The following is a 55,983-nucleotide window of genomic DNA, read 5'->3' on the forward strand; positions in this document are numbered from 1 at the left end:
GCGCTTTCCCGGCTTTGGCGGCACAAACCAGAGCACGGGTTTTGTTGTCTCAAAATTCGCCGCTGGCTACCGGCGAAAGGCACAGGTGATGCTTTAATGCCAACTGTACGAGTTAAAGAAAACGAGTATTTCGATGCGGCTTTACGTCGTTTCAAGCGCGCATGCGAAAAAGCCGGCGTGCTGACCGAAGTACGTCGTCGCGAGTTTTACGAAAAACCCACGCAAGAGCGCAAGCGCAAGCGGGCCGCAGCCGTAAAGCGTCACTCCAAGCGCTTGCAGCGAGAGCAGCAACGCCGCACCCGCCCGTATTAAGCGCGGGCCATCGCGTTCCGAACCGAGCCATCATGTCCCTCAAAGACCGCATCCAGGACGACATGAAAGCCGCCATGCGCAGCAAGGAAAAAGCGCGTTTGGCGACCATTCGTATGCTGCTGGCGGCGATCAAACAGGTGGAAGTGGATTCGCGTGAAGCGGTCGACGACGCCGGCGTGCTGACCATTCTCGAGAAAATGGTCAAGCAGCGCCGGGAGGCCGCCGAACAGTACGATGCGGGCGGACGGGCTGAGCTGGCCGACAAAGAACGGGCGGAAATCGACATTTTGGCCGACTACCTGCCCACCCCGCTGACCGAAGCCGAAATCACCGACCTCGTCTCTCAAACGATCGCCGAATCGGGTGCGGAGTCGGTCAAAGACATGGGCAAAGTCATGGCGGGGCTCAAGAGCAAGATGCAGGGCCGAGCTGACATGGCCAAGGTCAGCGCCTTGGTACGCCAACGGCTATCCGGCTAACAACCATTGCTATACTGGCAGGGTTCCGCGCCAACGTCCGGCGCGGCGTTTAGGGCAAAACGCCCACGAGCTTCTCCATGGCCGGACCGATCCCCCAATCCTTCATCGATGAGCTGCTGTCGCGAGTCGACATCGTCGAGCTCATTGACAACCGTGTACCGCTAAAAAAAGCCGGTCGCGATTTCAGCGCCTGCTGCCCTTTTCACAACGAGAAAACGCCTTCCTTCACCGTCAGCCCCAGCAAACAGTTCTACCACTGCTTTGGCTGTGGCGCCCATGGCTCCGCCCTCGGCTTTCTGATGGAATTCGACAAACTCGAATTCCCAGATGCCGTTCGACAATTGGCGGAGCAAGTGGGCATGGAGATTCCGGCCAACGCGCAAGAACCCCACGCGCAGCCAGGGCACGCCGAGTTGCGGGCGCTGATGGATGAGGTCAAAGACTATTATCGGCAAGCACTCAAACAATCCTCCACTGCGATCGACTACCTCAAATCCCGTGGCTTGAGCGGACGTACCGCGGCCCAATACGCCATCGGCTACGCGCCAGCCGGGTGGAACAACCTGACCGAGCGCTTCGGGCGCGACCGCGAGAGGCAAAAGCAATTGCTCGCCGGCGGGCTGCTGATTCAAAGCGACAAGCAACCCAATCGCCGCTACGACCGATTCCGCAACCGGATCATGTTCCCCATCCGAGATCGACGTGGACGCACACTCGGCTTCGGCGGAAGGGCCATCGGCGACGACAGCCCCAAATACCTCAACTCACCAGAAACCCCACTGTTCCACAAAGGCCGGGAACTGTATGGATTGCACGAAGCCAAACAAGCCCATCAGCAGCTGACCCAGCTGCTGATCGTGGAAGGCTACATGGACGTACTCATGCTGGCCGAACACGGCATCACTCACGCCGTTGCAACACTGGGTACCGCCACCACCGGAGAACACATCCGCCAGCTGTTTCGGGTCGCGCCGGAACTGATTTTCTGCTTCGACGGCGACCGTGCCGGGCGCGAGGCCGCATGGCGCGCATTGGAACAGACCCTACCCTTCATGCGCGACGGGCATCGTGCGGGGTTTTTATTCTTACCTGAAGGCCATGATCCGGATTCGCTCATACGGGAACGAGGCCGGAGCGGTTTTGAACAGCTCGTCGGTCATCCGATACCGCTTTCAGAATTTCTCGTTAAGCGATTGAGCGAGACCATCGATATAACTCACGTCGATGGACGCGCTGCGTTGGTCGAGGCCGCAAAGCCGTATATTCAGAAAATCCCACCAGGAGCATTTCGGCTTTTGATGGAGGAACAACTCGCGGACTTTGCCCGTGTAAAAAGCGAAAAACTATCTATTCTTATGGGCAAGTCGGAGGATCAACGCCCCCGAGGCCGTCCTGGCAGGCCGCGCAGCCGCACCAGAATGACGCCCGTACGAAAACTGATCGCACTGTTGCTCAACGACATGACGCTGGCCTTGGGGGTCAAAGAAGTCGATCAACTCAGGGACGTCAATATTGAAGGCACAGAATTATTGGCCGACATCATTGAACTTGTGCAACAAAACCCCCATCTAAGGACTGGAGCACTGCTCGAGCATTGGCGAGGCCACCCAGCGGGCCCTCACCTCGCCAAACTGGCAGGCGTGTCGATGGAATTAGGCGGTGAAGACCTCACCCGCGAGTTCGAGGAATTACTCTCGTGGCTTCGACAACGGCAGCCGGGACAGCGATTGGAGAGCCTGCTGGAAAAGGCGCAAGAGACAGATTTGAGCGCTCATGAGCGTGAAGAACTACGACGTTTGCTGGCACAACGCCAAAATTAGCCGATATCCATGGCTTGAGAATACAGCGTCAAGATTCTATGCAACGCGATTTGGGTATTGTACAATGGTCGGTTTTAGCCGATCAATCAGCCAGGTGAAATAAATTAGTTATGAGCGAAGATCACCGTTCCCAGCTGAAGTCCCTCATCTCGAAAGGAAAGGATCAAGGCTATCTAACTTACGCGGAAGTTAACGATCACCTGCCCGACGACATCGTCGATCCGGATCAGATCGAAGACATCGTAGGCATGATCAACGATATGGGAATCGCGGTTCGCGAACACGCGCCCGATTCCGAAGAGTTGCTGCTATCCGATACAGCCGTCACCTCTGACGACGAAGATGACGCGGAAGAAGCCGTGGCTGCTTTGGCGTCCACAGTCGACTCCGAACTCGGCCGCACCACCGACCCCGTCCGCATGTACATGCGGGAAATGGGCACTGTGGAGCTTCTCACCCGGGAAGGTGAAATCAGCATTGCCAAGCGGATCGAAGAAGGCCAAAGCGAAGTACTGAAGGCGCTCGCGAGCTATCCGGCGTCGATCGAATACGTGCTCTCCGAGTACGACCGAATTGTCGAACAAGGCGGCCGATTGTCTGACCTGGTGGTGGGCTTTGTAGACCCCTCAGAGCTGGAAAATCAATTTACCGACGATGAAACCGGCTACGTCCCCCCTGAAATGGAGGCGGACGCGCAATCGGATGAAGCTCTGGAAGGGAGCGAAGACGAAGAAGATGCCGAAACGGCTGAAGCGGAAACCGGACCGGACCCGGAAGAAGTTGCAGCCCGCATGGTCGATCTTCGAAGCCAACTCGACAAGACGCTGACAGCGCTGCAAAAAAAGGGCATCAATCATCAAGACAGCCAGAGCGAACGACAAATGCTGCTGGCCATGTTCATGCACCTTAAGCTTTCACCACGGATCGTCCAGGAGCTCAGCGATCAACTGCGCGAGCTGGTGGATCAAGTGCGATCGATCGAACGGCAGATTCTCGATATCTGCGTGGTTCAGGCCGGCATGTCCCGCCGTGATTTCCTGCTGCAGTTCCAGGATCACGAAACGGAGACCACCTGGATCGACAAGCAGATCCGCGCTAAACGCAAGCACTCGGCGACCATCGCCCGCAACCGGGATGAAATCGTGCGCCTGCAGGAAAGCTTGAAGAAAATCGAGCAATCCACGTTGATACCCTTGCAAAACATCAAGGAAATCAACCGCCAGAAAAGCATCGGTGAGGCTAAAGCGCGGCGCGCCAAAAAAGAAATGGTGGAAGCCAACCTCCGGTTGGTCATCTCCATCGCCAAGAAGTACACCAATCGTGGCCTGCAGTTTCTGGACCTGATCCAGGAAGGCAATATTGGCTTGATGAAAGCCGTAGATAAATTCGAATATCGCCGCGGCTACAAGTTTTCCACCTACGCAACCTGGTGGATTCGCCAAGCCATCACGCGGTCCATTGCCGACCAAGCGCGAACCATCCGCATTCCGGTACATATGATCGAAACGATCAACAAACTCAATCGGGTTTCGCGCCAAATGCTGCAAGAAATCGGTCGGGAACCCACGCCCGACGAGTTGGCCGAAAAAATGGAAATGCCGGAGGACAAAGTCCGAAAGGTGTTAAAAATCGCCAAAGAGCCCATATCCATGGAGACGCCCATTGGAGACGACGAAGACTCTCATTTGGGCGACTTCATCGAAGACCTCAACATCGCCTCGCCGATGGAAATGGCCACTAAAGAGGGGCTCAGCGAAGCCACGCACAACATGCTGGCCACACTGACGCCTCGCGAAGCCAAAGTGCTGCGCATGCGCTTCGGCATCGAAATGAACACCGACCATACCCTTGAGGAAGTCGGCAAGCAATTCGATGTGACGCGTGAACGCATTCGGCAAATCGAGGCCAAGGCGCTCCGCAAACTCCGTCATCCCAGCCGGTCGGAGTCTTTGCGCAGCTTCCTCGACGAAAGCTGACCGATCGTTCGGAAGAACGAACGGCGTAAAACCCAAGGCACGCGTCGCCCATGTGACGCGTGCCTTCATTTTGGCTTATACTTCCGTGTCGCCCAACACCAGGGCGACCGTCTATTTTCGTCGACGCTTCTTTAAGCTAGGGCCTGTAGCTCAGTTGGTTAGAGCAGGGGACTCATAATCCCTTGGTCGTAGGTTCGAGTCCTACCGGGCCCACCACGCTCTTGGATCTGACGACCCGTCTTTTGTTCTCCACCCCCTGACTTTAAAAACCCAAATAACAAGCATATTCGTGCCAAACTATTGGGCGAACGATAAAACCCAAAAGACCAGAACAACGCTATGATTTCGGGTTCCCACGTGACGAAGCCACAGCCATGAAACGAAGGTATTGCGCGCTCTTTGGGCTGATCTTCGTCGTGCTTTCCGGCCTCTGTCCTCAAACGTTCGCCCATGAACTTCAGCCCAGCTCGCTAGCGCTGAAACAACTTTCAGGCGAGCGTTACGAGCTCATCTGGCGGGCACCGATCTACTACAACGAGCCCCATCCGGCCAAATTGCAATTGCCGGAACATTGGCAAATGCTGGTGGAACCTACAGTCCGGCAGCTGCCGGACTCGGCCGTTCATCGCTACCTCGTGACGGTCCCGGATGGTGGCATGGATGGCAGCATGATCCGTTTTATCGGCCTGGAAGCGACCATCACGGATGTGTTCGCGCGGATCACCTGGTTGGATGGCACGCAAACCACAGCCATGGCTCGGCCCGGAAAGCCGTGGCTGGAGATCGTCACCGAGCTCTCAGCCTGGCAAGTCGCCGGTGACTACACCATTCTCGGCGTTGACCACATCCTGTTTGGCTTCGATCACCTCAGCTTTGTCCTGGCCTTGCTGCTGCTGGTACAAGGCACGAAACGGCTGGTGATCACCGTGACATCCTTCACTTTGGCCCACAGCATTACCCTGGCAGGGGCGACTCTCGGCGTCGCTCGACTACCGGGCCCGCCGGTGGAGGCCACCATCGCTCTCTCGATCCTATTTCTGGCCAGCGAACTGGTGCGCGTTAATCGGGGTCGAGCCAGTTTAACGGCCCAATATCCGTGGGTGGTGGCCTTTGTATTTGGTTTATTGCACGGCTTCGGCTTCGCCGGCGCCCTCACCGAGGTGGGGCTGCCACAAAACGAAGTGCCGCTGGCGCTGCTGATGTTCAACGTGGGCGTGGAACTGGGTCAACTGATGTTCGTTGCGGCAATTCTGACCTTAATGGCTGTGATGCATCGTCTACGGAGTCATTGGCCCGAGTGGGCACGGCAACTGCCGGCGTATGGAATTGGCAGCGTTGCTGCGTTCTGGCTCATCGAACGCCTCAGCAGCTTCTAGGAAGAAGAGCGCCAAGCAGCCGTCATTCAACCATCGTGTTTGCGCCCCGAGCCCGAAACGCGCGGCTATCGCAGATATGGTTTTTCAGGAAACCCAACGGGTGACGTCGGCACTTATCGTTGACAGGGCTAGGCGACGCAAAATAACGAGCCATAACAACCCGGCGATTCCTCAATGAGACGCTCCGACAGGAAAGGGTGTCATAGCGTGCATCGGCTGCGATCAATCTTTCTCGGACTTATCCAAAGCGGTACTCTGCCGATCCAAAATCCCGATATCCAACACCGGCGACGCATCAATCCCCTCGGCGTCCATCATTTGTGCGACGCGCTGGAGCGCGGAGATCATCATCGCCTGCTCCCAATCCTGCAAGTTTCCGAATCGCCGTGCGAAATGCTCCTGCAAAGGAATTGGGGCCTCCTTCAACACATCATCAGCTCGACCCGCCAGGTGAGCGTGCACTTTCCGTTTATCCGCCTTAGAACGCTCCCGATACACCAATCCTCTTTTTTCGAGCCTATCCAAAATGGTGGTCACGGTTGCATGACTCAGACTGACTTCGTGGGCGAGCTCACCGATCGTCAGCTCGCGCTTGTCGCGAATGGCCCGCAAGAGCAATATTTGCGGTGCTGTCAGGCCGGTGGTCTTTGCCAGATATTTTGAGTGGAGATCTGTCGCCCGGATAACGCGACGCAAAGCCACTAAGACTTCTTCGATACGATTCAACGGCCTACTCTACCTAATAAGGCGTCCCTATAAAGAGCCGCCATTATAAGACCAGCTTATTTAGAAAACGAAGGTTTAGAACACCCGGCGCGCCCCCGGGAGCGAACGCCGGCAAACCGGAAGGAGCGGCACAACCGCCCAAACTAACGCTTGATACCCCATTCTCGCCTTCTGAACAGGCGATCACTGGAGCCGCAGGCTTATTTCGTGTAGAATACTTCCTGCTCTAATATTAGAATCAGACCATTGCACTTAATAATGGCTAATTAATAAAGACTTTTTGCTGCCTCGGCAAGTTAATTTATTTTGAGCGCTAAACATATAATCCGGATACGGAGGTTTTTTGTCCGCTTTGCATAATACCTTGCTCAGACCGCCCGTACTCGAAGACGGGATTCGGGTCTTTCGTTTAATAGAACGCTGCCCTCCGCTGGATACTAACTCCACATACTGCAACCTCCTCCAATGCAGCCACTTTTCGAACACATCGGTGGTAGCGGAGCGAGACAATGAACTGATGGGTTTTATTTCAGGCTATCTCGTGCCCGATCGTCCGGACACGCTTTTTGTCTGGCAAGTCGCCGTAGCAGAAAACGCGCGAGGCATGGGGTTAGCTTCGCGCATGCTCGCTGACATCCTGGCAAGAAATGAAGACCGCCGCATACGCTATCTGGAAACAACCATCACAGAAGACAATTCGGCGTCGTGGGCTTTATTTCGAAGATTGGCCTCCGCGCTATCCACAGAATTTCAATCATCCGCTTGGCTTGATAAGCAGCAACACTTCGATGGACAACACCAGTCGGAACTTCTCGTGCGCATCGGCCCAATAGACGGCGCAAAAGGATCACTATGAAAATTTTCTACGAAATCGAATCCGAGGTGCAGAGCTACGCCCGCTCCTTCCCGCGTGTCTTCACCCATGCCAAAGGTGATTTCATGTGGGATACCGAAGGCAACCAATATTTGGATTTCCTGGCGGGTGCCGGAACGCTTAACTACGGGCACAACAATCCGATACTAAAAAAAGTCCTGCTGGAATATATCGAGCGCGACGGGATCACCCATGGCTTGGACATGCATACGAAAGCCAAAGGTGAATTTTTGCAGTCTTTTAACGACACGATCCTCAAACCCCGGGGCATGGAATACATAGTGCAATTCACCGGCCCCACCGGCACCAATGCGGTTGAGGCGGCGATGAAGATCGCTCGCAACGTCACCGGGCAACAGAACATCGTCACGTTCACCAATGGGTTTCACGGCGTCAGCCTGGGTTCATTGGCGGCAACGGGCAATTCCCACCATCGCGATGCGGCAGGGGTCAGCCTGAACGGCACACACCGCATGCCCTATGACGGTTATCTTGGGGGGCAAATCGATACGACCGAGTATCTGGACAAGGTGCTGTCCGACTCCAGCAGCGGAATCAACTCCCCCGCCGCCGTGATCGTGGAAACCGTACAGGGTGAAGGAGGCATCAATGCCGCCAGTGCCGAGTGGTTACGCAACCTTCAAACAGTTTGCCGGAAGCATGGAATTCTGCTCATTGTTGATGATATCCAAGCGGGATGCGGCCGTACTGGGGACTTTTTCAGCTTCGAAAATGCCAGGATACAGCCCGACATCATCACACTGTCCAAGTCCTTGAGCGGTTACGGTCTTCCATTCGCCGTCGTCCTGATGAAACCGGAGCTCGACCGATGGAAACCCGGAGAGCACAACGGTACGTTCAGGGGGAACAATCTGGCTTTCGTGACCGCCAAGGCGGCCATAGATCATTATTGGACCGATAATACTTTTGCCAACGACGTCAAACGTAAGGGTCGTTATATTTCCGAGCGCCTGAAACGCATCGTCAGCGTATATGGCGAGGGAAATTTTTCAGCCAAAGGCCGCGGAATGTTTCAGGGGATCAATTGCGTCAACGGTGAGATCGCCGGAAAAATCACACGCAAAGCATTCCAAAAAGGGCTCATCATCGAAACCAGTGGCGCTGACGATCAGGTCGTCAAATTTCTATGCCCGTTAACAATCAGCGACGATAACCTCAAGAAGGGTATTGATATCGTTGAGTCGTCCGTGCAGGAAGTGTGCGCGAGTCAAGCCGAACTACCGGAAGAGAAAGTCTATTTTACAACGGCGTGACCCGGTCCGAAGCGACACCTGAGGCCCGCTTGTTCTATCTGACATTTGAGCTGACGAGGACAAAGAAATGATCGTAAGAAATTTGGCAGACGCCCGGCAGTCGAACCGAAGAATCGTCTCACCTGACGGAAACTGGGAAAGCACGCGCCTGCTGCTAAAAGACGATCACATGGGATTTTCCTTTCATATCACGACGATCTACAAAGGCGCCGATTTCCAAATGCACTACCAAAATCATTTGGAATCCGTTTATTGCCTATCGGGTACCGGCGAGGTTGAAACGGTTGGTGACAGAAAGAAATATCCCATAGCGCCGGGCACGATCTACATCTTGGACCAGCACGACAGACACATATTACGTGCTTTTTCAGAAATGACATTGGCTTGTGTATTTAACCCCCCGCTAAACGGAAATGAGGTACACAACGCCGAAGGTGCCTATGAGTTGGATGCAGAGGCCATTTAAGATCAGGAAAGATATCGGAAACTGTAACCCGTTCGGCTCCTGCCATGAGCCGATAAATTGATTATTAGCGCAAGAAAAATTATGCATACCGTTGAAAAAATCGGCGGCACGTCGATGAGCGACTATGTGTCCGTTAGAGACAACATCATTCTTAATAATCCAACAAATGATTATTACCAAAGAGTTTTCGTCGTTTCCGCGTATGGCGGCGTAACCAACCGGTTACTGGAACACAAAAAGAGCGGCCAACCGGGCATTTTCGCCTTGTTCGCGAGCGGCATCGACGACGATAGCTGGCTCACCGAATTTGAAGAACTCGGGAAAGCGCTTTTTGATATGAATCAACGTTTGTTTGGTTCTGGGATACCGCTCAAAAAAGCCGATGCCTTTCTCGCAGAACGACTCGATGACGCCAAACAGTGCCTGTTGGACTTACAAAGCCTTTGCCGCCACGGCCATTTTGCCCTAGACGCCCACCTCGCCACCGTCCGAGAGATGCTGGCTAGCATCGGCGAAGCACATAGCGCTTGGAACACCGCTCAGTTGCTAAAGCGGGATGGCGTAAACGCCTGTTTTGTAGACCTGACCGGCTGGCGCTCGAATCGCCATATCCCCTTGGACGACAGAATCCGTGCGGCATTTGACCAGATCGATCTGACCGAACAACTCCCCATCGTAACGGGCTATGCCCATAGCGACGCGGGCTTGATGTCGTCCTTCGATCGCGGTTATAGCGAAATGACCTTCAGCCGCCTCGCGGTGATTACTGGCGCGAAAGAAGCCGTAATTCATAAGGAGTTTCATCTAAGCAGCGCGGACCCACGCCTAGTGGGTGCGGCCAACGCCGTTCCAATCGGTCGCACCAACTACGATGTAGCGGATCAGTTGGCGAATCTGGGCATGGAGGCCATACACCCGAAAGCCGCCAAAGGCCTACGTCAAAACAGTATTCCCCTTCGGGTTAAAAGCACATTCGAACCGGAGCACACTGGCACCCTCATCACCGGAGACTATGTCAGCGATTCACCGCGTGTTGAGATCATCGCGGGATGCAAGGGGATCTATGCACTGGAATTGTTCGATCAGGAAATGGCTGGAAACCTCCATGGATACGACCGCGAGTTGTTGGCAATTATCACGCGCTTCAAGGGACACATCGTGTCGAAAGACATCAATGCGAATACCGTCACGCATTATTTGTCGACCAACTTAAAAACTCTGAAGCGGATACGGGCGGCCATGGAAGAACGCTTTCCAGGCGCTGAGATCGACCAACAAAAGGTCGCCATTGTTTCCGCAATCGGCAGCGACATGAAAATTCCCGGCATTTTGGCGAGGGCCGTCGGTGCCGTCGCGGACAAAGGCATCAGCGTTCTGGCGGTACACCAATCGATGCGTCAGGTCGATATGCAGTTCGTCGTTAACGAAGCGGACTACGAGGAAACAGTGAAAGGCCTCCATGCTGTGCTGGTGGAAATTCACGATCACGGACGTGCGATATGTCTCGCGTCGTAGCCGTGATCCTCTTGTTTTTCATCCTGATGCCACCATCCTCAAACGGAGCACCAGCGAAGGCGAGCGACGTGGACGATGCCGTGAGTACCTTGGACAAACCACTCTACTCCCCCTTCGTCGAACGGTACGTTCTCGATGAACTCAAGCAACTGCGTATCGATCAAGCATCGACAAAACAAGAGCTCATTCAGCAGATCGTCGATCGGGAGCATCAGTCCGTCGACCGCGCTGTCACCTACGCCACGGATACGGTGACGTATTTCTTTTACTTGATTGCCGGTGCGACATCCATCCTGCTACTGGTGGGGTGGACGTCCATTCGCGATATGAAAGAGCGGGTTCACTCGCTGGCGGACGAAGAAATTTCGAAACTCATCAGCGAGTACGAACAACGACTGGCCACCATTGAAACGGAACTACAACGAAAAACGCAGCATATCGAGGAAAACCGAGAGGAAATCGAATTATCCCGCGAGATCCAATCGCTTTGGCTAAGAGCGCAGCAAGAATCGTCGGCCACTAACAAGATCAACGTATACGATGAGATTTTGAAACTTCGCCATGACGATGGCGAGGCGCTGACCTACAAAGCCGACGCTGTGTTGGAGCTAAACGAACCCAAATGGGCCGCAAACCTGTGCAAGCAAGCCTTGGCGATCGACCCGGAGAACAGTCACGCCCTCTATCAACTCGCCTGCGCATACGCGCTGCTTGGCCGACACGAGTCCGCGATCGAGTGCTTACAACGGGCCATCGGTATCCGCGCAAGCTACGCCACCGATGCTGAAACTGAAGCGGCTTTCCAAGCCCTCCGCGAGACGCAGGATTTTCACGCCTTAGTCCATTCGTAGCATGCGCAGAACGAACCTCAGGTTGAGTTCGCTGAGGTTTGCAGCGAATTCTGACGGGATTGTCGACACACCTCTGATACTTTAGTGATGTTCGTTGAGGCAATTCCGGCCTTTGCGGCCGAGCTGCATCGCGCGCAAACCAAGGCCCAAGCGGCACTAAGGCTTGAGCAGATGGTCGAGATAGTCATCGAGCAACGGTTTGTGACCCGGCCAGTGGTATTCGCTGATGGTAATCAGGTTTAACGCGATCCCGTTCATGTGGCACAGCACGCCTTGCAGAACGAACGTCATCTCCGCGGCATTTTTGTCCGGAAATGCTTCCGACAGGCTGGGGGCGAATACCGCATTAAATTGCTCCTCTATTCTGGCGTGATGGACGAAAAAGCGGTTGTTGGACTCCGCACGGTCTTCGTTCAAGTACACCATCCTGAAACGGTCGGGATTGGCAAACCAATAATCCAGATAAGCGTGACACGCTTGGCGAAATCGCTGCCTAGCGTCGATTTGTGCTTGTTGGGATGCCAAAATCCGCTCAAACAGTTCGATAAAAAACTCGCCCCAAATGTGGTGCAGCAACTCGATCTTGCTTGGAAAATACCGGTACAGGGTCATAGCTCCCATACCGGCTTCGGCAGCGATTTTGCGCATGGAAACCGCCTCATAGCCTTCCTGTTCGAAAAGCGTCTTCGCCGCCCGAATGATCCGGGCTTCTTTTTCTGCGGCAACCGCGCGCCTCTGACGCGGCCTGCCTCGCCCCTGTGTCTGACTGATAGCCGATCCCTCCGTCTGCTGTGAATTGCAACATCTATGGCATGGCCAGTGGATGCCTCACCGAAGCCTTGATTATCCGTACGCGTACCGATTAATCTCGAACCATCCGACATCACGGCAGGCACGCCGTTATCAGAGGCCGAGAGAAACATACCATGTCTGACCCCATCGCCCGTGCAATGGCCCGAAATCACTCATTCTGGCAACACAAATACGGTTGCTACCAGCCCAACGAACCCCTCGGCGAAGGCGAGCATACGGTTGACGTGCTGGTGATCGGCGCCGGCTATACGGGCCTGACCGCGGCTCGGGAGATTCGGCGCGAAGCCCCCGAAAAAAGGGTGATGGTGCTCGATGCCCATGAGGTCGGCTACGGCGCCTCGGGACGAAACGGCGGCTTTAACATGACCTTGTTCGGCATCGAGCCGGAAGTCACCGTCTTGCGCTGGGGCAAAAACAAAGCTCGCGAAGCGCAAGCCTACATGCAACAAGCGGTCACCTACGTTCGGGAACTGATCGAGCGAGAACGCCTGGATTCCGACTATGAAAACACCGGCCTGTGGCGCGTCGCCTACACCCACCAGCAGGAAAAACGACTTCGGAAAACCTACGAATTGCTGAGCGAGCTCACCATGCCGGGCCGATACACATTTCTCGACCATGCCACGGTCCAGGCAAAACTCAACGCGCCGAACATCAGAGCCGCCATATTCGAGCCGGACACCGGCATACTCGACCCCTGCAAACACGTTCGCAATCTCAAAACGCTGGCCGAAAAGGGCGGCGCCGAGATCTACGAAAACACGACCGTAACGCATCTGAGCAAGCAGCCCGATCTCATTGTCGCGAAAACCGCCAACGCGACCATCAAGGCGAACAAACTCATTCTCGCAACCAACGCTTGGTCACACACCCTAACGGGTCTGCCCAAGGTCAAGCACCGACAAACCCCGGTTTGGACTTACCAAATCGTGTCCGATCCGCTCACCGAAGAGGAATGGGAAACCCTCGGCTGGCAAGATCGCATGTCCATCGAAGACAACCGGCAGTTTGTGCACTACCTGCGCATCACGAAATGTGGACGGATCACCCTGGGCGGAGGCAACGTGGGCGTCGAGTATGGCAAGTCCATGGACCAGTGGCACGCGCCGACGATCTGGAAAGACCTGGAAGATCATTTCCGCTGGTTGTTCCCGTCACTGGGGAATAAAAAAATTCATTACAAATGGGGTGGCGCCATATCCGCGAACCTGGACCTGGTGCCCGAGATCGGTTTCATCGGCGATGAAAACATCATTTACTCCACCGGTTGCATCGGACACGGCGTATCGCTCACCCAACTCAACGGTCGCCTGCTTGCTGATCTCGTGTTGGAAAAAGATACCGAGTTGAGCAAGTTTTGGATCGTGAAGCGACACGCCATCCCCCTGCCACCCGGGGACCTGCTCCCCTATCTCGGCGTTAAAGCCATCGTCGGCGTGTTGAAAGGCATCGACCGGTATGAGGAACGGGAACTGCACCGGGACAAAAATTGACGCCGGCCCCTGCAGAGGGTCCGATAACTGCCCGCCCCGAGACCACAACATCTTGAGCGAAGCCACCGATCACTCCCCGCCGGTTGAATCACGCCGGAGCCGCATCTTCGATAATCCGTACGGCCACCGCTTTGGCTTTGGCCGCGGCGGAATGGTCGCCGGTGACATGGGCCACGGCCGTCGCTCCTTCATGCAGTAAATTAATCTCTTCAGCGACCCGCGCCGGGTCCGCCAATTCGGCCGCTCGGGCGAGTTCTTCGAAATAGGCAATCACCAACCGCTTGTGCAACAGCGCTTCCTGATAGACCGGATTTCGCCGATCGCCATGCTCGCCGACCGCGCTGATAAACGGACACCCGTAAAAGGACCGGCTCTTAAACCAGCCTTCCAGGTAATCGAAAGTCGCCAGAAGTTTCTGTTGGGGATCCCGGGTCGTTGCATCCACAACGCGGCGCATGTCGTCCCGACCCTGCTGATCGATTCGCTGCAGTACGGCGACAATCAGCCCCTCTTTGGAGCCGAAATGGCGGTATAGCGTGGTCTTGGCGATTCCGGCCTCGGCAATGACCCGATCCACGCCCGCGGCGTGATAGCCCAAGCGGTTGAATAGTTCGGTCGCCACCGCCAACAGATGCTCCCGCTTTTCCTCTCGTTTCACTCAGCGACCCCAAAAAATACCCATCTGTACATTTCAAGAAGATCGAATCCTAGCGCACACAACCTGCGCAAGATCCCGAAAGACGCCATATTAACACGAATTTCACACAGAATTTCGTCTCTCCGCCTTGACAATCGATACAGACCTGTCTATTTTTCCCGCTTAACGATACCGATCTGTATCGTTTATTTGCCAGACAACACCATCGAACCGCTGGCGACACAAAGGGAAGTCGCACCGAAACCTCTACCAGGAGAACCGCCATGAAACATCTCAGTTCGCAGATCCGCGATCGCTATCCATGCCACGCGACAACACCGATACCGACCCAACCGGAAAACGATCTACAGACGAATGGCTTGAGCGCGATCAAACGGACAATGATCGGCGCAGCCGCCGCATTTATCGTCGGCGCCACACTTGGATTCACCACCACCGCGCAGGGAGAACCGGCAGCCGACTACGAGCCTCAATGGACAGCGGACGGCGAACTTGTACTCCCAAGAGACTTCCGGACATGGGTATTTCTCGGTGCTCCACTCACCCCTAACGCACTCAACGATGGCAATGCCGGATTTCCCGAGTTCCATAACGTGTACGTTCAACCCCATGCGTACCGGGCATATCGCGAAACGGGGACGTTTCCCGAAGGCACCATCTTGGTGAAAGAGCTGCAGCTAACCGTGGCGGGAGATGACCCCAACGGTTCCCGGCTGGAGGCTTCAGGCCGCGGCTATTTCCCGGGTAATCGCAACGGAATCGATATCTCGGTCAAAGACAGCAAGCAATTCAAAGAGACCAACGGCTGGGGGTTTTTCAACTTCGGGCACCACGCCCCACCGTATGCCGAAACGGCTCCGGCCGCCCCGAAGGACGCTTGCGCCGGATGTCATATTGCCAACGCCACGGACATGGTTTTCACCAAGTTCTATCTACCGATCCTTCAAGCCGAGTAGGCACGCTGTGGCCGTCCGCCGGCAAACCGCCCCACCGTGGCCAGGCCCACAACGGACCCTCCGCGATAGGGACTGAAAACCAGCTGCCGCACTGATCTTTATCATTTCAACGAGGAACAACACCATGAGCCACATCACCAGTAAACATCTCTGCATCGCCTTCGGTATCGCGTTTCTCGGTGCCGGGCTATTGGGCTTCGTGCCCAATCCCCTCGTCGCCCCGGAGGGGATTTTTGAGGTAAACCTTGCCCACAACCTCGTACACATCGGCACCGCGTTGGTCTTTATAACCGCCGCGTTTGGGTCCGAGGCCACGGCAAGAACCACCGTCCAGGCCGTGGGGCTGGCTTACGTCGGCGTCACCGTGCTGGGTTTTTTGCTGAACGGCCACTTGCTGCTGGGCCTTGTCCACATCAACGAAGCGGACAAATGGCTACACGCGGGACTCGCCCTGGTGATTCTGGGAGCGGGCTTCGGCCTCCCCAAGCGTCATACGCGCCAAGCGACCCTGGGCATTTAGCGTCCGGTTAAACCGCCCGACCCGCCCCCGGGACCCGGTAAGCGGGTCGGGTATTAAATGGGGCCGCGCGCTCGTGCCGTCGACCCATCGTCACGAAAACGCCGCATCGGCGCAGCCCAGCCCCCGATTGCGGTAGACTGCTCAGTGTCCACCCGCGCCATATCGGCGGGGGATGTGAACCCGCTTCAGCTCGAGTGTGTCGTGGTCAGATCGGAATGTGTTGTCCTGGTGCTGTTCGCACTCGCCCTGTTGACCCACGGCTACCGCTCCCGTCGAAAGAGTCATCAGCGGACTGAGATGATCCTGGCGTTCGTACTCGGTGCCGGGGTTTTACTGGGCGCGTTGATTCGTTGCGGCTGAACGCTGCCCCGCGCACCCGTAAGCACAAAGCGGTTCAACCGGCACGCTCTTCCAGCGGCTCGCCCACCGCATCATCCGCGCCCTCCAGCATCACCTCGCCCTCGCCGTCTACCGCGGCTTTGTTCACACGGCAGCGCACCACTCCAGGCCGCGACGGCAATTCGAACATGGTGCGCTCCAGAAGGCCTTCGAGGACACCCCGCAATCCCCGGGCACCGGTGCCCCGTGCCAAGGCCTGCTCGGCAACGGCCTCCAGCGCATCGGGATCGAACTGCAAATCCACCTGATCGTAGCGGAACAACTGCTGGAACTGACGGATAACGGCGTTTTTCGGCTCCACGAGGATACGAACCAACGCGGCGACATCCAAAGGCTCCAGCGCGGTGATAATGGGGAAGCGACCGATAAACTCCGGTATCAACCCGAAATGCTTGAGATCTTCCGGGTGAACATCATCGAATCGATCGCCGCCGGGCGCCTGCTCCTGCACCTCCGGCAAGGAGGCGCCGAAGCCGATCCCATGGCTTTGGGGTTGACGACGGGTTTCCATCACCTTTTCAAGACCGGCAAACGCCCCGCCGGCGATAAACAGAATGTTGCGGGTATCGAGCACCACCCGCTCAGCGCTGTCCTTGCGGCGACCTTTATCAGCCAGTTTGACCTGCGTCCCCTCCACCAGTTTGAGCAGGGCCTGTTGTACGCCCTCGCCGGACACGTCCCGCAAGCCGTGAGACAAATCGCCCCGCCGTGCCAGCTTGTCGACCTCGTCCAGATAGACAATCCCCCACTGCGCCAGTGTGGCGTCGCCATCTGCGGCATCCAGCAAGCGCAGCAGGATGGACTCCACATCGTCGCCCACGTAGCCCGCCTGGGTCAGGGTGGTGGCGTCCACCACCACGAACGGCACGCCGACGATTCGGGCCAGGGTGCTGGCAATCAGTGTTTTCCCCGTGCCTGACGGTCCCAGCAAGAGGATATTGGATTTATCTATTTCCACTCGATCGGCCGCCATCCCCATGCCATCGCTTTCGCTTTCCGAAACCAACCGCTTGTAATGGTTGTAAACCGCGACCGACAGGGTTTCCTTGGCATTTTCCTGCCCGATCACATACTGATCCAGCAGCCGCTTGATCTCGCTGGGAATGGGCGGCTTATTCACCGGCATGGCGGTGGCGCGGCGACGCCCCCAACTGCTGACCACTTGGTTCGCCAGCCGCACACAGGATTCGCAGATGTGGCCGTCCAATCCCGCGATCAGCGGTACCTCGGCGCTTTGCTCGGTGGCGCAGAACGAACAATGAATGGCTTTCTTACCGGTCATGGGTCGGTCCTCTTAATGTTTTTAACCACGCCTTTTGGCAAACCCGGCGGCTGCGCCGGTCCAGCACCTGGCGAATCTGCTGCCTCACCTCCGTCAGCGGGATAGACTGTGCCGTTTCGATCTTCTCGCAGCGTACAATGTGATAGCCCATTTCTGTCTCCACCACATCGCTGACCTCACCGGCACGCAAGCGAAACAATGCCCGATCCAGTTCCGGGTAGAGGGTGCCCCGTTCCACCGCCCCCAAAAGCCCCCCTTCCAGCGCGCTGGGACATTCCGAGTGCTGCTGCGCCAGCGCGGCAAAGCAGCGCGGATCGCGCCGTACGCGGCTGGCCCAGCGTTCGATTCGATCGCGCGCCACTTCCGGGGTGTTTTCCGAGAACGCAGGATTAACGGTCACCAACAGGTGGCGCGCCACCCGCCGCTCCGGGCGGACATAGCGATCCTGATGCAGTTCGTAGAAAATCTGCACATCCAGATCACTGATCTCGGGGCGACGGGCACCAATGCGGTTCATCACGGCATCGAATACCAGCTCCCGCCGCAAGGCGCGGCGCAGGGTCGATTCGCTCAGTGAGTTTTGGTCCAAATCGTTCAGAAACGCTTCGCGGCCAGCGTAGCGGCTCGCCACTTCGGCCACAGCTTGATCCAACCGGGACTCGGGAATGACCACATCGCGGGCCTCGGGCGCCGTGAGCACCAACGATTCAGTCGCGAATGTCTGATCCGCCCGGCGTACCGCTTCCTGAAGCTGGCTGTCACTGAGCTGGGTGGGAATTTTGGAAAAGCACTCAAGGGCGCCGCGCAATAAGTGATACGCATACTCCGGCGGCCGGGAAACGGGCTTACGAGCGGGTAGCATGGCGCAACGCCTCGTTTCGCCCCTGGGAGACCGGCGGCTCGTCGGCCTCGCCCGACGCACAAGGCGCCGCTTCTAATGCCGACTCGGGCACCTGCAGGGTTCGTCCGGGAAAGCGCACGTGGTACTGCACGTTGTGCGGATCGTCCCGCAGTACTTTGAGTATTTCGCCCATCGCACCCTGTTCGGCCACCGTTTCACCGCGAACAGCCAGTCGTTTGGTGCTGCAAACCTTGTCGCGGAACTCGAACCGGCTGGGCACCCACGGCTCGTCACCGCCGATCAGTTCTTCTTCCCGGCAGCCCACCAAGCGATCGCGCTCTACAAAATGCACCGAGTAGATGATCTGGTCCTGCAGAAACGTGCCCACATCGCGGACATAACCCATCTCGCCCCGGCGAACCAGAAGCTCACCCACCTCGGAGCCGGGAAAGGTGCCATCATTGCGCACGTTACGGATGACCCGAACCTGGCTGCCAGCGACGAAACGGGTTTTCATGACCTCGGCGATTTCAGCTGAGTGATGGGCACGAACGCCTGTTTGGACTGCTGATCGTGAAAGACCTTGAACACCTTCTCGGTCAGGGCATCGGAGCAGACGAAGTCATCGTAGGCGCGCCGCAGCAAATCGGCGTGCTGCTCGAAGCGCAGATCATCACTCATCGGTTCGTCGCCCACCGCCGCCACGTAGTCGTGAAAACGCTGCAGAATGTGCAGGCGATTCACATGCACCACCGCGGGGTCGTAATCAATACCGAAGTAGTCCAGAAAATCCTCGGCACTGCTCAACTCATCCAAGTCCATCGCCAGATCACGCTGTTCCATCGTCTCGGCCCTCGGTGGATTCAGTAGCTCATGCTCACCACGCCGGCGGCATCCTCCGGCACCGGATGGAGCGCTCGATCGTCGGCCTGCCCCCGCGCGCTCAACTCCCGCAGAAAGTGGGAACGGAACTGGTCGTTCGGATCGAGCTCTTCCAATTTGTCCAGCCGCTCGCGTGCCCGGTCGGGGTCGTCGATCCGCAGCAAGAGAAACGCCGATGCCTTGAGCGCCAGCAAATAAAACCGCGTCAGACCCATGGAGACCATCACCCCGTAACCCAGCTCCCGCAGGCGCAGCGCCCGCCAACCATCGTCGAATCCCAGCATCCGCCCCGCAGCGTTCAGTGCCCGCTCCGAGACCATCAAGGCGTCGTCATAGCGGTGCTGGTAGTAGTAGTAACGATACAAAGCCACCAGCACCGTCAGGTTCTCCGGCTCCAGAAAATAACTCCGCAGCAGCAGGCTTTCGCTATCCCGGGCCGGGTAAGCGTCTGCCGCCTGCTGCAACAGCTGTTCGAGTTCCCCTGACAGGGGGGCGTCGAAGTACAGGTCTTCGCCTTCAAAATCCAGAAAATCCATCGATCTTGTCCTCAACTCCGATCGGGCGTTTCCGCCCCCATCATCAGCGGTTCGGTTTCACACACATCCCGGGCCTCGCAATCCACGCAGTCCTCGGGCGAAGAGACGGCGATCCGCTCACCATCGGCACCGGTCAGATGCTGTTCCAACACCCGGATGCGCTCGAGCAGGCAGGAAATCGCACCCGCCACCGGATCCGGAATCAAATGGTGGTTCAAGTCCACCCCGTACGGATTGAGCTCCGGCGAAACGGTGCTTTGCACCACCTTCCCCGGAATTCCCACCACCGTGCGGTGAGCCGGAACGTCCTTGATCACCACCGAGTTGGCGCCGACCTTGACGCCCTCGCCCAGTTGAATGGGTCCCAGGATCTTGGCGCCGGCACCCACCACCGCGCCATGGCCGAGGGTGGGGTGGCGTTTGCCCTGGCGCCAGGACGTGCCGCCCAAGGTGACGCCGTGGTAGAGCGTCACATCGTCGCCCAACTCGGCGGTCTCGCCGATCACCACCCCGGCCCCGTGGTCGATAAACAGCCGCCGCCCGATCCGCGCGCCGGGATGAATGTCGATGTTGGTCCAAATTCGGGCGATGTAAGACAGCAAACGGGCGGGGTAGAAGCGTTTGCGACGCCAGAGCCGGTGGGCCAAACGGTGGATCAGCAGCGCGTGCACGCCCGGGTAGGTGGTCAATACGTCCAGTCGATCCCGCGCGGCTGGATCACGTTCGAACACGCAGCCCACGTCTTCCCGCAATTGCCCCCAGAACCCCGGCGGATGGGTAGCTTTTCGTTCCTCATCGCGAATTATCGCAGCCATATCTCCGAACCTCAGTGGGCCGCGGCCCACTCCGACTCCACTGCTGCGGCCGCCCCATGGGCGGCCCAGTGGGCATAGAACTGCTCCAAGTCCGCGCGCCCGGGCGGCAGCTTGGTCCGGGTGACGTGAGAGCGGATTTGTTGCAGCAGCCATTGCGCTTGAAGATCCGTGAGCTGCAACCCCAACTCCAGATAGGCATGCCGGACGGCGCTGGTACCGGAGTGTTTACCCAATACCATGCGATGGCTGCGGCCCACTTCGGCGGGATCGATCGCCTGATAGTTCCGGGGATCTTTCAACAAACCGTCGACATGAATACCGGCTTCGTGGGTAAAGGCACCCTCGCCAATGAGGCTTTTCTGCCAGGCCACCGGTCGTCCGGAAGCCTGGGCGACCAAGGCCGACAAGCGGTCGAACTGTCGCAGATCGATCCCCGCCTCAAGGCCGTGAAGGTGTTTCAGCGCCATCACCACCTCTTCCATCGGCGCATTGCCGGCACGCTCGCCCAAACCGTGAACGGTGGTGTTGACGTGGGTCGCCCCACCCATGACCGCCGCCAGCGTGTTGGCAGTGGCCAATCCCAAGTCATCGTGGGCGTGAATCTCCAACTCCAGGTCGCAGGCTTGTCGCAACTGTCCAATGCGCGCCACGGTGCCGAACGGTTCCAGCACCCCGAGGGTGTCGGCGAAGCGAAAGCGCTGCGCGCCTGCCCGCTGAGCCTGCTCCACCACCTGCAGCAGGAATTCCGGATCGGCCCGCGAGGCGTCCTCACCGCCCACACACACGGCCAGCCCCATATCCAGCGCCGCCGGCACTTGGCGCTGAATCTCGCCCAGAACCCAAGCGCGGCTCTTGCCCAGCTTGTTGTGTATCTGCTGATCGGACACCGGCACCGACAGATCCACCATGTCCACACCCAGATCGTGGCAATGAAACCGGTCGTCCTCTCGCATGCGCGCCCACACCAACAGTCGCGCCTTAAGGCCCTGGGCAACGATGTCCCGGATGGTCTCCCGCTCTTCCGGCCCCATGGCCGGAATGCCGATTTCCAGCTCCGGCACACCGAGCTCGTCGAGCCCCCGGGCGATACAAAGTTTCTCCTCAGCGGAGAAAGCCACACCGGCAGTCTGCTCGCCATCGCGCAGGGTGGTGTCGTCGACAACAATCAGCTTGGTTTGGTCCATGGCAAGGACTCCACAATCAGTTACCCCTCGCTATGCAACCGGCGTACCAAACTATAAATTTCTTCAAAAACAATGAAATAGGATTCGCGCAAAGGAACACATTGTCGCAATCCTCACAACATCCGCAAACGCACTTGTGCGGCTAACGACAAAAAAAAGCCACCTGGAGAAGGTGGCAAACGCAAGGTCGGTGTATCGCACCTTGGAGCATCCGAATCACCCGATCTCATAGGGTGCCGAAATCTCACGCATAGGTCGGTGCAAAGGCTTTTTCCGGCTCCGCAAGCGGCCCATCCTGATCCCAGTAGGGAGAGAGCTTACGCAGCTTGGCCACGATAGGCGGCACCGCCTCGATCACCCGGTCGATCTCTTCGGCCGTGTTGTAACGCGACAGCGAAAACCTCACTGAGCCATGGGCGGCGGTATAGGGAATATCCATCGCACGCATCACGTGCGACGGCTCCAGTGAGCCGGAGGTGCAAGCCGAACCACTGGATGCGGCGATGCCCTGTTTGTTGAGCATCATCAAAATGGCTTCCCCCTCGATATACTCGAAGGCGATGTTGCAGGTATTGGGCAGGCGATTGGCCGGATCGCCGGTGACGAAGGCATACGACACCGCATCGAGAATTCCCCGCTCCAGCTGATCCCGGAGCGCCGCCACCTGAGTGTTTTCGTAGTCCAGATGTTCCAGCGCCAGTTCGGCCGCTTTCCCCAGCCCGACGATGGAGGCCGCATTTTCCGTGCCCGCGCGCCGTCCCCGTTCCTGATGACCGCCGCGCAAAAGCGGCCGAAACCGAACGCCGCGGCGTAGATACAACACCCCGATGCCCTTGGGCGCATGCAGCTTGTGACCGGACAAGGACAGCATGTCGATTTTGCTGTCCTTGAGGGAGATGGGGATTTTACCCACGGCCTGGACGGCGTCGGTATGGAACATCACGCCGGCGGCGTGGGCCATCTCGGCCATCTCCAGCACCGGAAACAGCGTGCCGGTCTCGTTGTTGGCCCACATTACCGACACCACGGCAACCCGATCGCTGAGCAAGTCGCGGTAGGCATCCAGATCCAGCCGCCCTTTCGAATCCACCGTGAGGTAGTGAACCGTATAGCCGTCCTTCTCCAGGTACTCGCAAAGGCTGAGTACCGCCGGATGCTCCACCACCGTGGTGATGATCTCTTTGCGTTCCGGCTGCGCCTTCAGCGCGGAAAGAATGGCCGTGGAGTCCGACTCGGTCCCGCAGGAAGTGAAAATGATCTCCGAGTCGTGCTCGGCGCCCAGCAGACCTTGAACCTGTTTGCGTGCCTTTTTGAGGGCGAAACCCACCTTGTTGCCGAAAGCATGAATGGAAGATGGATTGCCGAACTGTTCGGTGAAGTACGGCAGCATGGCCTCCACCACCGAAGTGTCTACCTGGGTGGTGGCGTTATTGTCGAGGTAAATACCCGCCACGGCTCAACCCTCCGCTTCCAACAGCGCCAGCTCGGTCTCCGGCGCGACTTTAAAGAACTCACCCAGCTCTTCGATGATGCGCTGCTGAATTCCGCCTAACGTGGCCGATGCGATCTGGCAACCGTTGCAGGCGCCGATCATGCGCAGATACACGGTATTGCCCACCACATCCACCAACTCCACATCGCCGTTGTCCTGTTGCAGCTGAGGACGAATGGACTCGATCACCATCTCGATCCGCCGAATCTTCTGAAGATTGGTCAACGGCTTTTTCTTGCTCTGCGCCGCCTCGGCCACCTGGGGTAAGGGCTGTCCGGCAACCGCCGGATCGAAACTCTCACCCACCTCGGCCAACACCTGGATCAGGATTTCTTCGATGCCCTCGTGACAGGCGGCGCATCCGCCACCGGCCTTGGTGTAGTTGGTGACGTCTTCGACCGTTTTAAGCTGATTGGCGCGAATGGTTTCCTCGATTTTCACCGCATCGATGGCGAAGCACTTGCAGACCAATGCACCCTCTTCGTGATCATCGCTCCACACCTCGCCGCGGTAGTTCGCCACCGCTGCCTCCAGCGCCTCGCGGCCCATGACCGAACAGTGCATTTTCTCCGGCGGCAAACCCTCGAGGTAATCGGCGATATCCTGATTGGTCACTTGCAACGCGCGATCCAGCGTCATGCCCTTGATCATCTCGGTCAGCGCCGAAGACGAGGCGATGGCGGAACCGCAACCGAAGGTCTGAAAGCCCGCATCTTCAATAATTTCCGTTTCCGCATTCACCTTGAGCGACAACCGCAGGGCGTCGCCACAGCTGATCGAACCCACATCGCCAATGGCATTGGCGCCTTCGACGGCACCTGCGTTGCGGGGATTGTAAAAATGCTCTTTAACGGTTTCCGAGTAATCCCACATGCTTCACCTCCGGGCCAAACTTCGGCGTCAACCTAAACCGAGAATGAGGAACCGCAACCACAACTGGCGCTGGCGTTCGGGTTCATAAACTTAAAGCCGCTGCCATCCACCGAATCGAGAAAATCCACAGTGACGCCTTGCAGCATCGCCGCACTTTGCGGATCGACCAGCACCTTCACCTCACCGCATTCGACCACGGTATCTTCGGCGGCCTTTGTCGCCTCCAAGGCCAGGGAATACTGCATACCCGAACAACCACCGCCGGCAACGGCGATACGCAAGCCCGCCACGGGTGTTTCCGCTCCGCGAATAAAGCGAAGGACCGCCTTCTGGGCGCTTTCAGTCAGAGATAGCATGGTGTTCTCCTCGGTTGGCAAGTGAATTGCACCTTGACGTTAGGAAGCAATTTGCAAAGCCTGTGCCACTCTGCAGACAAAGCATTAAACCCTGTTTTTTAATGGTTTTTTTCGGAGCAACCCGCCACCGGGTGTGTCGCAAACCGCACAATCCCACCTCTCTCACGCGGGCCGACCGTGGGATACGGCACAATTTGTAGCCAACCGGAGGATTCACCCATGCAATTGACGGATCTGGAACCCGGCGACATGGTTTTCGCCGCGGTGGACATCCTGAACGACGGCAGTCTCGAAACCCTGCCGCCCGATGCACCGCTGGCCAGAGCCGGCAACCGGGGTGTGCTGTTGAATACCGGTCATCTGGAACAGACGCCCGATCAGGCGGTCTATCTGGTGAGATTCGAGCGACCCGGCGGTGACCTGGGCCCTGCAGTGGGCTGTTGGCCGGAAGAACTCACCGCCGAACCCGGCGTTCCGGCGCACCGGGACGGTGCGCCCTGATCCGGGATCGCTGCGGGGTGGCTAAACCGAATATCGGGGCGGCGGGATGGCCAAACCCGCTGTGGCCGACACGGCCTGGGGGAGACGCGGGCAGGGCTCCGATTCGGCCCCTTGTTCAGCGCCGTCGGGCGCAGCAAAGGCATCACACAAGGGCCGCACATGATGACCCGGCAACAGCAGATTCACCGCGCTGCCGGGGGCCGGCAAGGGTTCATCCCAATGTCGGTGGACGTAGATAGCGGAACCATCCGCCAGTTCGCAGCACAACTCACGGTAGGCCCCCAACTCGTGGACACTCACCACCCGCGCGCCCAGCGCGTTGGCATCCGAGCCGGCGCCGAGTCGGATGCGTTCGGGACGAATGCCCAAATGGCTGGTCGGGGCCGGGGCCGGCAATGCCAACTCACCCCAAGACCCGCGCACCCACGGTGGCTCAAGCGCGCTCACCGGCAACAGATTCCGCCAACCCAGCACACGCGCCGACGCCACGTCGCCCGGATTCTCGAAGACCTCTGCTTTCGGTCCTAGGCGGCAGATTCGGCCGTCGACGATCACCCCGATGTGGTCGGCCATCAGCCGCGCCTCTTCCAAATCGTGGGTCACCAGTACCACCGGCCGTCGATAGTCCGCCAGGGTCGACATCAACTGGGCTCGCAACCGCTGCCGCAGGTGAAGATCCACGGCGGAAAACGGCTCGTCCAACAACAGCAGGTCCGGCTGCCGCACCAGTGCCCGCGCCAAGGCCACGCGCTGGCGCTCGCCACCGGAAAGCTGATGCGGATAGCGGCGGGCGTGGCCGGCCAAATCCATGCGCTGCAGCCAGCTATCCACCAATCGCCGGCGCCGGCGCCGGGGCAGGCGGAAGCCGACATTGGCCGCCACGGTCATGTGGCCGAACAAGGCGTAGTCCTGAAACACCACGCCGACGCTGCGCTGTTGCACCGGCCGGTTCACCGCCCGCTGACTGTCGAACCAGGTGGTGTTGCCCACCCGAACCATACCCTGATCGGGCTGTTCCAACCCCGCCAGAATCCGAAGCAGGGTAGTTTTGCCACTGCCCGACGGTCCCAGCAATACCGTCAGTCCCGTATCGGGCAGGGTGCAATGCACACCCAGAGCGAATCCCTTCCGGCGAAAAACAAAACTGGCCCGGATGCCGCTCATGCCCGCAGCTCCGCGTACCAGCGCCGGTTCATACTGTAAACCGCCACCAGCACCCCGAAGGAAAACACCAAAAGCGCAGCCGACAGCAACCCGGCGAGATCATACTGCAGCAACTCCACCTGCTCGTAGATGGCCACCGAGACCACCTGGGTGTGTCCGGGGATGTTGCCGCCCACCATCATGACCACGCCGAACTCACCCATGGTATGGGCGAACCCCAGCACCATCGCCGTGAGCAATCCCCGCCGGATCTGCGGCAAAATCACCGCCCAAAACGTGAACCAGCGGGACGCGCCCAAGGTCCACGAGGCCTCCACGGCGCGGCGGTCCAGGGTCTCGAACGCCGCCTGCAACGGCTGCACCACAAAGGGCATGGAATACACGCACGATGCCAGCACCAATCCGCCAAAGGTGAAGGCCAGGGAATGGCCGGTGAGGGTGTGCCAAAAGGCGCCGGCCGGTCCCCCGGGGCCCATAAAAATCAGCAGATAAAAGCCCAACACCGACGGCGGCAGCACCAGTGGCAGAGCGGTGACGGCCTCCACAGGGGTCTTCCATCGGCTGCGGGTGACGGCCAACCACCACCCCAGCGGCAAGCCGATGGCTAAAAGGATCACCACCGTCACCGACGAGAGCCGCAAACTCAGCCAGACCGGCTCGAACAGGGATGCGGAGTCGGCCGGCATCACCGTCTACTCGATCCGGTAACCGAAACGGGTGATGCGCTCCCGTGCGGCCTCGGATTGCAGGTAGTCCCAAAATGCCCGGGCGTCGGCATTGCCTTCGGCCCGCTGCAGCATGACCGCCTGTTGCCGGATCGGGGCGTGATTGTGTTCGGCGATAGCCCAGTACCGACCAGGGGGCTCATCGGCGCCGACAACCAACTGCGCCAGGGCGATGAAAGCGAACTGCGCATTCCCGGTGGCGGCGAACTGATAGGCCTGGGCCACATTCTCGCCGCGGATGATCCGGCTGTTGAACTCATCCCGAAGACCCCAGCGTGTCAGCACCGCCTCGGCCGCGGCGCCGTAGGGCGCCACTTTGGGGTTGGCCAAGGCCAGCCGGCCGCTGGAGGTGGCCAATGCCTGTCGGGGATCTTGTTCGTCGGCCACACCCGAGGGTGCCCACAGCGCCAGAATCCCCACCGCATAGGTGTAGCGGCACCCGGCGACGGTCCGGCCTTCCTGCTCCAGTCGTGCCGGTTCGCGCTCGCTGGCGGCGTAGAACAGATCGTACGGCGCACCATTGACGATCTGGGCATAGAGTTTTCCGGTGGAACCGGCGCTGATGACCACCGGCTGTCCGGTGGCGGCCCGAAACTCCTCCGCCAAAGCGCGCATTGGCGCGAGAAAGTTACTGGCGACGGCGACATGCACCTGGGCCTGAACGGGCGCCACGGCCCACAGACAAAGGCAAAGCGAGAGCAGGATCGGGCGTTTCAAACCATCCATTCGGCAAGCTTCCTCGGCACGGCCGGTCCGGTTTCGTATTGAGCTTTCCAATAACCGTGCCAAAGACCATCGGCGGATAAGAAGCCGGCAACCCCTTGAATCCATATCGGAATCGATCGCAGCACACCGACCTGCCCTTTCGCGGATTGTGCGAAATGCGACACGATATCCGCGCCCAGCGACCCGCCATTGTCGTGTTTCGACCCCAGCCGGCGTGTGGTATCGATGCCCCGTCGCACTAGCCGGAAATCGGCAGCAGGCGCGGCTCGGACTTGATCAGCGCCTCGCGGCCCCAGGCCGTGACCGCTTCGACGAACCAACGCGGATCGCGGGGATGCACCCGGACCACATCATACTCGGCGAAAAAGCTGCCGTCGGCGTGGACGATGAATTCCCCGCATTTGCACCCTTGCGGATCTTGCCAGACACCCACCAGGCCATCTCGCCCGGTCGCCGGATCGCGCGCCAGACGGCAATGGGCCTCGGTGTACGACGCGATGAACCGCTCCGACTCCGAAAAACCCAACTTGTGAACCTCGTGCTCCAACCGTTCGCAGATGGCACGGGTCAGGTGATCGACCTCGGCCATGCGCACTTTGAGTTCGGCATCACAAAGCGTCATTGTCCCACCTCGCAATCCGCGTTCAATTTAATTCTCACCCACACCGTCGGCCAAGGACGCCAGCACCGTCACCCCCACCTGATCCTGGGGATCCAAACGATGGAGGGCGTCGATCAGCGCCACCGCCCCGGCCTGATCGCTCTGCCGCAAACGGATGAAACACAACGCCTTGAGGCTATAGAGATAAACACGCGGAGGCCCTTCCAGGGCGGCCCAATCGGCGCTGGCAGCATCGAGCGTGCGCCAATCGGAATCGAACCCGCCGGCCTTTGCCGACCGGGTCAGGGCCTCGTGAACCATCTGCTCGGCGCGCTCGGTAAAGCCGCGATAAAAATACAGCTTGTAGAGTGCGATCAACACTTCCAACTGATCCGGGGCTTGAGCGCGGGCCTGCAACAGCGCCCGCTCACTGGCCTCGAAGGCATGGGCGTTGGCCGCCGCGACTTGCAACAGCGCGTTAATCTCATCGGGAATATCGGCGCCGAAACGCACCCGCTCCTCGCGCCAGGAAAGCACTTTCACGGCAGCCGCCATCACCAGTATCCGGGCGCGATCAGCAGCCGCTCCACCACCCGATCCTCGGTCAAATGCTCATCGAAAATCTCCGCGACATCCGGCACCGATACCGGGGCGTACATCACGCCCTCCGGGTAGACCAGCACATTGGGCCCCTCGCCGCAGGGGCCGAGACAGCCCGCCGCGGTGACCTGAATGGTGGCGAACAGGTTGCGTTGCTGAAGAGTTTGCAAGAACGCCTCGTACACCGCCGCACAACCTTTGCTGCCGCAGGAACCGCGGGGATGGCCGGGCGGACGCGACTGCGTACAGACAAAAACATGCTTTTGAGGTCTCGGCATGAGTGCTCTCCGGGCTCGCTCACGCCGCCGCTTCAGCCGCAGCGTGACTCAAACAGTCTTTGGGACAAACGCGGGAGCAGGCCTGACAGCCGATGCAGTCCAGGGCGTTGGCCAGATTCATCACCATGGCCGCATCATCCGAAAAAACATCGTCATCATCGTCGAAATCATCGTCTTCGTCGTCGATTTCTTCGCGCTCCACCAGCGCAAACACATCGCGCGGGCACACCTTGTAGCAGCGGCCGCAGCCGATGCAGGTACTTTGGTTCAAAGCGGTCACGAAGGCCGGCGTCCACGCCGTGCCGCCTCGCGTCACACCGGTTATCACACTCACGGCTCGATACCTCCTCAGACGGATTCGGCAGGCGCCGAATCGGCCTCCACCGCTTGAAGTTTTTCATTCGCATCGGCCCAGACCCGACAGGCCTCGTAGGTGGCCTCGGCAATCCCGGGAAGCTCTTCATAGGCCGCCGGCAGCCGGTCCTCCACCAAATCATGCAGTTCGCTGGCCCTTTCGGTGGCGATACGCTTGGCTTTTCGGACGGCTTTTTGCAGTGCTTTCAACTCATCCGGACTCATCGCACCCTCCTATTCACCGGCCACTTGCGGGTAGGCTTCGATCAACTCCACGGCCTTGTTCACCCACTTTTCCGCCTCGCTGCGCATTTTTTCCAGATCGGCAAAGCCGAAGCGATGCACATCCCGGAGCGTGCGGTCGATCACCACCAGCTTGCCAACGGTAATCAAGGCCCGCCCGAAACCCTCGTGACTCAACTGAATCATGGGAACCGCCATCAACCCGCAACGGGCTTCGATGGTGGCCGCCAAGGCGTTGTAGTAAGCCTTGACCCGAGACAGAGTCACTTCGTCCGGATCGCCGATGATGGGGATTTCCTTGCGCATCTCCTTGGTCACCACAAACGGCGCCAGAATCCGGGCTGCCGACCAATCGTCGTAAGTCCCGTAGGTATCCACGGCCCGCATTTGGCGAACCATTTCCTTGCCGAAATCCGAATCTAGAACCGGATCGTCTTCCACCACCAAAGCCTGCGCTTCACCCATGGCTATCTCCTGTAAGCTCACGCGTTAAACCCATGCCGCAACCGGATCGCCGATACCGCAAAATCACCGGCTGAAACGTCGGCCCCGACAAGCCACGTTTCAGGCGCCAGCGCACCGCGTAGAACCCGGCAATCAGCCCCGCAACACCACTCATAAAGGCGATTCCATCGCCTGCCCCGAAATGCACGCTGACCGCGACCGCACCGATCATCACTAGCAGAGGCACCATGTAACTGACTGCGGCGGCGCCCACCAACGCTTCCTCGGACAGTCCCAGGACCAGGGTCTGATCGACCTCGGCGCCCACCGGATCCGGCACGCGCATGCGAACCGGCCCGCCACCGACCAGCTTGCCGATGGCCGAGACGCCACACTGCGCCGCTTCGGCGCAGTGGCCACAGGCGCTTTTGCGTTCGGTTTCCACCCAGACATAGCCCGGTTCCACCGCCACGACTTTCGCTTCGGTTTCGATCATGCCCTCACTCCTCCCAGCCGTCGGCTTCCATTTGCCCGAAGCGGTCCGCGGCCGGGGTGGCTTGCGCCCGAATGGCGCGGGCCAACCAGGCGCAGGGACCGTCCCGCAACTGCTGTTGCAGTGAATCCAACAATTCGGAAATGGCCGAACCCGGCGTCACTTTGACGGGCTGAATACCGCCGGATTTCAACTTGGCCACCGCAGAACCGCCCACCGCCTGGGCATAGACCGCGACACAGCCATCGAGGGCATCGATCTTGGCGGTCAACTTGTCCTCGTTGCCATCCATCGCCAGAGCGCCGAACTGGACCACTTCCAGCAACTCCGCCCGATCGGGATCCACCACGTAGATGGCGAAGGACTCGGCAGCCCCGAAGTGCTGGTTGACCTCGTTCATGTCCGTACTGGCGAAAGCGACTTTCACTGCGGCATTCATCCAGCCAGCCTCCTCAGTGTCGGATTGCAGAACTTTCAAACGGCGTTTCAGTGTCATGGGACGACTCTCTGTACTCGGGTTTCTGCGCGAAGATCGACCGATAAGGATGTATCTCGCCCTTTTCCAGCTCGAGCATGATGTTGGCCAGATCGAACAAACTCTGACGGGCACCCCGATAGCCGATCCAGGTCCGTTGATATCCGCCCAGATGGTCGTATTGGGGAAAGCCCGCCCGCAGCAGTGGCTTGTCCAGACGCCATGCGCTCTCCACCGCGTGGGAATTGCCGATGATCACATCGGCCTCGGCCGCTCGGGCGAGATGCTCCAGATCTTCCAGATCGCCGATCTGAACCTGATCGCAAGCCAGACGCACCAGAACCTTGGCCTTGGCGGGCACCACCGCGGCCACCGTTTGGGCGCCGACGGTTTGCAGAAAATCGCTGAAGGCATGAACCAAGTCGGGATCGCCGGCGATGGCGAAGCGGGCCAGCCCCAACATGAAGTGGGTATCCAACATGGCGTCTTGCAGTTGTGCGCGCTGACGCACCAACCGCTCGGGCACCGCCTCGCCGGACAGCACGTGCAGCGCATGGATAAAATCGTCGAAAGCCTGCAAGCCCATGAGATGATCGAACCGGTAATCGGGAACACCGGTACGCTGGGCCAAAAGGTCCGCCGCCGGGTTCATCGAGGCCCCCACCACCACCGTGGCAACGGCATCCCCGAGATGGCGCAACTCCCCCACCGGCGTTCCCCCTACGGTGAGAGGGCTGTAGTCGGTTTCGGTGAGGTGGCCATCCAGCGAATCGGACAGATCGGGCAGCACGACCGGTCGCAGCCCGAACAGCTCAATGGTCTCTTTGAGCTCCTCCAGGTCGCCCGGGGTCAGCGCCGCACCCACCAGCACGTTCAGTTGTTTCTTACGTCGCCCCGGGCGGGTTTCGGCCTGTTCACGCGCGGGCACCAATGCCTCGATCACCGCCCGGGTGGCGGCCGCAAAGCCGCTTTCCAAACAACCGCTGAAATCAGGCGCCGAAAGGGCCACCACCGGAATCTGTTGATACTCGGGATACTGGTCGCGGAAGCGGCGCACGGCCATTTTTACATCCGAACCCTGGGTTTCCGCCAAGCCCGTGGTGGGCACACCGATCAAGGCGGGTGTGTTCTTGCTGCAAATGGCTTTGAGGCCGTCGACTACCAAATCTTCCGACCCCATCACCGCGGCCACTTGATCCATCGCCGTGGTTTGCAGGGGAATCGGCTCGCGAAAATGCCGAACGAAAAACACTTTGCCGAAGGCGGTACAACCCTGGGAGCCGTGCAACATGGGAATGGCCCGGTGAAAGCCGAGAAAGGCCAGTGCCGCGCCAATGGTTTGGCTGGCCTTGAGCGGACTGACCGAAAGCGCCTTGTTGCGTTTGAGCACCTCAGACATGGGCAGAGCGCTCCCGGTGACCGGCCAACCACGGCGCAGGGGCCCGCACCGCATCCCAGACCGGGCTGTTGAGCGTCAGGCTCAACTGCCGGGCCAGCTCCACCATGCCGGTATAGCCGGCGTAGCCGAAATCGCGCTCCTGGTTGATGTCCAGAAAGGGAATGCGCGCTTTCAGGGCCGTGTACATGTTGCGACCGCCAGCGATAAGGATATCCACCTGGTTTTCGCGAACGATGTCGATCAGGGCGCGGGGATTGCCGTCTTCGATCATCTTGGCGTCCTCGCCCATCAACTCGCGGATGCGCGCCTTGTCCTCTTCGGTGGATTTCTTGGTGCCGGTGGCCACCACCTGCATGCCCAGATCCTGCAGGGCGGAAATGATGGACCAGGACTTCACCCCGCCGGTATAGAGCAACACTTTCTTGCCGCGCAGCTGCTCGCGCCAGGGCGCCAGCGCGGCGTCGATCCGGGCCTCCTCCCGCGCGATAAGCTTCTCGGTCCGCTCGGTCAGACCGGTATCGCCAATCAAGCGGGCAATGTCGCGCAGCGCGTTGGACACGTCCTGCACACCATAAAAACTGCCTTCGAACCACGGCGTGCCAAATGCGTCTTCCAGCTTGCGGGCGACATTGATCATGGCCTTGGAGCACACCATCATGTTCACTTCGGCCCGGTGCATGGTTTGCACCTCGCGAAAACGGGCATCGCCGGACAAGGTACACAGCACGCGGATCCCCAACTCGTCCAGCAGCGGCAGGACATGCCACAGCTCCCCGGCGATGTTGTACTCGCCGATGAGATTGATGTCATGGACGCGATGGCCGAAATCGACCGGCAGCGGGTCCGGCTCGCGGGTGCCGCACACATACTTCACCATCGCCTCGCCGGCGATGCGGTTACCCAGATTCTTGGTGCCGTAGAACCCCGCCGCGTCCACCGGCACCACCGGTGTGCCCCAGCGCGCTTCGGCAGCCTTGCAGGTGGCCTCGATATCGTCACCGGTCAGCGCCGGTACGCAGGTGTTGTAAACGAACACCGCCGCCGGAGAATAGCTGTCCACCGCCTGTTTGATGGCGTGGAACAGGCGTTTTTCTCCCCGTCCCATGATCACATCCTGCTCGGTCAGGTCCGTGGTCATTCCGATCTTGTAGAGGCGGGCGCCGGAGGAACGGGTACCCCGGTTGTCCCACGAACTCCCGGCGCAGGCAATGGGCCCATGAACGATGTGTGCCACATCAGCGATGGGCAACAGGGCGATCTGGGCGCCATCGAATGCGCAACCCCCCGCGGCACTGCCCGGTTTGGGCTTGGCACAACCGGATTTCGCTTTCTGGTTGTGGGAACAGGCCGGTTCATCCAGCAATGCAGCGATGTCTTTCTCTTTCATAGGACACCCGTCAATTCACCCACAACATCCCTTGCAAGGCCGATACCAAATCCCACATCACTGTTTTAATTGACTTTTGCCCCCAGCCGACTTGTCGCGAATGCGACAACCCACCGCCCCGCGCAGCATCCGCGACAAAGCCGGGGCGAGATCAGGCCCGGAAAAGGGGGCTAGGCCCGATAAGGCGTGTCTTGCCAGCGCAGCAGCACGGCGAGATCCCGCGGAGGAAGGTAACTGAAGCCGTTGATGGGGTCGTGGTCGCGGGCGATCTGATCGCCGAGGTTCTGGGGAACGCCGGCGCCCGCCACGATGTGAAAAAACCAGGCGAATGGGTAACCGGCGTCGCGGTCGAAGGCATGGATGCGCTTGGCCAACTCAGCGCCGGTGGCGCCGGCATCCCACGCGGTGTTCTCGTGACGGTGGGCCGGCAGCGGCCGGGCACTGAGCTGCGTCACGCCATCGGCGCCCACCGATTCGTGCACCGCCAGTGCCCAGTGATCGCAGAACCGTACCGCCCGGCCGGCACTGCTTTCGTCCCATTCGGTCAGCATTCGCGACAATGCGCCGGCCCGATCGAACTCCATGCCGGCGATCACTTCCCGGGCCATCACCAGGCGCCGAAAGGCATAGCGCGGCGGACCGATGGGTTCCGGTTCGAGCAGCCTATAGTCGATGGGATCGACGAATTCTTCCAGACTGTCGGGCTGCCAGTCGGGATCGGACAGTTGCCGGTCCAGCACCTCCTGCAGCTCTTCAACTTCCAGTTGCATGAACGCATCGGCGCTGCGGCCCACCGGCGCGGTGAAGTAATGGGTGCGGCCCACCAGGCGGGTGGCGTAGAGATTCTCCCGGCGGCACAGCGTCAGAAGCCGGATCAGGTCGCCATCCGCGGCTTCTTCCGCCCACGCCGGCAGGCTTTCGGCAAGTCGCTGCCGGTGGCCGTCGACCACGCCGCCTAAGCGATACCAGCCGCCGCGGCTCAGTACCGTCTCGAAACCCTGTTGCGGGCAGCACCGGGCCAGTGTCCGGGTCAATCCGGCCACCCCCTGGGAAGGATCACTGGCCGCGCAGGCCTGTGCGACGATCTCGAGGTCTTGGATGGCCGTTTCCACCGGGAATCCTTGTGTGGGCTTCGCTAAGGGGTGTCGGGACGAGACGAATGCGCGTTTCGCCACCGTTGGCGGGCCGTGGCCGCCACATCCGGATCGGCGTCGTCCAATCGTGCTTCGACATGGGCGATGGGCACCCGATCCACGGCCAGGCGGCGGACCCGCCAATCGCTGTCGTCCAACAGCACCGTGACCTGCTCCGGCGGGAGCCGCTCCGCCACCACCAGGCGCACCTCGGGATCCGGATCGCGGGCCATCATCATCAAACTCTCGGGCGGCAATCGCTGGGCGACCGTTTTGCGCACTTCGCGGTCCTGATCCACCATCATCCGGAATAAACGGCCCGGCGGGAGCCGGCGGGCCACGTACTGGCGCACCAGGTAGTCGGCATCCTCCGCCAAACGTTCCAGGTGTTCGGGGGCAATGCGATCGGCCACGGTGATTCGCACTTCACGGTCCGGGTCGTCGAGCAACAACGCCAGATCGCCCACCGGCAGGCGGTAGGCGAGCACCCGCCGCACCACTTCGTCCGGATCGCCCAGCATCTCCCGCAAGCGCCGCTGGGATAAATAGCGCGCCGCGATGGCCCGCCGCTCCCAAAACGGATCGCCGCGATAGTCTTCGGCCAGATCGGGATTAACCCGAAAAAAGCGCTCGATCTGCCGGCCGCTCATCGCCCGCACGCAGGCATCACCCGGTTTGCAGCGGCCCGTCTGCAGACGGTCCAGCCGATGGGGGCAATCGTGACAACGACCGCGCGCGTCCGCCCCCCCCTGCTTCGGCGCCGCCCGCTCAATCATCGGCATCATCCGCTTCCACCTCCGCCAGAACGAGCCCGGTGGCGAGTTCAGGCTGATCGGTAAACTGCAGGCAGTGCCCCCGGCCATCCACCAGATAAATGTTGATTCCGGCCAAGGCCCGAACCGGTCGGGGACCACAAACGTCATCGTCGGCACAGTAGCTGAAATGCAGGTCCGGCCAGGCGGCCCGCAAGGCTTGCACCGTCGTCTCGTCCAGCCCCCGGCCCAAGGTGAACCGGGCGACACGATCCAAGGTGGCCGAGTCGATCATGGCTAAACCGGCTCCTGGTCGGTGGCGAACCGTACCCGGGATTCGGCCGCGTGACCCATGGCCTTGGCCAGCCAGGGTGGCGGTGAAACGGCGATTTTGCACTGCAACTCGGCCAGTTTCTCCCGCGCCAGCGCCACCTGGGGACATTTGATGGGATGCACACCTTCGCGCACCACTTTGGCGGCGGCCGGCCCGCCGATGGACGCCACGAACAACACCTGCGCATCACCGATCAGCGCCGCGCGGTATTTGTTTTTGTCATCCCCCCCCTCGTCGTCCCGCGCGGGACGCACGTCCACCAGGCGAATTTCGTCGGCTGAGACTTGATAGATCAAAAAGTGCTGGCAGGAGCCGAAATGGCCGTCGATCAACTCCCCACCGTTGGATGCGCAGGCGATGCGCAACGAATCGGGCATTTCGCCGCTCTGGTAGGGTTCTGTGGCGGGCAACACCGGCCCGTCCTCGCGCTCACCGTTCAAGATGGCGCAGGCGGCCTTTAACGATACCGAGGCCTGTCCGGACAAGGCCCCGCCGGCTGCGTTTTTCAGCTGCTTGGGCCGTAATGCCGCCAAACCTTCCACGGTGGGCGGCAAACCCACTGCATCGGCCAGCACATCCAGCAGCTCGGCCGCGCTGACCGCCTCGAGCACCCCGGCGGCCAGCCCGATCCTCAAGGCAATTTCTCTGGAAATCATCTCGCTCATCGCACGCTCCTTTCCGCCGCGCAGGACCGGTCGGGGCCGGTCCTGCCTCGGCCGCGGCATCACGCCATCAACGGAATGATGCAGTCGTCTTCCATGCACACATCCACGCACTGGGGCACATCGAAATCCCCCTTGCACTCGGTGCAAGTATCCGGATCAATGCGATAGACGCCCTTGTGAGGCGAAATGGAATTCGTGGGACAAACCGGTTCGCAGTCCCCACAGGCAGTACAAATATCGGCAACGATTTGCAAAGACATCGCTTATCCTCCCGATCGTAAGACCTTAGGATTCACGCCCGTTTGACGCGTAAGGTGGTGGGAAACCTCGGCGGCGGACTGATGGGTTCGATGTAGTATTTCGAACCATCGTCCAGCTCGATCTCCCCGCCCCAGCTTTCGCTGGTGTCGGTTTCCACCGAGACCACCTTCGCTTCCAGATCTTTTTTGGCAACGTAGAAAGACAAAAGCCCCTCGTCGGTACGCCGGATCATGACATTGGGCATGGACAATCACTCCTGTGACCTATCAAACGCCCCTCCCCGCAAGCGGGGAGGGGACGCGCCGGATTAACGGATCAGGTCGTAGTTGTAGTCGGTGGTACCCATGCCCCGAGTCTCTTCGTCGAGGCGCTCCAACACCGCGTTCACCAGGGTCTTGAGCATGTGCATCGCACCTTCGTAACCCAGGGTGGTGTCGCGATGCAGGTGATGCCGGTCGAAGATCGGGAAACCGATCCGGATCAGCGGCACCTCGAATTCCTTGCCCTTGGTGACGGTGTCCCGCTGAATGAACTTGCCGTAGGAGTTACCGATCATGAAGTCGGGTTTGTCAGTGAACATCAGCGAGCGGAAATGCCACAGGTCCTTGCCGATGTGCACCGTGCTGTTGGCGCCGTAGGGCGATTCGGCCAGCATGGCTTCAATCGCCTTTTTCCAGCGCTTGTTGGCATGATTGCAGAGAATATGCACCGGCTCCGCACCCAGTTCGAGCAGGAACTTGGTCATACCGAGGACAAAATCGGCATCGCCGTAGAGCCCGAACCGCTTGCCATGCAGCCAAGCGTGGGAGTCGGTCATCATGTCCACCAACCGGCCCCGCTCCTTGGCCAGGGATTCGGGAATCTCCTGTCCGGTGATTTCCGAGACTTTCATCAGAAAATCGTCGGTCCACTCCAGGCCCATGGGGATACTGATATCGGCCGCCGGTTGCTGCCAGGTGTTCTTGACGAACTTTCTGGTCTTCACCGACTGCCAGGGTTGTAACAACAGCGTGTCGATCGCGTTGGGCGCGTCTTTAACTTCGTCCATGGTGGTGCCACCGGCGTACATCCGGAACTCACCATCGGCGGGGGTATCGAGCACCTCGGTCGGATCGGAGAGGAAGCTGTAGGCCACGCCCATCTCGTCGAGCATGCGCCGAATCACCCGGAAATTGCCGAGATAGGTCTCGAAGCCCGGCACGATATTGATCTTGCCGTTGCTTCCCACCTCCTTGTCGTCCATGGCATTCAAGGTGAAATAGCGGATGATGCCTTCGAACATGTTGTCCCAGCCGGTGGTGTGGGACCCGACGAAACTGGGGGTATGGGCAAAGGGAACCGGATATTCGTCCGGAACGTGGCCTTCTTTGCGGGCATTGCCGATGAAGGCGTTCAGGTCGTCGCCGATCACTTCCGCCATACAGGTGGTGGACACGGCGATCATGTCCGGCTTGTACATGGCTTTGCAGTTCTCCAGCCCGTCGAACATGTTCTTCTGGCCACCGAACACGGCCGCATCTTCGGTCATGGAGTCGGACACGCAGGCAATGGGCTCTTTGAAGTGCCGATTGAAGTACGTGCGGAAATACGCCACACAGCCTTGTGAGCCGTGGACATAGGGCATGGTCTTGGAAAAACCCAGGGCGCACAGGACGGCCCCCAGGGGTTGACAGGCCTTGGCCGGGTTGACGGTCAAGGCCTCCCGCTGGAAATTCAGATCCTGGTATTCCTGGGTGGTGGTCCACTCGAACGTTTCCATGATCTTCTCCATGGGTTCACGTTCTTCGAATACCTTCTTCGCTTCCAGGTTGGTCTTGTATTCGTCCGTCCTGAAAAGCGGATAACTGGGCTGAATGTTTTCTGCATCTTGGCTCATGATGATCTCCTTAACGCGCCACCAATCCGTGGACAAACGTTGTCGGTTGATCCATTCCGGCCGCCGGGGCGGACCGGCCGTCTGGCCGGGCCTTTCCCCGTGCGGTGCGGGACCGTATCAGGCGCCTGCGGCGACCCGCTCGGCGGCTTGGGAGTCGGCTTGCTTCCAAGGCGCCTTGAGTTTCTTCCAGCAGGGATTGTTCAAAGTCATGTCCATATCACGGGCGAAGATGGCAAAGCCGTCGTAGCCGTGATACGGGCCGGAATAGTCCCAGGAATGCATTTGCCGGAAGGGAATACCCATTTTCTGGAAAATGTATTTTTCCTTGATGCCCGAACCGATGAGATCCGGTTTCACCTTTTTCACGAATTCTTCGAACTCGTAGCCGGTGACATCGTCGTAAATCAACGTGGCGTTGCCCATCTCTTTGATGGTGCGATCGTAGTCGTCGTTGTGGCCGAACTCGTAGCCGGTTCCCACCACTTCCATACCCAGATCTTCATAGGCACCGATCACGTGACGCGGCCGCAAACCACCGACATAGAGCATCACCCGCTTGCCTTCCAGGCGTGGGCGGTACTTGGCGATCACCGCTTCGTACTCGGCCCGATAACGCTCGATCACCCGTTCCGCGCCTTCCTTGATGGTGTCATCGAAGTAGGAGGCGATCTTGCGCAGGCTCTCGGCAATCTTGGTGGGACCGAAGAAGTTGTACTCCACCCACGGAATGCCGTACTTCTCTTCCATATGGCGGGAGATGTAGTTCATGGACCGGTAGCAATGGAGTAGGTTGAGTTTGACCTTGGGCGTCAACTCCATTTCCGATAGGGTGCCGTCACCCGACCACTGCGCCACTACGCGTAAGCCCATTTCCTCCAGCAGCGTGCGGGAAGACCAGGCGTCGCCGCCGATGTTGTAGTCGCCGATGATGGACACGTCATACGGGGTGCTCTGGAAACTGTCGTCGTTGTCCCGCTTGTCGAGCACCCAGTCCCGGATCGAGTCATTGGCGATGTGGTGACCGAGGGATTGGGACACACCCCGAAAACCTTCACAGCGCACCGGCACGACCGGCTTTTCGTGCTGCTTGGTTTTCTTTTTGGCCACCGCTTCGATGTCGTCGCCGATCAAGCCGATGGGACACTCCGATTGGATCGACACCCCTTTGCTCATGGGGAACAAGGTCTCGATTTCGTCGATCAGCTTGTCCAGCTTTTTGTCCCCGCCAAAAACGATATCCTTCTCCTGGAAATCGGAGGTGAAGTTCATCGTGACGAAGGTATTCACCCCGGTGACACCGATGTAATAGTTTCGGCGCCCGGCGCGGGAATACTGGCCGCAACCCACCGGACCGTGGGAGATATGGATCATGTCCTTGATCGGACCCCACACCACCCCCTTGGAGCCGGCATAGGCGCAACCGCGAATGGTCATCACACCCGGCAGGGATTTACGGTTGGAGGTGATGCACTTTTTCGACTGCTCGACACTCTGATCGTTGGTCGTCAGGTGCTTGGCACGATCCTTCTTGGCCTTTTCGGGATAGACCTCCAGCACCTCCTGAATGAGGGCTTCGGTCTGTTCGCGTGACATGGTTGTCATAACGGTTCTCCTGATTGCCGCCACCCATCTGTGGACGGTTCAAACGGGAAAGGACGAACCTGTCGAACGGCACTCGCCACACCAGGCCGCGAGTGCCGCGGACAGTCTCTACACACTCACTTCAGCGGCTGCCGTCTGGCCGATGATGCTCTCGTCCTCTTCTTCCATAATCCCGAATTCCATCAACAGCTCTTCGAGCTCATCCATGGTGCAAGGCTGAGGAATCACCAACTTCTTGTTGTCGATGATTTTCTGCGCCAGGGTTCGGTACTCGTCGGCCTGGTTGGAGTTGGGGTCGTACTCGATGACCGTCATGCGACGGATCTCGGCCCGTTGCACCACGTTGTCACGGGGTACGAAATGGACCATTTGGGTGCCGAGTTTGGCAGCCAGGGCTTCGATCAGTTCGTCTTCGCGGTCGGTGTTGCGGCTGTTGCAAATCAAGCCCGCCAGGCGCACACCGCCGGAATTGGCGTATTTCACAATCCCTTTGGAGATATTGTTGGCGGCATACATGGCCATCATTTCGCCGGATACGACGATGTAGATTTCCTGGGCCTTGTTTTCGCGGATCGGCATGGCGAAACCACCGCAAACCACGTCGCCCAACACATCGTAGAAGACGAAATCCAAATCTTCGTCGTAGGCCCCTTCCTCTTCGAGGAAATTGATTGCCGTGATCACGCCCCGACCGGCACAACCGACACCGGGTTCCGGGCCGCCGGACTCAACGCATTTGATGTCGCCGTAGCCGACCTTCAGCACATCTTCCAGTTCCAGATCCTCCACGGTGCCCGCCTCGGCGGCCATTTCCATGATGGTGTTCTGAGCCTTGGAGTGCAGGATCAGGCGGGTGGAGTCCGCTTTGGGATCGCATCCGACGATCATGACCTTCTTGCCCAATTCGGCCAGGCCGGCGACCAGATTCTGGGTGGTGGTGGATTTACCGATACCACCCTTGCCGTAAATTGCACATTGACGCATCGCTGGAGTCTCCTTAGCAGTACATACACACGCGCGCTCGGAACACGAACGCCACTCGAGGCCCATGGAGCAAGGGGCGTGCCATCACACGAAATCGCCTATAACAAGCTGTTTTGTCCGGATATTTCTCATGGTCACGGGAACGAAACAACGGTGGGATATCCAACAATTCGACCGCCGGGCTGTACGCATACCGACAAAACGGGCGGGCACACCACCCACCCACCGAGAGTGCGGCGATGGTGTGGGGGAGGCATCGTCGAAGGCTGCGGCCAGAGGGTGAAGCGTCAGACCGGGCAGCGCGCGCCCGAACCGGAAAAACCGTGTGACGGGTCGAACAATCAGCCTGTGGGATGTACGACACACCACCCAGCGCAGGCCGGCGTGAAGCACGATAGTTGGCGCCGAATCAGGACCTTAAGTCACGCAGCGGGAGGTGGCCCGAATATTGCCGGATGGCAGAGGTAAGTGTTTATTCATTCATCCCATGGGGCCGATCATGAGCCAAATCACCTTGGAAGAAATCGCCCGTGGCGTTACCCGCCACGACATTGTTCCCTACCTCGGTGCCGGTGCCGTGGCCGATGTGGTCCACAGCGAATCCGGCCAGGCCATGCCGGCCGACAGCGAATCGCTGATTCTGGCCATGAACGGCGGACAAGCCATGGCCCCGCGGCTCATGTACGAGTTCCCCCGCGCGGCCATGAACGTGGAACTGAAAAAAGGCCGGCGCTTTCTCACCCGTTTTTTGCAGGAGACCTATGGCCATGCCCACTGGACGCGGGCGCTGCTGCACGATTGGCTGGCGACGGTCAAACCGCGCTATGTCATCGATACCAACCGCGACAGCCAACTTCAGGATTCCTACGCCGCCACGCCTCATACCCTCATCCGGGGCGTGGCACGGCTGGGGGGATCGGATTATCGGTTTCGCATCCATCACTACGATGGCGGGCGCTATACCGCCATCGATCAGGACGCGGTGGATCCCGACCTACCGACCCTGTTCAAGCCCATGGGCAGCCCGCTTCCGGACCCCAGCTTTATCGCCTCCGACGCCGACTATGTGGACTACATCACCGAATTGATGGGTGGCTTCGCCATTCCGAACTTTCTCAAGCAATACCGCCAGAACAAGCAGTACCTGATTCTGGGCCTGCGGCTGACGCGGGATACCGAACGGATGGTGCTCTCGGACATGATCTACGGCGCCGCCACCCCCGGTGGTTGGGTACTGATTCCCGGGGCCACCGACAAAGAGCGGCGATTCTGCGAACGCATAGGCCTTGAACTGATCGATGCCGATATCCCCGAGCTGTTGGCGGCCGCCAGTCAACTTCCGGTGGCGGATCAAGCCACCGCGGACCTGCCGGGTTGAACACCCGAGCCGAAAACGCGCCGGCAACAGGCGCCGGTGCGGTCATCGACTGGGCAAGCGGGCAGTTCATCCTGGGCGTGGCCGGCATGGATGAAACCCATCGGCAATTTGCCGATCTCGTCAATCGGCTCAGCGTAGCCGACACCGAGACTTTCATCGTCCTGTTCGGCGAGCTCTGTGTCCACAGCGAGCTGCATTTCCAGGATGAGGAAAGCCGGATGCAGCTGTGCGGCTTTCCCGCGATCCGCGAGCATCGGGACGAACATCACCGTGTGCTCGCGGAAATGGTCCAAATGCGCCGCCAGGTGGAAAGGGGGGTGATCGGTCTGGCCCGGGCCTATGTCCGGGACGGCTTACCGGCCTGGTTCCGGTTGCATGCCATCACCATGGACAGTGCCCTGGCGGCCCACTGGAAGCACTACGAAGCCTTATTATCGCGATAAGTGGCCGTAGGGCGGAAAGCTCTCGATGCGCTGATCGACCAAGGCACCACCCACCGTGAAGTGATACAGGCTCTGCCAATCGGTGCCGTGAATGCCCAGCAAATCGTGGGTGACATCGTCAAAGTAACAACCGATACCCGTCCCCCGCACGCCGGCCGCCTCGGCTTCGAGATAAAGCACCTGACCCAACATGCCTGCCTCCCAGAACAGTTCCCGGTAGCCCCAAGGCCCATGGGCCAGCGTCGCGTCGAATTCCGCCAGCATGGCGAGGGCAAAGGCGCTGTCGCCGGCAATGGCCTGATGGCAGGACAGCGTCGCGGCCGTGCGCTGGCAGTTGGCGAACACCAGGCTGTGCAAGGGCAGATGGGCCGGCGAATCGGCCACCGGTCGCCAGTGAAACTCCGCTCGGCCGAACTGCCGGCGCAAGGCCGGCTCCTTGGCCAGGTCCCGCACCAACAGATAGAGTCCAGGCCGCAGGCCGGCCACGCGATGAACGAACAGCACCAGGTGAATCCGCGGCGACCAGGGCAGGCTGTCCCAAGGCGCCACCCCGGCCCGGGGCAGGGTCATATCCAGCATCCGGTAAAACTGCGCCGCGGTGATACCCACCCGCGGATCGAAATGCTGGGCGCTGCGCCGCTGGGCGAATATCGCCGCCGCGGACCGACGACAATCGGTGGGCAAGGGCTCCGGGCGAGCCGACGGCACCCAGGCTTGGGATGCGGTGGACGATCCCCGAGGTCGTTCGCAGGCCTGGCTGACCGTTTCGATCACCGGCCAATCCCAATCGTGCTCTGCCGACAAGGGATTGGCCATTCCCTGCCAGCTGCGCGGATCGATAGCCGCCAAGACGGCATCGGGGGTCGGTTCTTCGGCCATGGTTCCCGCCGGACACAACCACAACAGCACATCCGGTGTTTCGCGTTCGGCGCCGCCGAAGTCCTCGCTTCGGGACAGCCCCAGCAGGGCGGCGATATCCGCATCGCCCCAGGGCGCGAGCAGCCGTACCGTCCAACCCAAGGCCGCCGCCGCATAGCGCAGCGCGGCGATGGCATGACCGCAGTCGTGCTGGCAATAGCGGTAGGCGCGCTCGCCGTATTTCCACGCTTCGCGCCAGTGCACGGAGGATAAACCGATGAGGAATCGATCATGGCCGATGGCGGCCGGGGCGATGTCGGGATGAAGATCACAGCGCCGCTCGAGTTGATGGTCGCGGCTCAGATAATGATAAACGCCGCTGCTCAAGCCTTCCATGCCGCCGGTGACCACATAAGCTTCGGTGGGGTGGAGATTGCCGCTGGAGGGATTGCAGCGCAAAGGCCAGCGGTGAGAGCCGTAGCCCTTCCACGCCGACAGCCCCAACGACCGCTCCAGCAGTGCCGCCAGCCGGTCGAACACTGCCCACGCCGGCCCCGCCTGCTCCGGCCGGTACAGCTCGGCGAAGGGCCGGAGGATTCCATCACCCGGCATGGGCAAATCGATTTTCTCCGCGCCATCGAACCACCGAAAAGGCTCCGGCTGGGCATCCCAGTCCAGTCCGCCCGGACCGGCCGCGTAGGCCTCCAGGCGATGTTTGGTGCGTTGGTGATAATCCACCACCGTCTGACTGTGCTGTGGTCCGTTCACGGTGTACCCGTATCCCCGCACCCGCGGTGCGCCAACTGAATCTGCAATGGTTTGGACAATCGCGGACAACCAGCACACGACAACAGCCAGCCGATACGCGGCTGGCCGCCTGCCCATGCCTGTGTTCGCAAATGAACCGGAAAAACCGGTCTCGAACGCTCGACAGAAGCGCCGCTAGTATTCGACCAGAATGTCCTCGTCGCGGACGATCATCTGACAAGCCAATCGCCAGTCGCTGGGTAGATCCTCGACGATGAGCCGTTCCATTTCATCCTTGCTCAACTTGCCGATTTCCCGCAACACGGACTTTTCTTTTTCGGTGAGATGCGAGCCCATGCGGGGTTTGTCGTCCAGGGAACTCACCCGCACCATGCAGGTACCGCATTTGCCGTCTTCGCACTGGAAGTTGATGGGAACATGATGGGCCTTCGCGAGATTCAGTAGCGTCTCGGTGTGGCTACCGGCCACCGCATAGACTGTCATGTCTTTGAATTCCGGATTCGAGAAGGTCACTAAGGCCATGGTTTTGCTCCGTGGGCGGTCGGTGCGACCGCGATTCAAGTGGGTTTGACGGTCACATCGCCGATGATTTGAGCTTGGCAGGCCAGCCGGTCATGCCGTCCGGCCATGTTCTCCCGCAAGACTTTTTCCTCGAGGACCGAGGGCACCGAGAGATTGTTCCAGCCGTTTTCCACATGCATGATGCAGGTGCCGCAGTCGCATTCCCGGCATCCGTAGATGATTCCCGCGCCGATTTTTTCCGATACCTCGATGACCCGCGTGCCCACCGGCACACTGACGGTCTTGTCGATGTCCGCGAAAGTGATCTTGGCTTTTGCCATGAGAGCTACTCCTTATAAATTTCAAGCGTTTTCCGACAGAGAATGACCGCTGCGGTCTTATGCCAGATCCGCCAGATCCACCACCTGTTTTTCGATCGTCTGTCCAACCAGCGTGGCGGCGATGTCGCGACCGAAACGCCGACAGTCCTCAAGCTCGTGTTCGCTCGGAATCAGCTTGACGCGGATACCCGCCAGCGGAACCCGCAGTTTCAGACCGCGCATACGGTCCTCGATCATGCGCACGGCCTCGCCGCTCCAACCGTAAGAGCCGAACGCCGCGCCCAGCTTGCCTTTGAGATTGATCACCACCAGCGAGGAAAGCAGGTCCCACACCGGCTTGACGGCATCACCGTTGATGGTGGGCGAACCGAACACCAGCGCATCGGCCTCTTCGATCAGATCCACGAACGGCTCCACCTCGCCCCCTTCCAGGTCGAACAGCGAAACCCGCACCCCCGGCACTTCATCGGCGCCCTGGTAGAGCGCCGCCGCCATACGGGCGGTGTTGCCGTAAGAGCTCATGTAAAAAATCATCAGCGACTTTTCGTTCTCTCCCGGATCGTCCGAGAGGCTGGAGGTGGACAGCTCCCGATAGCGCTTCACGTAGCGTTCCGGGCGGTCCCGCAGGATCGGGCCGTGGGTGGGGGCAATGAGTTTCAGAGCCAACGGTTCGATCAGTTTCAGGGCTTCGAGCACGTGCTGTTTGAAAGGGCGCATGATGTGGGCGTAGTAGTAGTCAAAAGAAAATCGAAAATCGCCCACCTTGTCGTTGTACAGCCGGGCGTCGCAAAAGTGGCAACCGAACACATCGCCGGAAAACAGAATCTGCTCCTGTTCCAGATAGGTACACTGGGTGTCGGGCCAATGCAGAAACGGCGTGTGCAAAAAGCGCAAACTGCGATCGCCCAGGCTGACCCGGTCACCGGTCTGGGCGGTGGTGTACGCGAACTCACCCCCGCGGGGCTTGAGCAAACCCTTGAGCATCGACGGTGCCCGCCGGGAAATGTACAGGCGGGCCTGCGGCGCCCGTTCCATCAATTCCGGCAAGGCACCGCTGTGATCGGGCTCGAGATGATTGAGCACAATCACCTTGATTTCGTCGTAGGAGGCCACCGACTCCAGTCGCCGGAAGAACTCCTCGGAAAAGTTCTCCTTCACGGTATCGACAATGGCCACCCCTTCGCTGCCGCGAATGAGATAGGCGTTATAGCTGGTGCCGTTGGCGGTCTTGAGAATGATGTCGAAGGTCCGCAGCGACGGGTCCAGCGCCCCGATCCAATACACACCCGGCGCGAACTCCACCGCGCCGCGGGTTTCCAGATCGTTCACCTCGTCAAGCATCACCCGCCTCCGGAACCCAGCACGGTCCGCCGTTGGCGGGTTTACTGCATGCCTCATCGGCGCCTTGGGGGTCGGCGGCCACGCCCAGGCGGGCCAGAAACGCCGAATCGTCGAACCCGGCCGTCCGACCGAACGCGCTCGCCAGCAACGGCCGGCGAATCAGGATCGGTTCTTCGACCAAGCGTCGCAGGGCCGCTTCGGCCGTCCAGCCCTCGACCTTCAGCCGGCCGGTTTTGATCTGCCGCGCGGCGGGATTGAACCACTCGGCCACGGGGCGATGCCGCAAAAAACCGTAGAGACGTTCGGCGGTCCAGGGCTCGCTCAGCAGATCACGCACCACCAACCGGCAACCGCAGCGGGCCAACAGAGCCTTCTGCCGGGCGTTGGTCCGGCAGCCGGGTTTTTCGTAGAACACCACTGCGGTCATGCCGGTCGTTCTCAAAGCGCCGAGACGGCGCGCTCGATGGCGGCATCGACAAAACTGAGGTCGCACATCACCCCCAACCGCGACAGCGACCGCCGGCTGGTGTCGCTAATTTGCGCGCAAATCACCACATCGCAATCCGACAGCAAGCGGGTACGGTGTCGTCGGGCGCCGGCGCCGGCCCTCCGGGGACAGGGCTGAGCACCGATGTAATGCATCATCTCGCCGACCTTTTCATACAGCAGAAACTGCTCGGCCTGGTCGAAGTCCGCGTTCACGCGGGCACCGTCGGTGCTGGCCACGGCAATGAGAACCCGGCAGGAATCCGCCGGCAGCGGCCGGTCCATCGAGACCGCCCACAAATCGGAAAAACGGGCCGGTGATCCGGACGGCAAAGTATTCATATGCATCGGGCTGTTACTCCAGTTTCCGAACGGGTCAACGGGCTTGAATTTCCGCCATCGCTGCGGCCATGCGTTCCGGGGGTATACCGGTCAGGGAGCCGGGCGGGTTCACCACCGCTTGGGTGCCATCGAGAATGGCCCCCTCGATGGGACAAATGCTGGCGCATTGCGGGTAGGCATGGTCGCCTTCGCACTCGGTGCACTTGGTGGGATCGATCTTGAAATGGGGCTTGGCCTCATAGATCGCCTGGCTGGGGCACAGCGGTTCACAGGCCCAACAGTTGACACAGGATTCGACAATGCTGAATGCCATGGCACACCTCCTCTACGCGCCCACTTCGGCGGACTGATCGACCTCTTCCAACAAGCCGGCCTCAGCCATCTCGCGGTAAACCGCGGCCACGGCCTCCTCGATCGGCTCCATGGCGTGCTCACCGTTGGGCTGAATGCCAGCTTGCTCCAGCATGCCCCAGGGCTCGTAGCCGATCTTGGAGCAGAGCACCGCCTCGCAGCCCTCCAGGGTGCGCAAGGTCTTTTCCAACACGCTTTCGCCATCGCCGCAGGTTTCGTCGCCACCGCAGTACAAATCCACTTTGCGATGGCCGACGAACCGGACTTTCTGCGCCGTGGCCTCGTAGACGAGGAACTCCTTGGCATGACCGAAATGCTGATTCACCACGCCGCCACCGGTGGTGGCCACCGCCATGAGCACCGGTCGTGTCCGTGGCACGGGGGCCTTGAGTTCGGTCAGGGACACCAAGGGCTCACTGGCTTGCTGACGCTTGGCCTCGCGCTCTTGTTCGATCTGTGCCTGGACCTGGGCCCGCATTTCCATCGCTTGTTCGTAATCGATGTCCATCTGCTCGATCTTGTCCATGGTGAACTCGGCGCCGCGATCCTCGCCGAGTAAACCCACCGCATCGGCGCGGCACTGCCGGCAATGCCGCATCATGTTCATGTCCCCGGCGCAGGCGTCCTGGAGTTGCTGCAACTCGGCGTGGCTGGGGCCGCGTTGGCCCATCACGCCATAGAAGGTGCCGTGTTCGGCCTCGGCAATCAGCGGCATGACGTTGTGTAGGAAGGCGCCTTTGGATTTCACCACGCGGCTGACTTCCTCGAGATGCTGCTCGTTCACGCCGGGAATCATCACCGAGTTGACCTTCACCAAAATGCCCCGTTCAACAAGCATTTCCAGGCCCTTTTGCTGCTGCTCGATGAGAATCTTGACGCCCTTTTTCCCCTTGATGCGGCGGTTGTTCCAAAACACCCAGGGGTAGATCTGGGCGCCCACCTCGGGATCGACGCAATTGATGGTGATGGTGACGTGATCGATGTTGTGCTGCGCCAACTCGTCCACGTGCTGCGGCAGGGACAAGCCGTTGGTGGACACGCACAGCTTGATATCCGGCGCCTTTTCCGACAGCTGTCGGAAGGTGGAAAAAGTCCGTTCCGGGTTCGCCAGAGGGTCACCCGGACCGGCAATACCCAGCACCGTCATCTGGGGAATGTTCGCCGCCACGGCCATGACTTTTTTCACCGCCTGATCAGGATCGAGCAACTCCGACACCACGCCGGGGCGCGACTCGTTGGCGCAGTCGTACTTGCGGTTGCAGTAGTGACATTGAATGTTGCACGCCGGCGCCACGGCCACATGCATGCGCGCATAATGGTGATGCGCTTCTTCCGAGTAACAGGGATGGTTCTCCACCTTCTTGCGGATTTCCTCCGACAGGTGGGACATTTGGTCATCCGAACTGCCGCAACTGCTGGACGCGCAGCCGCCCGATTTTTTCGCCGTTTCCTGCCCGAGAACTGTCAATTCCATCACTTGACTCCCAGTCGGGTCGCTACCGTTCGACGCCCACGCGGACGCCACCTTTGCATAGCTTTTTGCAAAGGCTGTGCCTAACCGGAAGATCACTCGCAAATATCTGTTTACAAATAGTAATGGGAGATTGTCGAGGGAGGATTGTCGGCTCTGCGACACGGCGGGACAGTACAGATTGTGAGAACCCCAACAGGCCCGTGCCTACCCGAGCCAGGCGGCACGATGATTTCACATTTGGCGGACTTTGATTTGGTAGGTCTGAATGCGATAGGCGATTTGACGCGGGGTCATCCCCAGCAAGCGTGCGGCGCGGGCCTGTACCCAACCGGCTTCTTCCAGCGCGGCGATCACCCGTTCGCGCTCGTCCAGTTCGGGGTCGTTGAAATCCACCTTGACCTGGGCGGCGGCGGTCTCCGCCGCTGCCGGACTTTCCTCGATGCCGGTAAGGGTGATGGTATCGCGATCGATAATCCCATTCGGGCTCATGATGGCAGCCCGTTCCAGGCAGTTTTCCAGCTCACGCACGTTACCCGGCCAATTGTGGCGCATCAACAGCCGAATCGCGCTGTTGGTCACCTCCAGATCGCGGCCCTGGGCGCGGGCGACTTTGTCGGTCAGATAACGGGTCAAATCCGGAATGTCGGCGACACGCTCACGCAATGCCGGCGTGGCAATGGGCATGACATTCAGCCGATAGTACAAATCCTCACGGAAATCCCCCCGCTGCACCTCGGATTCCAGATCCCGGTTGGTGGCCGCGATGACCCGCACATCGACCTTCAGCGTTCGCAGCCCGCCCACCCGCTCGAACTCGCCCTCTTGCAGCACCCGCAGCAACTTGGCCTGAAAGGCCGGCGAGATCTCGCCGATTTCGTCCAAAAACAGGGTCCCGCCGTCGGCCTGCTCGAAGCGGCCGGTCCGCCGCGTGACCGCACCGGTAAACGCCCCCTTCTCGTGACCGAACAGTTCCGACTCCAGCAAATTGTCGGGTAACGCGGCACAGTTCAGCTTCACGAAGGGGCCGTTGGCCCGCGGCGAATTGTAGTGAATCGCATTGGCGATGAGTTCCTTGCCGGTGCCGGACTCGCCCCGGATCAGCACCGTGGTGTTCCATTTGGCCACTTGCCGAACCTGCTCGAACACCACGCGCATGGCGTCGGTGTGCCCGACGATATTGGCAAAGCCGTGCTCCCCCTTGACCCGCCGGCGCAGGACATCGCGCTCATCGCGTAACTGCTGTTGTTCGTCTTCGACCTGCCGGGCAAGGCGCACCGTCTGCCCCATGAGGTTCGCGACCATTTGCAAAAAACGAACCTGTTCGTCGAACGGCTCGGCCCGGCCGGACGGTTGGGCCGCAAACACCCCCAACGTTTCCCGCTCGCCGATCTTGATGGGAACACCGATGAACGGCCGCTCGGGATTGTAGACGCCGAGCCGATCGAGAAACCGCGGCTCGTCGGCAATCCGTCGAACCACAATCGGTTCGCCCCGGGCCAGAATCGCGCCCACGATACCCTCGCCGGCCCGATAGCGAGTCGGCTCGGCGGCAAGCGGACGGTTGTCGTGCAGGGCGATGACCGTCAGCTCGCCGCTCTCCTGGTCCACCAAACTGACCATGCCCCGGCTCAGACTGCCCTGTTCATGCAACACCTCGAGTACGCCGTGCATGGTCTCGCGCAGATCCAACGAGCGGCTGAGCACCTCGCTCACCCGATACAAGGTCGAGAGCTGGTTTTCCAAAAACGCCTGACGATCACTCATCGGCTGGTGACCGTCGCTGAGCATGGCGTTCACGACCGTCCTTCCTCCAGCGCCCGTTGCCGGTTCGGTACCGCGAACCGCAAGCGGATCTGACACCCCTGTTCGAAGGCCGGATTCACATCCACCACACCGCCGTTTTGGTTCACTGTTTCCTGCACCATGGGCAAACCCATGCCGGCCCGGCCGCGGGCCTGTTTCCAGGCGGTGAAAAAGGGCTCGAAGACTTTCAATCGCAGGGCCTCGGGAATGCCGGGGCCGTTGTCCTGGATCAACACCTCCACACCGTCTTCCCGGTTGCTGGTGACGATGCGGATTTCCTTCTCGTCGTGACCGGCCTCGGCCAGCGCCAGCAGGGCGTTCTCGATCAGGCGCATGAACATGCCCCGCAGCTGGTTGGGGCGTCCGTTGATGCTGTAGAGCACCGCCTGCGGCTGCCAGTCGATGGTCACCCCCTGGGAGAGAAAATCTTCAGTCATCAGCGTCAGCACATCGTGTAGCAGGGCATTGAGGTTCACGCTGGTTTCGGCTTCCTGCAGCTCGGTGGGTAAGGCGCTGCGCAGGTTCTCCATGGCCTGGTGGCCGGACGCCAGCACTTGGCCGAGTATCTCCCGCGTCCTGCTCGGATCGGCGCCGCGCTCAAGCATGCTAGCGGCAGCCTGAATCACGTTCAAAGGCGTTTGCAGTTGAAAAATGGCGCCGGAGAGCGCTTCCCGCATACCCTGTACGCGCTGCTGCTCGGCCAGCGAGGCGCGCAAATGATGCATTTTGACCCGCTCCATCTGGTGTTTTAGCGCGGTAATCTCGCTTGCGACCACCAGCAGGCAACGGCGGCCGGCCGAGGGGACGGAAAAATAGCTGCCCGCGGTGCTGTCGAACTCGTCCACCCAGGCGCCGGAGACCGAAAACCAGCGTGGCTCGACTTGGCCGGTCAGATCCAAGCGTACCTCCCGATTCCAAAATCCGCGGTTGTCGGCCGCCGCAGCCTTGAGATCCAACCCATCCTGTTCCAGCGCATCGAGAAACAAACCGGCCGGCTGAACGCCGTGTAAATCCGTGAACAGCTTCTTGTAGGCCTGGTTATCCAGAACCACTTGCCGTTCCGAATCGATCAACGCCACCAGCACCGGCGCCGAGTCCAAGACCGACTCGATCAGGGTCTTCTGGTGGCGGACCTGCTGCTCCAGCGCGTGCAGTTCGGTGACATCGCGGTGAATACCGAGAAAGTTGGTAATTTCGCCCTCGGCATCCAGCACCGGGGAGATATGCAGCTCCGCAAGGTAAGCCTCACCGTTGCTTCGCCGGTTGACCAAGGTGCCCCGCCAGCTTTGTTTTCCCGTGATGGTGGCCCACAAATCCCGGTAGACCTCGATGGGGGTCTGTTTGTGGGAGAGGACAGATTCGTTCTCCCCCAAGATCGCTTTGTGCTCAAAACCGGTCAAGGATTCAAAAGCCGGGTTCACGTACAAAATTCGGGCGCGTTTATCGGTGATGGAAATCGCCAACGGCGACTGCTGGACGATCTCATAGAAAAGCTGTGGCGACAGACCCGTTTGATTTCCGCTTTCGGCCATCTCGAATACCTTTATGACCTCGGAGGGCGGATTTTGGTTTCGATCTCGCGGCATGTTGTCATCGCGAGACTCGGCTTGTTTTTTGATCGTGCTTTTCTTGTTCGAGGAAGATTGCAACATGGCACCATCACTATCGAAATGGAATCCCCTATACGTAGAGAAACCCGCTGCAACAATCGTTCCTTAATTGTCGCCATCGCCCCTCCGTCGATCGGCTGGCGGGGGCGGCGGCCTCTGGATAGCGCCCTCCTGGTGACAATAATTGTATTCTTGTCAAATATTTACGGACCCCGTCAAGACATCCCGCCGCCCCAAAAATGCGGTCCGGGCGTAATGGCCACTTGGCCCGGTTCGTGAATGCGCGCACGCGCAACGCGCATGGGCCGCTAAAGCGCTGAACCACGATGTCGCGTTTGCTACAAAATCGCGGGCGACCCAATCCGCAATGTCGCAAAGACGACACACCGCCAACGGCGCCCTACCCACGCTCGTGATCGAGCGAACGATCGCTCACAGCCGGTCGGGGCCGGAACCGGCCGGTCTGTGGGCACGAATAAGATCCCGTTTTCAGACCACTATCACCGACCCGGCGCAGCCACACTGCGAAAGAACCCCCGGATTCCAACGCGCCCTTTGCCACAGCCAAACCCCATGCAAGCCGCTCCGAACGGCACTGGCACGGTTGATGCCTTTTTTATTTTCAACACGGGGAATGAATCGGTGAGCGAGAACGCCATGACCGAATACTTGCTACTCATATTGTCCACCGCTCTGGTCAACAACGTGGTGTTGGTGAAATTTCTGGGTTTGTGTCCATTCATGGGCGTGTCGAACAAGATCGACACCGCCTTGGGGATGGGCTTTGCCACCACCTTCGTGCTGACCCTGGCGGCAGCGTTCAGCTGGTTGATCGAATTCTACATTTTGCAGCCGCTGGCGGTGGGCTACTTGCGGATTCTGACGTTCATTTTGGTGATCGCGGCCGTGGTGCAGTTTACCGAACTGGCCATTCGCAAAATGTCTCCGGCGCTGTATCAGGTTTTGGGCATTTTTCTGCCACTGATCACCACCAATTGCGCCGTTTTGGGAGTGGCATTGCTGAATATTCAAGGCCAACACGCATTTCTCGAGAGCCTGCTTTACGGCTTCAGCGCGGCGCTGGGCTTCACGCTGGTGATGGTGATGTTCGCCGGCTTGCGCGAGCGCCTGGCACGCGCCCAGGTGCCGGCCACCTTCGCCGGTGCGCCGGTGGGCTTCGTGGTGGCCGGCTTGCTATCCATGGCCTTCATGGGCTTCTCCGGACTGACCACACACTAGGGATTCCGACCATGATCGCACCGCTGCTGAGCTTAATGGCGTTGGGTATCGTTCTCGGCGGGATATTGGGCGTCGCCGGGCGCTTTTTCAAAGTGGAAGCCAACCCTTTGGAAACCGAGATCGAGGCGATGTTGCCCGGCTCCCAGTGCGGCCAGTGCGGCTATCCCGGCTGCGGTCCGGCGGCTGCGGCGGTGGCTGAAGGCTCGGCACCGGTGACCCTCTGCCCCCCCGGTGGACGCAGCCTGGCCGAGGCCCTGGCCGCCAAGCTCGGTGTGTCAGTGGATCTTTCGGACATGGAAGATAAACCGCCGAGCTACGCCCATATCCGCGAAAGCCTGTGCATCGGCTGCACCAAGTGCTTCAAGCGCTGCCCCACCGACGCCATCGTCGGTGGCCCCAAACAGATTCACGCCGTGTTCCGGGATGCCTGCACCGGTTGCGAACAATGCTTTGAGGTTTGCCCCACTGAATGCATCGAGATGCGGCCGGTCGAACCGACGCTGCAGACCTGGTACTGGCCCAAACCTTCGGAAGTGGCCTGAGATGAAACTGTTCAAGATCCACGGTGGCGTGCACCTGGACGACCACAAAACCCTGACCGCCCGGCGGCCCATCGAGACCATGCCGCTGCCCGATTTGCTGCACGTACCGTTGCAGCAGCACATCGGCGCACCGGCCGTGCCCGTGGTCCGACGGGGCGAGCCGGTACTGAAAGGTCAATTGCTGGGACATAGCCAGGGCGGTATTTCCGCGCCGGTACACGCCCCCACCTCCGGCCGCATCATGGGCGTGGGCCACTACCCCGCCAACCATCCGTCCGGGCTGTCGGTACGAACCATTACCTTACAACCGGACGGCCAGGACCAGTGGCTGAACGACACCACCATCCCTATCGACCCGTTCAAATTGGCACCGGAAGAAATCGCCAACCGGGTAGCGGCCGCCGGAGTGGTGGGCATGGGCGGGGCAACGTTTCCTTCCGCCGTCAAACTGAACCTCCGCAGCCGCTACACCCTCGATACGCTGGTGATCAACGGCGCGGAGTGCGAGCCCTATCTCACCTGCGACGACCGGCTGATGCAGGAGCAAGCCGCTGAGGTGGTCGATGGCGTTCGGATCATCGCCCACACCTTGGGGATCGAGCGGATCATCATCGCCATCGAGAACAACAAGCCCGAGGCCCAAGCGGCCATGGCCACCGAAGTGGCGAAATTTGCCGGCATCGACATCGGCCGCCTGCCGGCCCGCTATCCCATGGGTTCGGAAAAGCACCTGGTGCAGA

At 59.8% G+C, this 55,983-nt stretch carries 65 protein-coding genes and 1 tRNA gene (1 of these 66 cut by a window edge); 21 read left to right on the top strand and 45 right to left on the bottom strand.

Translation table 11 applies throughout. The features are described from left to right. The first annotated feature begins 96 nt into the window (after positions 1-96). The 6 genes from rpsU (at position 97) to SVU69_04085 (ending at position 5,963) form a co-directional block, all read left to right on the top strand. On the top strand, positions 97-312 hold the full coding sequence (rpsU, locus tag SVU69_04060; GenBank protein ID MDY6942168.1) for a 30S ribosomal protein S21: 216 nt from the start codon (positions 97-99) through the stop codon (positions 310-312). A 32-nt stretch (positions 313-344) separates the two neighbouring features. Beyond that, positions 345-791, top strand: coding sequence for a GatB/YqeY domain-containing protein (locus tag SVU69_04065; protein ID MDY6942169.1), 447 nt, complete (start codon positions 345-347; stop codon positions 789-791). Positions 792-868: 77 nt separating this feature from the next. Then, positions 869-2,611 (top strand): DNA primase, encoded by a 1,743-nt coding sequence (gene dnaG / locus SVU69_04070; protein ID MDY6942170.1) that lies wholly within the window; start codon positions 869-871, stop codon positions 2,609-2,611. A 110-nt stretch (positions 2,612-2,721) separates the two neighbouring features. After that, on the top strand, positions 2,722-4,587 hold the full coding sequence (gene rpoD / locus SVU69_04075; GenBank protein MDY6942171.1) for an RNA polymerase sigma factor RpoD: 1,866 nt from the start codon (positions 2,722-2,724) through the stop codon (positions 4,585-4,587). Between the two features lie 139 nt (positions 4,588-4,726). Next, a tRNA-Ile gene (locus tag SVU69_04080) sits at positions 4,727-4,803 on the top strand. A 158-nt stretch (positions 4,804-4,961) separates the two neighbouring features. Next, entirely contained in the window at positions 4,962-5,963 is a 1,002-nt protein-coding gene (locus SVU69_04085) for a HupE/UreJ family protein (protein ID MDY6942172.1), read from the top strand. A 222-nt stretch (positions 5,964-6,185) separates the two neighbouring features. Here the strand turns inward: SVU69_04085 and SVU69_04090 are convergent, their stop codons facing one another. Next, the gene (locus SVU69_04090; GenBank protein ID MDY6942173.1) at positions 6,186-6,689 is read right to left on the bottom strand and encodes a MarR family transcriptional regulator; all 504 of its coding nucleotides are present in this window, start codon (positions 6,687-6,689) and stop codon (positions 6,186-6,188) included. Positions 6,690-7,053: 364 nt separating this feature from the next. Here SVU69_04090 and ectA point away from each other — a divergent pair, with 364 nt between their 5' ends. From ectA to SVU69_04115, 5 genes are all read left to right on the top strand, one after another. Beyond that, complete coding sequence (gene ectA, locus SVU69_04095) at positions 7,054-7,545, top strand: diaminobutyrate acetyltransferase (GenBank protein ID MDY6942174.1); 492 nt, start codon at positions 7,054-7,056, stop codon at positions 7,543-7,545. After that, complete coding sequence (gene ectB, locus SVU69_04100; GenBank protein MDY6942175.1) at positions 7,542-8,837, top strand: diaminobutyrate--2-oxoglutarate transaminase; 1,296 nt, start codon at positions 7,542-7,544, stop codon at positions 8,835-8,837. The genes ectA and ectB overlap by 4 nt, the downstream gene beginning before the upstream one ends. A 67-nt stretch (positions 8,838-8,904) precedes the next feature. Further along, complete coding sequence (locus SVU69_04105; GenBank protein ID MDY6942176.1) at positions 8,905-9,303, top strand: ectoine synthase; 399 nt, start codon at positions 8,905-8,907, stop codon at positions 9,301-9,303. An 81-nt stretch (positions 9,304-9,384) separates the two neighbouring features. Beyond that, entirely contained in the window at positions 9,385-10,818 is a 1,434-nt protein-coding gene (locus tag SVU69_04110) for an aspartate kinase (protein MDY6942177.1), read from the top strand. 26 nt (positions 10,819-10,844) lie between these two features. Then, positions 10,845-11,669 carry a tetratricopeptide repeat protein gene (locus SVU69_04115; protein MDY6942178.1) on the top strand — a complete coding sequence of 275 codons (825 nt, stop codon included), beginning with the start codon at positions 10,845-10,847 and terminating at the stop codon, positions 11,667-11,669. Positions 11,670-11,825: 156 nt separating this feature from the next. On the opposite strand, the gene SVU69_04120 is transcribed toward SVU69_04115, so the two are convergent. Continuing rightward, positions 11,826-12,494 carry a TetR/AcrR family transcriptional regulator gene (locus SVU69_04120; GenBank protein ID MDY6942179.1) on the bottom strand — a complete coding sequence of 223 codons (669 nt, stop codon included), beginning with the start codon at positions 12,492-12,494 and terminating at the stop codon, positions 11,826-11,828. 101 nt (positions 12,495-12,595) lie between these two features. Here SVU69_04120 and SVU69_04125 point away from each other — a divergent pair, with 101 nt between their 5' ends. Continuing rightward, positions 12,596-13,975 (top strand): FAD-binding oxidoreductase, encoded by a 1,380-nt coding sequence (locus tag SVU69_04125; GenBank protein ID MDY6942180.1) that lies wholly within the window; start codon positions 12,596-12,598, stop codon positions 13,973-13,975. A gap of 88 nt (positions 13,976-14,063) precedes the next feature. Here SVU69_04125 and SVU69_04130 read toward each other — a convergent pair whose 3' ends face one another. Beyond that, complete coding sequence (locus tag SVU69_04130) at positions 14,064-14,633, bottom strand: TetR/AcrR family transcriptional regulator (GenBank protein ID MDY6942181.1); 570 nt, start codon at positions 14,631-14,633, stop codon at positions 14,064-14,066. Between the two features lie 263 nt (positions 14,634-14,896). Here SVU69_04130 and SVU69_04135 point away from each other — a divergent pair, with 263 nt between their 5' ends. The 3 genes from SVU69_04135 (at position 14,897) to SVU69_04145 (ending at position 16,469) form a co-directional block, all read left to right on the top strand. Further along, positions 14,897-15,589, top strand: coding sequence for a cytochrome P460 family protein (locus SVU69_04135; protein ID MDY6942182.1), 693 nt, complete (start codon positions 14,897-14,899; stop codon positions 15,587-15,589). A gap of 124 nt (positions 15,590-15,713) precedes the next feature. Then, a complete protein-coding gene (locus tag SVU69_04140; GenBank protein MDY6942183.1) occupies positions 15,714-16,109 on the top strand; it encodes a DUF4383 domain-containing protein in 396 nt (131 codons plus the stop codon). A gap of 201 nt (positions 16,110-16,310) precedes the next feature. Beyond that, positions 16,311-16,469: a hypothetical protein gene (locus tag SVU69_04145; protein ID MDY6942184.1), complete on the top strand. Its 159-nt coding sequence runs from the start codon at positions 16,311-16,313 to the stop codon at positions 16,467-16,469. 34 nt (positions 16,470-16,503) lie between these two features. Here the strand turns inward: SVU69_04145 and clpX are convergent, their stop codons facing one another. The 10 genes from clpX to SVU69_04195 form a co-directional block, all read right to left on the bottom strand. Further along, on the bottom strand, positions 16,504-17,790 hold the full coding sequence (gene clpX, locus SVU69_04150) for an ATP-dependent Clp protease ATP-binding subunit ClpX (GenBank protein ID MDY6942185.1): 1,287 nt from the start codon (positions 17,788-17,790) through the stop codon (positions 16,504-16,506). After that, positions 17,780-18,652 carry a nitrogen fixation protein NifM gene (gene nifM / locus SVU69_04155; GenBank protein ID MDY6942186.1) on the bottom strand — a complete coding sequence of 291 codons (873 nt, stop codon included), beginning with the start codon at positions 18,650-18,652 and terminating at the stop codon, positions 17,780-17,782. Before nifM ends, clpX begins: the two co-directional genes overlap by 11 nt. After that, positions 18,636-19,148 carry a nitrogen fixation protein NifZ gene (locus tag SVU69_04160; GenBank protein ID MDY6942187.1) on the bottom strand — a complete coding sequence of 171 codons (513 nt, stop codon included), beginning with the start codon at positions 19,146-19,148 and terminating at the stop codon, positions 18,636-18,638. Before SVU69_04160 ends, nifM begins: the two co-directional genes overlap by 17 nt. Further along, a complete protein-coding gene (locus SVU69_04165) occupies positions 19,145-19,474 on the bottom strand; it encodes a nitrogenase-stabilizing/protective protein NifW (GenBank protein MDY6942188.1) in 330 nt (109 codons plus the stop codon). The genes SVU69_04160 and SVU69_04165 overlap by 4 nt, the downstream gene beginning before the upstream one ends. Before the next feature lie 20 nt (positions 19,475-19,494). Continuing rightward, positions 19,495-20,049: a hypothetical protein gene (locus SVU69_04170; GenBank protein ID MDY6942189.1), complete on the bottom strand. Its 555-nt coding sequence runs from the start codon at positions 20,047-20,049 to the stop codon at positions 19,495-19,497. Positions 20,050-20,060: 11 nt separating this feature from the next. Further along, positions 20,061-20,864, bottom strand: a complete 804-nt coding sequence (gene cysE / locus SVU69_04175; GenBank protein MDY6942190.1) for a serine O-acetyltransferase — start codon at positions 20,862-20,864, stop codon at positions 20,061-20,063. An 11-nt stretch (positions 20,865-20,875) separates the two neighbouring features. Beyond that, complete coding sequence (gene nifV / locus SVU69_04180; GenBank protein MDY6942191.1) at positions 20,876-22,048, bottom strand: homocitrate synthase; 1,173 nt, start codon at positions 22,046-22,048, stop codon at positions 20,876-20,878. Between the two features lie 244 nt (positions 22,049-22,292). Continuing rightward, positions 22,293-23,501, bottom strand: coding sequence for a cysteine desulfurase NifS (gene nifS, locus SVU69_04185; protein MDY6942192.1), 1,209 nt, complete (start codon positions 23,499-23,501; stop codon positions 22,293-22,295). Between the two features lie 3 nt (positions 23,502-23,504). Next, positions 23,505-24,413: a Fe-S cluster assembly protein NifU gene (gene nifU, locus SVU69_04190; GenBank protein ID MDY6942193.1), complete on the bottom strand. Its 909-nt coding sequence runs from the start codon at positions 24,411-24,413 to the stop codon at positions 23,505-23,507. A 32-nt stretch (positions 24,414-24,445) separates the two neighbouring features. Further along, a complete protein-coding gene (locus SVU69_04195) occupies positions 24,446-24,769 on the bottom strand; it encodes an iron-sulfur cluster assembly accessory protein (protein MDY6942194.1) in 324 nt (107 codons plus the stop codon). A 219-nt stretch (positions 24,770-24,988) separates the two neighbouring features. Between SVU69_04195 and SVU69_04200 the strand changes: the two genes are divergently transcribed. Then, the gene (locus tag SVU69_04200) at positions 24,989-25,270 is read left to right on the top strand and encodes a nitrogen fixation protein NifZ (GenBank protein MDY6942195.1); all 282 of its coding nucleotides are present in this window, start codon (positions 24,989-24,991) and stop codon (positions 25,268-25,270) included. A 21-nt stretch (positions 25,271-25,291) separates the two neighbouring features. Here SVU69_04200 and SVU69_04205 read toward each other — a convergent pair whose 3' ends face one another. The 22 genes from SVU69_04205 to nifH all read right to left on the bottom strand — a co-directional run bounded on the left by SVU69_04205 (position 25,292) and on the right by nifH (position 41,766). Next, complete coding sequence (locus SVU69_04205; protein ID MDY6942196.1) at positions 25,292-26,434, bottom strand: ABC transporter ATP-binding protein; 1,143 nt, start codon at positions 26,432-26,434, stop codon at positions 25,292-25,294. Then, positions 26,431-27,120 carry a molybdate ABC transporter permease subunit gene (modB, locus tag SVU69_04210; GenBank protein MDY6942197.1) on the bottom strand — a complete coding sequence of 230 codons (690 nt, stop codon included), beginning with the start codon at positions 27,118-27,120 and terminating at the stop codon, positions 26,431-26,433. The genes SVU69_04205 and modB overlap by 4 nt, the downstream gene beginning before the upstream one ends. A 6-nt stretch (positions 27,121-27,126) precedes the next feature. Next, positions 27,127-27,885: a molybdate ABC transporter substrate-binding protein gene (modA, locus tag SVU69_04215; protein ID MDY6942198.1), complete on the bottom strand. Its 759-nt coding sequence runs from the start codon at positions 27,883-27,885 to the stop codon at positions 27,127-27,129. A 238-nt stretch (positions 27,886-28,123) separates the two neighbouring features. After that, complete coding sequence (locus SVU69_04220; GenBank protein ID MDY6942199.1) at positions 28,124-28,507, bottom strand: hypothetical protein; 384 nt, start codon at positions 28,505-28,507, stop codon at positions 28,124-28,126. 27 nt (positions 28,508-28,534) lie between these two features. Further along, a complete protein-coding gene (locus SVU69_04225; GenBank protein ID MDY6942200.1) occupies positions 28,535-29,041 on the bottom strand; it encodes a hypothetical protein in 507 nt (168 codons plus the stop codon). After that, positions 29,041-29,364: a (2Fe-2S) ferredoxin domain-containing protein gene (locus SVU69_04230; protein ID MDY6942201.1), complete on the bottom strand. Its 324-nt coding sequence runs from the start codon at positions 29,362-29,364 to the stop codon at positions 29,041-29,043. Before SVU69_04230 ends, SVU69_04225 begins: the two co-directional genes overlap by 1 nt. A 19-nt stretch (positions 29,365-29,383) precedes the next feature. After that, on the bottom strand, positions 29,384-29,698 hold the full coding sequence (gene fdxB / locus SVU69_04235; GenBank protein ID MDY6942202.1) for a ferredoxin III, nif-specific: 315 nt from the start codon (positions 29,696-29,698) through the stop codon (positions 29,384-29,386). Positions 29,699-29,712: 14 nt separating this feature from the next. Then, entirely contained in the window at positions 29,713-29,943 is a 231-nt protein-coding gene (locus SVU69_04240) for a CCE_0567 family metalloprotein (protein MDY6942203.1), read from the bottom strand. 9 nt (positions 29,944-29,952) lie between these two features. After that, positions 29,953-30,426 carry a NifX-associated nitrogen fixation protein gene (locus tag SVU69_04245; protein MDY6942204.1) on the bottom strand — a complete coding sequence of 158 codons (474 nt, stop codon included), beginning with the start codon at positions 30,424-30,426 and terminating at the stop codon, positions 29,953-29,955. Next, positions 30,419-30,901: a SoxR reducing system RseC family protein gene (locus SVU69_04250; protein MDY6942205.1), complete on the bottom strand. Its 483-nt coding sequence runs from the start codon at positions 30,899-30,901 to the stop codon at positions 30,419-30,421. Before SVU69_04250 ends, SVU69_04245 begins: the two co-directional genes overlap by 8 nt. Positions 30,902-30,905: 4 nt before the next feature. Further along, complete coding sequence (locus tag SVU69_04255; protein ID MDY6942206.1) at positions 30,906-31,394, bottom strand: NifB/NifX family molybdenum-iron cluster-binding protein; 489 nt, start codon at positions 31,392-31,394, stop codon at positions 30,906-30,908. Further along, the gene (gene nifN, locus SVU69_04260) at positions 31,351-32,772 is read right to left on the bottom strand and encodes a nitrogenase iron-molybdenum cofactor biosynthesis protein NifN (GenBank protein MDY6942207.1); all 1,422 of its coding nucleotides are present in this window, start codon (positions 32,770-32,772) and stop codon (positions 31,351-31,353) included. Before nifN ends, SVU69_04255 begins: the two co-directional genes overlap by 44 nt. Beyond that, a complete protein-coding gene (nifE, locus tag SVU69_04265; protein MDY6942208.1) occupies positions 32,765-34,159 on the bottom strand; it encodes a nitrogenase iron-molybdenum cofactor biosynthesis protein NifE in 1,395 nt (464 codons plus the stop codon). The genes nifN and nifE overlap by 8 nt, the downstream gene beginning before the upstream one ends. A 170-nt stretch (positions 34,160-34,329) precedes the next feature. Then, positions 34,330-35,271: a hypothetical protein gene (locus tag SVU69_04270; protein ID MDY6942209.1), complete on the bottom strand. Its 942-nt coding sequence runs from the start codon at positions 35,269-35,271 to the stop codon at positions 34,330-34,332. 23 nt (positions 35,272-35,294) lie between these two features. Then, positions 35,295-36,077: a 4Fe4S-binding leucine-rich repeat protein gene (locus SVU69_04275; protein ID MDY6942210.1), complete on the bottom strand. Its 783-nt coding sequence runs from the start codon at positions 36,075-36,077 to the stop codon at positions 35,295-35,297. Further along, positions 36,061-36,339, bottom strand: coding sequence for a DUF6129 family protein (locus SVU69_04280; protein ID MDY6942211.1), 279 nt, complete (start codon positions 36,337-36,339; stop codon positions 36,061-36,063). The genes SVU69_04275 and SVU69_04280 overlap by 17 nt, the downstream gene beginning before the upstream one ends. 2 nt (positions 36,340-36,341) lie before the next feature. After that, complete coding sequence (locus SVU69_04285) at positions 36,342-37,043, bottom strand: dinitrogenase iron-molybdenum cofactor biosynthesis protein (protein ID MDY6942212.1); 702 nt, start codon at positions 37,041-37,043, stop codon at positions 36,342-36,344. Positions 37,044-37,102: 59 nt separating this feature from the next. Continuing rightward, a complete protein-coding gene (locus SVU69_04290; protein MDY6942213.1) occupies positions 37,103-37,303 on the bottom strand; it encodes a 4Fe-4S binding protein in 201 nt (66 codons plus the stop codon). A 32-nt stretch (positions 37,304-37,335) separates the two neighbouring features. Next, the gene (gene nifT / locus SVU69_04295; GenBank protein ID MDY6942214.1) at positions 37,336-37,548 is read right to left on the bottom strand and encodes a putative nitrogen fixation protein NifT; all 213 of its coding nucleotides are present in this window, start codon (positions 37,546-37,548) and stop codon (positions 37,336-37,338) included. 63 nt (positions 37,549-37,611) lie between these two features. After that, positions 37,612-39,180, bottom strand: a complete 1,569-nt coding sequence (nifK, locus tag SVU69_04300) for a nitrogenase molybdenum-iron protein subunit beta (protein ID MDY6942215.1) — start codon at positions 39,178-39,180, stop codon at positions 37,612-37,614. Positions 39,181-39,297: 117 nt separating this feature from the next. Next, positions 39,298-40,782, bottom strand: coding sequence for a nitrogenase molybdenum-iron protein alpha chain (gene nifD / locus SVU69_04305; protein MDY6942216.1), 1,485 nt, complete (start codon positions 40,780-40,782; stop codon positions 39,298-39,300). Positions 40,783-40,890: 108 nt separating this feature from the next. Further along, the gene (gene nifH, locus SVU69_04310) at positions 40,891-41,766 is read right to left on the bottom strand and encodes a nitrogenase iron protein (GenBank protein MDY6942217.1); all 876 of its coding nucleotides are present in this window, start codon (positions 41,764-41,766) and stop codon (positions 40,891-40,893) included. Positions 41,767-42,265: 499 nt separating this feature from the next. Here nifH and SVU69_04315 point away from each other — a divergent pair, with 499 nt between their 5' ends. Continuing rightward, positions 42,266-43,144 (top strand): SIR2 family protein, encoded by an 879-nt coding sequence (locus SVU69_04315; protein ID MDY6942218.1) that lies wholly within the window; start codon positions 42,266-42,268, stop codon positions 43,142-43,144. Beyond that, a complete protein-coding gene (locus SVU69_04320; GenBank protein ID MDY6942219.1) occupies positions 43,141-43,587 on the top strand; it encodes a hemerythrin family protein in 447 nt (148 codons plus the stop codon). The genes SVU69_04315 and SVU69_04320 overlap by 4 nt, the downstream gene beginning before the upstream one ends. On the opposite strand, the gene SVU69_04325 is transcribed toward SVU69_04320, so the two are convergent. From SVU69_04325 to nifL, 10 genes are all read right to left on the bottom strand, one after another. Further along, positions 43,576-45,213 carry a nitroreductase family protein gene (locus SVU69_04325; protein ID MDY6942220.1) on the bottom strand — a complete coding sequence of 546 codons (1,638 nt, stop codon included), beginning with the start codon at positions 45,211-45,213 and terminating at the stop codon, positions 43,576-43,578. The two genes, SVU69_04320 and SVU69_04325, sit on opposite strands and share 12 nt — an antisense overlap. Before the next feature lie 174 nt (positions 45,214-45,387). Continuing rightward, positions 45,388-45,735, bottom strand: coding sequence for a 2Fe-2S iron-sulfur cluster binding domain-containing protein (locus tag SVU69_04330; protein ID MDY6942221.1), 348 nt, complete (start codon positions 45,733-45,735; stop codon positions 45,388-45,390). Between the two features lie 35 nt (positions 45,736-45,770). Beyond that, a complete protein-coding gene (locus SVU69_04335) occupies positions 45,771-46,055 on the bottom strand; it encodes a 2Fe-2S iron-sulfur cluster-binding protein (protein MDY6942222.1) in 285 nt (94 codons plus the stop codon). A gap of 57 nt (positions 46,056-46,112) precedes the next feature. Next, positions 46,113-47,396: an FprA family A-type flavoprotein gene (locus SVU69_04340; protein MDY6942223.1), complete on the bottom strand. Its 1,284-nt coding sequence runs from the start codon at positions 47,394-47,396 to the stop codon at positions 46,113-46,115. After that, positions 47,389-47,823, bottom strand: coding sequence for an ArsC/Spx/MgsR family protein (locus tag SVU69_04345; protein MDY6942224.1), 435 nt, complete (start codon positions 47,821-47,823; stop codon positions 47,389-47,391). Before SVU69_04345 ends, SVU69_04340 begins: the two co-directional genes overlap by 8 nt. 11 nt (positions 47,824-47,834) lie before the next feature. Further along, the gene (locus SVU69_04350) at positions 47,835-48,230 is read right to left on the bottom strand and encodes a NifB/NifX family molybdenum-iron cluster-binding protein (protein ID MDY6942225.1); all 396 of its coding nucleotides are present in this window, start codon (positions 48,228-48,230) and stop codon (positions 47,835-47,837) included. Between the two features lie 28 nt (positions 48,231-48,258). Further along, a complete protein-coding gene (locus tag SVU69_04355) occupies positions 48,259-48,537 on the bottom strand; it encodes a 4Fe-4S binding protein (GenBank protein ID MDY6942226.1) in 279 nt (92 codons plus the stop codon). A 12-nt stretch (positions 48,538-48,549) separates the two neighbouring features. Beyond that, positions 48,550-50,049, bottom strand: a complete 1,500-nt coding sequence (gene nifB, locus SVU69_04360; protein MDY6942227.1) for a nitrogenase cofactor biosynthesis protein NifB — start codon at positions 50,047-50,049, stop codon at positions 48,550-48,552. Positions 50,050-50,280: 231 nt separating this feature from the next. Then, on the bottom strand, positions 50,281-51,837 hold the full coding sequence (nifA, locus tag SVU69_04365) for a nif-specific transcriptional activator NifA (protein ID MDY6942228.1): 1,557 nt from the start codon (positions 51,835-51,837) through the stop codon (positions 50,281-50,283). 5 nt (positions 51,838-51,842) lie between these two features. Then, positions 51,843-53,384, bottom strand: coding sequence for a nitrogen fixation negative regulator NifL (gene nifL / locus SVU69_04370; GenBank protein MDY6942229.1), 1,542 nt, complete (start codon positions 53,382-53,384; stop codon positions 51,843-51,845). A gap of 735 nt (positions 53,385-54,119) precedes the next feature. On the opposite strand from nifL, the gene rsxA reads away from it, so the two are divergent. The 3 genes in view from rsxA to rsxC are tightly spaced (at most 11 nt apart) and all read left to right on the top strand, a layout consistent with a single transcriptional unit that may run on beyond the window. Then, positions 54,120-54,701, top strand: coding sequence for an electron transport complex subunit RsxA (rsxA, locus tag SVU69_04375; GenBank protein MDY6942230.1), 582 nt, complete (start codon positions 54,120-54,122; stop codon positions 54,699-54,701). A gap of 11 nt (positions 54,702-54,712) precedes the next feature. After that, on the top strand, positions 54,713-55,243 hold the full coding sequence (locus SVU69_04380) for an RnfABCDGE type electron transport complex subunit B (GenBank protein MDY6942231.1): 531 nt from the start codon (positions 54,713-54,715) through the stop codon (positions 55,241-55,243). Between the two features lies 1 nt (position 55,244). Beyond that, positions 55,245-55,983: the 5' portion of an electron transport complex subunit RsxC gene (gene rsxC / locus SVU69_04385; protein ID MDY6942232.1), read on the top strand. Its footprint extends 734 nt past the window's final position; 739 of the gene's 1,473 nt are visible here — the first part of the coding sequence; the start codon lies at positions 55,245-55,247; the stop codon falls past the right edge of the window.

It is taken from the genome of Pseudomonadota bacterium, from assembly GCA_034189865.1.
Lineage (GTDB): Bacteria > Pseudomonadota > Gammaproteobacteria > UBA5335 > UBA5335 > JAXHTV01.

Coding starts and splice junctions, on each gene's coding strand:
- rpsU (MDY6942168.1), top strand. CDS start 97: ATGCCAACTGTACGAGTTAAAGAAAACGAGTATTTCGATGCGGCTTTA.
- SVU69_04065 (MDY6942169.1), top strand. CDS start 345: ATGTCCCTCAAAGACCGCATCCAGGACGACATGAAAGCCGCCATGCGC.
- dnaG (MDY6942170.1), top strand. CDS start 869: ATGGCCGGACCGATCCCCCAATCCTTCATCGATGAGCTGCTGTCGCGA.
- rpoD (MDY6942171.1), top strand. CDS start 2,722: ATGAGCGAAGATCACCGTTCCCAGCTGAAGTCCCTCATCTCGAAAGGA.
- SVU69_04085 (MDY6942172.1), top strand. CDS start 4,962: ATGAAACGAAGGTATTGCGCGCTCTTTGGGCTGATCTTCGTCGTGCTT.
- ectB (MDY6942175.1), top strand. CDS start 7,542: ATGAAAATTTTCTACGAAATCGAATCCGAGGTGCAGAGCTACGCCCGC.
- SVU69_04105 (MDY6942176.1), top strand. CDS start 8,905: ATGATCGTAAGAAATTTGGCAGACGCCCGGCAGTCGAACCGAAGAATC.
- SVU69_04110 (MDY6942177.1), top strand. CDS start 9,385: ATGCATACCGTTGAAAAAATCGGCGGCACGTCGATGAGCGACTATGTG.
- SVU69_04115 (MDY6942178.1), top strand. CDS start 10,845: ATGCCACCATCCTCAAACGGAGCACCAGCGAAGGCGAGCGACGTGGAC.
- SVU69_04125 (MDY6942180.1), top strand. CDS start 12,596: ATGTCTGACCCCATCGCCCGTGCAATGGCCCGAAATCACTCATTCTGG.
- SVU69_04135 (MDY6942182.1), top strand. CDS start 14,897: ATGAAACATCTCAGTTCGCAGATCCGCGATCGCTATCCATGCCACGCG.
- SVU69_04140 (MDY6942183.1), top strand. CDS start 15,714: ATGAGCCACATCACCAGTAAACATCTCTGCATCGCCTTCGGTATCGCG.
- clpX (MDY6942185.1), bottom strand. CDS start 17,790: ATGACCGGTAAGAAAGCCATTCATTGTTCGTTCTGCGCCACCGAGCAA.
- nifM (MDY6942186.1), bottom strand. CDS start 18,652: ATGCTACCCGCTCGTAAGCCCGTTTCCCGGCCGCCGGAGTATGCGTAT.
- SVU69_04160 (MDY6942187.1), bottom strand. CDS start 19,148: ATGAAAACCCGTTTCGTCGCTGGCAGCCAGGTTCGGGTCATCCGTAAC.
- SVU69_04165 (MDY6942188.1), bottom strand. CDS start 19,474: ATGGAACAGCGTGATCTGGCGATGGACTTGGATGAGTTGAGCAGTGCC.
- SVU69_04170 (MDY6942189.1), bottom strand. CDS start 20,049: ATGGATTTTCTGGATTTTGAAGGCGAAGACCTGTACTTCGACGCCCCC.
- cysE (MDY6942190.1), bottom strand. CDS start 20,864: ATGGCTGCGATAATTCGCGATGAGGAACGAAAAGCTACCCATCCGCCG.
- nifV (MDY6942191.1), bottom strand. CDS start 22,048: ATGGACCAAACCAAGCTGATTGTTGTCGACGACACCACCCTGCGCGAT.
- nifU (MDY6942193.1), bottom strand. CDS start 24,413: ATGTGGGATTACTCGGAAACCGTTAAAGAGCATTTTTACAATCCCCGC.
- SVU69_04195 (MDY6942194.1), bottom strand. CDS start 24,769: ATGCTATCTCTGACTGAAAGCGCCCAGAAGGCGGTCCTTCGCTTTATT.
- SVU69_04200 (MDY6942195.1), top strand. CDS start 24,989: ATGCAATTGACGGATCTGGAACCCGGCGACATGGTTTTCGCCGCGGTG.
- SVU69_04205 (MDY6942196.1), bottom strand. CDS start 26,434: ATGAGCGGCATCCGGGCCAGTTTTGTTTTTCGCCGGAAGGGATTCGCT.
- modB (MDY6942197.1), bottom strand. CDS start 27,120: ATGCCGGCCGACTCCGCATCCCTGTTCGAGCCGGTCTGGCTGAGTTTG.
- modA (MDY6942198.1), bottom strand. CDS start 27,885: ATGGATGGTTTGAAACGCCCGATCCTGCTCTCGCTTTGCCTTTGTCTG.
- SVU69_04220 (MDY6942199.1), bottom strand. CDS start 28,507: ATGACGCTTTGTGATGCCGAACTCAAAGTGCGCATGGCCGAGGTCGAT.
- SVU69_04225 (MDY6942200.1), bottom strand. CDS start 29,041: ATGGCGGCTGCCGTGAAAGTGCTTTCCTGGCGCGAGGAGCGGGTGCGT.
- SVU69_04230 (MDY6942201.1), bottom strand. CDS start 29,364: ATGCCGAGACCTCAAAAGCATGTTTTTGTCTGTACGCAGTCGCGTCCG.
- SVU69_04240 (MDY6942203.1), bottom strand. CDS start 29,943: ATGAGTCCGGATGAGTTGAAAGCACTGCAAAAAGCCGTCCGAAAAGCC.
- SVU69_04245 (MDY6942204.1), bottom strand. CDS start 30,426: ATGGGTGAAGCGCAGGCTTTGGTGGTGGAAGACGATCCGGTTCTAGAT.
- SVU69_04250 (MDY6942205.1), bottom strand. CDS start 30,901: ATGATCGAAACCGAAGCGAAAGTCGTGGCGGTGGAACCGGGCTATGTC.
- SVU69_04255 (MDY6942206.1), bottom strand. CDS start 31,394: ATGACACTGAAACGCCGTTTGAAAGTTCTGCAATCCGACACTGAGGAG.
- nifN (MDY6942207.1), bottom strand. CDS start 32,772: ATGTCTGAGGTGCTCAAACGCAACAAGGCGCTTTCGGTCAGTCCGCTC.
- nifE (MDY6942208.1), bottom strand. CDS start 34,159: ATGAAAGAGAAAGACATCGCTGCATTGCTGGATGAACCGGCCTGTTCC.
- SVU69_04275 (MDY6942210.1), bottom strand. CDS start 36,077: ATGATGCCGATGATTGAGCGGGCGGCGCCGAAGCAGGGGGGGGCGGAC.
- SVU69_04280 (MDY6942211.1), bottom strand. CDS start 36,339: ATGATCGACTCGGCCACCTTGGATCGTGTCGCCCGGTTCACCTTGGGC.
- SVU69_04285 (MDY6942212.1), bottom strand. CDS start 37,043: ATGAGCGAGATGATTTCCAGAGAAATTGCCTTGAGGATCGGGCTGGCC.
- SVU69_04290 (MDY6942213.1), bottom strand. CDS start 37,303: ATGTCTTTGCAAATCGTTGCCGATATTTGTACTGCCTGTGGGGACTGC.
- nifT (MDY6942214.1), bottom strand. CDS start 37,548: ATGCCCAATGTCATGATCCGGCGTACCGACGAGGGGCTTTTGTCTTTC.
- nifK (MDY6942215.1), bottom strand. CDS start 39,180: ATGAGCCAAGATGCAGAAAACATTCAGCCCAGTTATCCGCTTTTCAGG.
- nifD (MDY6942216.1), bottom strand. CDS start 40,782: ATGACAACCATGTCACGCGAACAGACCGAAGCCCTCATTCAGGAGGTG.
- nifH (MDY6942217.1), bottom strand. CDS start 41,766: ATGCGTCAATGTGCAATTTACGGCAAGGGTGGTATCGGTAAATCCACC.
- SVU69_04315 (MDY6942218.1), top strand. CDS start 42,266: ATGAGCCAAATCACCTTGGAAGAAATCGCCCGTGGCGTTACCCGCCAC.
- SVU69_04330 (MDY6942221.1), bottom strand. CDS start 45,735: ATGGCCTTAGTGACCTTCTCGAATCCGGAATTCAAAGACATGACAGTC.
- SVU69_04335 (MDY6942222.1), bottom strand. CDS start 46,055: ATGGCAAAAGCCAAGATCACTTTCGCGGACATCGACAAGACCGTCAGT.
- SVU69_04340 (MDY6942223.1), bottom strand. CDS start 47,396: ATGCTTGACGAGGTGAACGATCTGGAAACCCGCGGCGCGGTGGAGTTC.
- SVU69_04345 (MDY6942224.1), bottom strand. CDS start 47,823: ATGACCGCAGTGGTGTTCTACGAAAAACCCGGCTGCCGGACCAACGCC.
- SVU69_04350 (MDY6942225.1), bottom strand. CDS start 48,230: ATGCATATGAATACTTTGCCGTCCGGATCACCGGCCCGTTTTTCCGAT.
- SVU69_04355 (MDY6942226.1), bottom strand. CDS start 48,537: ATGGCATTCAGCATTGTCGAATCCTGTGTCAACTGTTGGGCCTGTGAA.
- nifB (MDY6942227.1), bottom strand. CDS start 50,049: ATGGAATTGACAGTTCTCGGGCAGGAAACGGCGAAAAAATCGGGCGGC.
- nifA (MDY6942228.1), bottom strand. CDS start 51,837: ATGCTCAGCGACGGTCACCAGCCGATGAGTGATCGTCAGGCGTTTTTG.
- nifL (MDY6942229.1), bottom strand. CDS start 53,384: ATGGCCGAAAGCGGAAATCAAACGGGTCTGTCGCCACAGCTTTTCTAT.
- rsxA (MDY6942230.1), top strand. CDS start 54,120: ATGACCGAATACTTGCTACTCATATTGTCCACCGCTCTGGTCAACAAC.
- SVU69_04380 (MDY6942231.1), top strand. CDS start 54,713: ATGATCGCACCGCTGCTGAGCTTAATGGCGTTGGGTATCGTTCTCGGC.